The 57,671-nt window shown below is 73.2% G+C and carries 42 protein-coding genes and 1 pseudogene (1 of these 43 running past the window's edge); 24 read left to right on the plus strand and 19 right to left on the minus strand.

All coding sequences use genetic code 11. From position 1 onward, the window contains the following. From glgB to STRAU_RS10835, 5 genes and pseudogenes are all read right to left on the minus strand, one after another. Positions 1-13,627: 1,4-alpha-glucan branching enzyme (gene glgB, locus STRAU_RS42910; RefSeq protein WP_078621131.1), on the minus strand; the 13,627-nt coding region annotated here is incomplete at its 3' end. A gap of 74 nt (positions 13,628-13,701) precedes the next feature. Further along, positions 13,702-18,069: pseudogene (locus STRAU_RS43550) on the minus strand (amino acid adenylation domain-containing protein); the annotation flags it as partial. 125 nt (positions 18,070-18,194) lie between these two features. Further along, entirely contained in the window at positions 18,195-19,544 is a 1,350-nt protein-coding gene (locus STRAU_RS10825) for a serine hydrolase domain-containing protein (protein ID WP_037658623.1), read from the minus strand. Between the two features lie 92 nt (positions 19,545-19,636). Next, a complete protein-coding gene (locus tag STRAU_RS10830; RefSeq protein WP_037658626.1) occupies positions 19,637-20,851 on the minus strand; it encodes a cytochrome P450 in 1,215 nt (404 codons plus the stop codon). Positions 20,852-22,126: 1,275 nt separating this feature from the next. Continuing rightward, positions 22,127-22,366: a chaplin gene (locus tag STRAU_RS10835; RefSeq protein ID WP_016640333.1), complete on the minus strand. Its 240-nt coding sequence runs from the start codon at positions 22,364-22,366 to the stop codon at positions 22,127-22,129. A 225-nt stretch (positions 22,367-22,591) separates the two neighbouring features. On the opposite strand from STRAU_RS10835, the gene STRAU_RS10840 reads away from it, so the two are divergent. From STRAU_RS10840 to STRAU_RS10850, 3 genes are all read left to right on the plus strand, one after another. Next, positions 22,592-23,671 carry an NAD(P)H-dependent amine dehydrogenase family protein gene (locus STRAU_RS10840; protein WP_016640334.1) on the plus strand — a complete coding sequence of 360 codons (1,080 nt, stop codon included), beginning with the start codon at positions 22,592-22,594 and terminating at the stop codon, positions 23,669-23,671. Beyond that, entirely contained in the window at positions 23,668-24,159 is a 492-nt protein-coding gene (locus STRAU_RS10845) for a carboxymuconolactone decarboxylase family protein (RefSeq protein ID WP_016640335.1), read from the plus strand. Before STRAU_RS10840 ends, STRAU_RS10845 begins: the two co-directional genes overlap by 4 nt. A 183-nt stretch (positions 24,160-24,342) precedes the next feature. Next, positions 24,343-24,951 (plus strand): hypothetical protein, encoded by a 609-nt coding sequence (locus tag STRAU_RS10850; protein WP_037658637.1) that lies wholly within the window; start codon positions 24,343-24,345, stop codon positions 24,949-24,951. Positions 24,952-25,042: 91 nt separating this feature from the next. On the opposite strand, the gene STRAU_RS10855 is transcribed toward STRAU_RS10850, so the two are convergent. The 4 genes from STRAU_RS10855 to STRAU_RS10865 form a co-directional block, all read right to left on the minus strand. Next, positions 25,043-25,249, minus strand: a complete 207-nt coding sequence (locus STRAU_RS10855) for a hypothetical protein (protein WP_016640337.1) — start codon at positions 25,247-25,249, stop codon at positions 25,043-25,045. Positions 25,250-25,367: 118 nt separating this feature from the next. Next, positions 25,368-26,813: an argininosuccinate synthase gene (gene argG, locus STRAU_RS10860; RefSeq protein WP_016640338.1), complete on the minus strand. Its 1,446-nt coding sequence runs from the start codon at positions 26,811-26,813 to the stop codon at positions 25,368-25,370. Between the two features lie 42 nt (positions 26,814-26,855). Continuing rightward, positions 26,856-27,113, minus strand: coding sequence for a LysR substrate-binding domain-containing protein (locus STRAU_RS44645; protein ID WP_016640339.1), 258 nt, complete (start codon positions 27,111-27,113; stop codon positions 26,856-26,858). Beyond that, complete coding sequence (locus STRAU_RS10865) at positions 27,103-27,756, minus strand: LysR family transcriptional regulator (protein WP_397892062.1); 654 nt, start codon at positions 27,754-27,756, stop codon at positions 27,103-27,105. Before STRAU_RS10865 ends, STRAU_RS44645 begins: the two co-directional genes overlap by 11 nt. Positions 27,757-27,836: 80 nt before the next feature. Here STRAU_RS10865 and STRAU_RS10870 point away from each other — a divergent pair, with 80 nt between their 5' ends. Then, a complete protein-coding gene (locus tag STRAU_RS10870; protein WP_016640341.1) occupies positions 27,837-28,799 on the plus strand; it encodes an EamA family transporter in 963 nt (320 codons plus the stop codon). Between the two features lie 8 nt (positions 28,800-28,807). Then, positions 28,808-29,446: an NAD(P)-dependent oxidoreductase gene (locus STRAU_RS10875; protein WP_016640342.1), complete on the plus strand. Its 639-nt coding sequence runs from the start codon at positions 28,808-28,810 to the stop codon at positions 29,444-29,446. A 67-nt stretch (positions 29,447-29,513) separates the two neighbouring features. Here STRAU_RS10875 and STRAU_RS10880 read toward each other — a convergent pair whose 3' ends face one another. Then, entirely contained in the window at positions 29,514-30,329 is an 816-nt protein-coding gene (locus STRAU_RS10880) for a SigB/SigF/SigG family RNA polymerase sigma factor (protein ID WP_259299884.1), read from the minus strand. A 356-nt stretch (positions 30,330-30,685) separates the two neighbouring features. Between STRAU_RS10880 and STRAU_RS10885 the strand changes: the two genes are divergently transcribed. Beyond that, positions 30,686-31,885, plus strand: a complete 1,200-nt coding sequence (locus STRAU_RS10885; protein WP_037658638.1) for a PP2C family protein-serine/threonine phosphatase — start codon at positions 30,686-30,688, stop codon at positions 31,883-31,885. Between the two features lie 216 nt (positions 31,886-32,101). Next, positions 32,102-33,268: a lactate 2-monooxygenase gene (locus STRAU_RS10890; protein WP_016640345.1), complete on the plus strand. Its 1,167-nt coding sequence runs from the start codon at positions 32,102-32,104 to the stop codon at positions 33,266-33,268. 61 nt (positions 33,269-33,329) lie between these two features. On the opposite strand, the gene STRAU_RS10895 is transcribed toward STRAU_RS10890, so the two are convergent. The 4 genes from STRAU_RS10895 to STRAU_RS10910 form a co-directional block, all read right to left on the minus strand. Next, on the minus strand, positions 33,330-34,541 hold the full coding sequence (locus STRAU_RS10895; protein ID WP_016640346.1) for an ABC transporter permease: 1,212 nt from the start codon (positions 34,539-34,541) through the stop codon (positions 33,330-33,332). Further along, a complete protein-coding gene (locus STRAU_RS10900) occupies positions 34,538-35,341 on the minus strand; it encodes an ABC transporter ATP-binding protein (protein ID WP_016640347.1) in 804 nt (267 codons plus the stop codon). The genes STRAU_RS10895 and STRAU_RS10900 overlap by 4 nt, the downstream gene beginning before the upstream one ends. Positions 35,342-35,445: 104 nt before the next feature. Then, positions 35,446-36,762, minus strand: coding sequence for a peptidoglycan-binding protein (locus STRAU_RS10905; protein ID WP_016640348.1), 1,317 nt, complete (start codon positions 36,760-36,762; stop codon positions 35,446-35,448). Continuing rightward, positions 36,759-37,343: a hypothetical protein gene (locus STRAU_RS10910; RefSeq protein WP_016640349.1), complete on the minus strand. Its 585-nt coding sequence runs from the start codon at positions 37,341-37,343 to the stop codon at positions 36,759-36,761. The genes STRAU_RS10905 and STRAU_RS10910 overlap by 4 nt, the downstream gene beginning before the upstream one ends. Before the next feature lie 88 nt (positions 37,344-37,431). Here STRAU_RS10910 and STRAU_RS10915 point away from each other — a divergent pair, with 88 nt between their 5' ends. Both STRAU_RS10915 and STRAU_RS10920 read left to right on the plus strand, forming a co-directional pair. Beyond that, a complete protein-coding gene (locus STRAU_RS10915; RefSeq protein WP_016640350.1) occupies positions 37,432-38,085 on the plus strand; it encodes a response regulator transcription factor in 654 nt (217 codons plus the stop codon). After that, positions 38,066-39,289: a sensor histidine kinase gene (locus STRAU_RS10920; RefSeq protein WP_052029041.1), complete on the plus strand. Its 1,224-nt coding sequence runs from the start codon at positions 38,066-38,068 to the stop codon at positions 39,287-39,289. The genes STRAU_RS10915 and STRAU_RS10920 overlap by 20 nt, the downstream gene beginning before the upstream one ends. Here the strand turns inward: STRAU_RS10920 and STRAU_RS10925 are convergent. After that, positions 39,211-40,188: an SDR family NAD(P)-dependent oxidoreductase gene (locus STRAU_RS10925; protein WP_052029044.1), complete on the minus strand. Its 978-nt coding sequence runs from the start codon at positions 40,186-40,188 to the stop codon at positions 39,211-39,213. The two genes, STRAU_RS10920 and STRAU_RS10925, sit on opposite strands and share 79 nt — an antisense overlap. A gap of 131 nt (positions 40,189-40,319) precedes the next feature. Here STRAU_RS10925 and STRAU_RS10930 point away from each other — a divergent pair, with 131 nt between their 5' ends. From STRAU_RS10930 to STRAU_RS10950, 5 genes are all read left to right on the plus strand, one after another. Continuing rightward, complete coding sequence (locus STRAU_RS10930) at positions 40,320-41,639, plus strand: sensor histidine kinase (RefSeq protein WP_259299879.1); 1,320 nt, start codon at positions 40,320-40,322, stop codon at positions 41,637-41,639. Further along, positions 41,636-42,295 carry a response regulator gene (locus STRAU_RS10935; protein ID WP_016640353.1) on the plus strand — a complete coding sequence of 220 codons (660 nt, stop codon included), beginning with the start codon at positions 41,636-41,638 and terminating at the stop codon, positions 42,293-42,295. The genes STRAU_RS10930 and STRAU_RS10935 overlap by 4 nt, the downstream gene beginning before the upstream one ends. A gap of 19 nt (positions 42,296-42,314) precedes the next feature. Next, positions 42,315-42,848: a hypothetical protein gene (locus STRAU_RS10940; RefSeq protein WP_016640354.1), complete on the plus strand. Its 534-nt coding sequence runs from the start codon at positions 42,315-42,317 to the stop codon at positions 42,846-42,848. A gap of 137 nt (positions 42,849-42,985) precedes the next feature. Next, positions 42,986-43,918 (plus strand): GNAT family N-acetyltransferase, encoded by a 933-nt coding sequence (locus STRAU_RS10945; protein ID WP_016640355.1) that lies wholly within the window; start codon positions 42,986-42,988, stop codon positions 43,916-43,918. A 65-nt stretch (positions 43,919-43,983) separates the two neighbouring features. Continuing rightward, positions 43,984-44,604 (plus strand): L-threonylcarbamoyladenylate synthase, encoded by a 621-nt coding sequence (locus tag STRAU_RS10950; RefSeq protein WP_016640356.1) that lies wholly within the window; start codon positions 43,984-43,986, stop codon positions 44,602-44,604. Positions 44,605-44,629: 25 nt separating this feature from the next. On the opposite strand, the gene STRAU_RS10955 is transcribed toward STRAU_RS10950, so the two are convergent. Next, on the minus strand, positions 44,630-46,114 hold the full coding sequence (locus tag STRAU_RS10955; protein WP_016640357.1) for a glycerophosphodiester phosphodiesterase family protein: 1,485 nt from the start codon (positions 46,112-46,114) through the stop codon (positions 44,630-44,632). A 163-nt stretch (positions 46,115-46,277) separates the two neighbouring features. On the opposite strand from STRAU_RS10955, the gene STRAU_RS10960 reads away from it, so the two are divergent. Both STRAU_RS10960 and STRAU_RS10965 read left to right on the plus strand, forming a co-directional pair. Continuing rightward, positions 46,278-46,607 carry a hypothetical protein gene (locus tag STRAU_RS10960; protein WP_037658640.1) on the plus strand — a complete coding sequence of 110 codons (330 nt, stop codon included), beginning with the start codon at positions 46,278-46,280 and terminating at the stop codon, positions 46,605-46,607. 61 nt (positions 46,608-46,668) lie between these two features. Beyond that, positions 46,669-47,781, plus strand: a complete 1,113-nt coding sequence (locus STRAU_RS10965; protein ID WP_016640359.1) for a carboxylate-amine ligase — start codon at positions 46,669-46,671, stop codon at positions 47,779-47,781. A gap of 10 nt (positions 47,782-47,791) precedes the next feature. On the opposite strand, the gene STRAU_RS10970 is transcribed toward STRAU_RS10965, so the two are convergent. Beyond that, positions 47,792-48,412 (minus strand): TOPRIM nucleotidyl transferase/hydrolase domain-containing protein, encoded by a 621-nt coding sequence (locus STRAU_RS10970; RefSeq protein WP_037658641.1) that lies wholly within the window; start codon positions 48,410-48,412, stop codon positions 47,792-47,794. A gap of 120 nt (positions 48,413-48,532) precedes the next feature. Between STRAU_RS10970 and STRAU_RS10975 the strand changes: the two genes are divergently transcribed. Continuing rightward, the gene (locus tag STRAU_RS10975; RefSeq protein WP_016640361.1) at positions 48,533-49,105 is read left to right on the plus strand and encodes a GNAT family N-acetyltransferase; all 573 of its coding nucleotides are present in this window, start codon (positions 48,533-48,535) and stop codon (positions 49,103-49,105) included. On the opposite strand, the gene STRAU_RS10980 is transcribed toward STRAU_RS10975, so the two are convergent. Further along, positions 49,055-49,738, minus strand: a complete 684-nt coding sequence (locus tag STRAU_RS10980) for a GNAT family N-acetyltransferase (protein WP_078621133.1) — start codon at positions 49,736-49,738, stop codon at positions 49,055-49,057. The two genes, STRAU_RS10975 and STRAU_RS10980, sit on opposite strands and share 51 nt — an antisense overlap. A gap of 290 nt (positions 49,739-50,028) precedes the next feature. On the opposite strand from STRAU_RS10980, the gene sph reads away from it, so the two are divergent. The 5 genes from sph (at position 50,029) to STRAU_RS11005 (ending at position 55,172) form a co-directional block, all read left to right on the plus strand. Continuing rightward, on the plus strand, positions 50,029-51,009 hold the full coding sequence (sph, locus tag STRAU_RS10985; protein ID WP_016640362.1) for a sphingomyelin phosphodiesterase: 981 nt from the start codon (positions 50,029-50,031) through the stop codon (positions 51,007-51,009). Positions 51,010-51,064: 55 nt separating this feature from the next. Continuing rightward, positions 51,065-51,694, plus strand: coding sequence for a MarR family winged helix-turn-helix transcriptional regulator (locus STRAU_RS10990; RefSeq protein ID WP_016640363.1), 630 nt, complete (start codon positions 51,065-51,067; stop codon positions 51,692-51,694). Continuing rightward, positions 51,666-52,544, plus strand: coding sequence for a DMT family transporter (locus STRAU_RS10995; protein WP_259299880.1), 879 nt, complete (start codon positions 51,666-51,668; stop codon positions 52,542-52,544). The genes STRAU_RS10990 and STRAU_RS10995 overlap by 29 nt, the downstream gene beginning before the upstream one ends. A gap of 46 nt (positions 52,545-52,590) precedes the next feature. Then, entirely contained in the window at positions 52,591-53,433 is an 843-nt protein-coding gene (locus STRAU_RS11000; RefSeq protein WP_063890343.1) for an aminoglycoside 6-adenylyltransferase, read from the plus strand. A gap of 188 nt (positions 53,434-53,621) precedes the next feature. Further along, a complete protein-coding gene (locus STRAU_RS11005) occupies positions 53,622-55,172 on the plus strand; it encodes a carotenoid oxygenase family protein (RefSeq protein ID WP_016640367.1) in 1,551 nt (516 codons plus the stop codon). Here STRAU_RS11005 and STRAU_RS11010 read toward each other — a convergent pair. Next, positions 55,090-56,205 (minus strand): helix-turn-helix transcriptional regulator, encoded by a 1,116-nt coding sequence (locus STRAU_RS11010; protein WP_052029045.1) that lies wholly within the window; start codon positions 56,203-56,205, stop codon positions 55,090-55,092. The two genes, STRAU_RS11005 and STRAU_RS11010, sit on opposite strands and share 83 nt — an antisense overlap. Positions 56,206-56,309: 104 nt before the next feature. Between STRAU_RS11010 and STRAU_RS11015 the strand changes: the two genes are divergently transcribed. Both STRAU_RS11015 and STRAU_RS11020 read left to right on the plus strand, forming a co-directional pair. Then, on the plus strand, positions 56,310-56,735 hold the full coding sequence (locus tag STRAU_RS11015; protein ID WP_016640368.1) for a VOC family protein: 426 nt from the start codon (positions 56,310-56,312) through the stop codon (positions 56,733-56,735). A gap of 39 nt (positions 56,736-56,774) precedes the next feature. After that, positions 56,775-57,671, plus strand: partial view of a winged helix DNA-binding domain-containing protein gene (locus tag STRAU_RS11020; protein WP_037658687.1) — the 5' portion only. The gene runs 204 nt beyond the window's last position; the window shows 897 of its 1,101 coding nt (coding positions 1-897); its start codon is at positions 56,775-56,777; its stop codon lies beyond the right edge, outside the window.

The raw sequence follows: 57,671 nt of genomic DNA on the forward strand, positions 1-57,671 counted from the left end.
GGTTGAGGTAACCACGGGCCAACGACGGCCCGCTGAGCCACAGTTCACCGGCCACCCCATCCGGGGCAGGCCGCAACCGCGCGTCCAGCACGTAGGTGCCGGTGCCCGGCAGGCGGCGGCCGATGGGCGGAGCCGTGCCGTCCGGCTCCAACGGATCCGACCACGTGGCCACGACCGTGGCCTCGGTGGGCCCGTAGGAGTTGACCAAGCGGTGGTGCGGCGCCCACCGCGCCACCAGCTCCGCCCCACAGGCATCGGCTCCGACCGTCAGGGTCTTCAGGTCGGGCAGCGTGCCAGGCGTGTCCGACGGCAGCGTGGCCAGCGCGGCAGGCGGCAGCAGCGTGTGGGTGATGCGTTCCTCGCGCAGCACCTCGGCCAGTTCCGCGCCGAGCAGCGGGCCGGGTCGCGGTACGACCAGACTCGCCCCCTGCGGCAGGGACATGCACAGCTCCAGCACCGAGGCATCGAAACTCGGCGTGGCGAAGGCGAGCACCCGGTCCCCGGGGACCACCTGGTAGTGGGCGGCCTCGGCGGCGGCGAAGCCCGCCATCCCCCGGTGGGTGACGACCACACCCTTGGGGGTGCCGGTCGAACCCGAGGTGTAGATGACGTACGCAGGATCATCGAGCCGCAGCGGACGAACACGGTCGGCATCCGTCGGCCGTAGTCGTACGTCCTGGTCTCCGGTCAGCAGACCGGTGACCTCCTCCGTGTCCAACGTCAGGGCTGGTGCCGCGTCCCGCAGCATCAACTCAACCCGCTCCTGCGGATAGCCGGGATCCACCGGCAGGAACGCCGCACCCGCCTTCGCGACCGCCACCTGGGCGAGAACCATCTCCGCCGAACGCGGCAGCGTCAGCGCAACAAGATCGCCAGGACCCACACCCCTCGCGATGAGCCGGTGCGCCAGCACATTCGCCCGCACCTCCAACTCCGCGAACGACAACGACAAGCCAGGCGCAACCAGAGCCGGAGAATCCGGAGCACGGTCCACCGCCGCCTCCACCAGAACAGGCAGAGTGACCGGCTCCACCAGGTCGATCTGCGGGCGAGCCGGGCCCGCCAACAGGCGGGTGCGCTCGGCGGGCGGCAGGATGTCGACGGCGTCAAGGCGCGTGGTGTCCGTCGAGTCCGCCAGCGCGTGCAAGGTATGGAGAAGCTGGTCGGCCAGAGAGCGAGCTGTGGACGCCTCGAAGTAGCGGGGGTCGTAACCGAGCTCGACGGAGAGCCGCTCCCCGGGCGAGATCACCACGGTGATCGGGTAGTTGGTGGCTTCGCGGGCCTCCAGGTCCCGCATGCGCACGCCGTGGGCGCCCGCGGTGCTGTCGTCGACCGGGTAGTTCTCGAAGACGAGCAGGCTGTCGAACAGGGGTGTCCCCGCGGGCAGTTCACTGAAGGCGTGCAGGCGGGTGAGCGGTACGTGGCCGAAGCGGCGGTCCTCGGCCCGCGCGGACTGCGTCCGGCGCAGCCACGCGTCGCACGTCTCCCCGCCGTCCACGGTGGCCCTCGCGGGCAGCGTGGTGATGAACAGGCCGGTGATGGTGTCGGCGCCGGGCAGGTCCGAGGGCCGCCCGGAGACGGTGGTGCCGTAGCAGACCTCCGTCTCGCCGCTCCACCGCGAGAGGAGCAGCCCCCAGGCGCCCTCCACCACGGTGTTGAGGGTCAGCCGGTGCCGGCGGGCGAACTCCTGGAGCCGCCGGGTGGAGTCCTCGCCGAGCCGCTGCGACAGCCAGGTGCCGGAGCAGGCCGTGGCACCCAGGGCGGGCCTGCGGTCGTAGGGCAGGGCGGTGGGAGCGGTGAGTCCGGCGAGGGCGGTGCGCCAGTGCTCCTCGGCGCCGGCCGTGTCGCGGCCCGCGAACCAGGCCGCGTAGTCCGCGAACGGGCGGCGGTCCGGCAGGCGCGGCTCGTCGCCCGCGGCGAGCGCGGCGTGGCAGGCCACGACGTCCGACAGGACGTGGAAGACGCTCCAGCCGTCGAGCAGGACGTGATGGAAGGTCCACACCACGCGCACCTCGTCCGGGCCGAGCCGGATCAGGGCGACGCGCAGCAGCGGCACGCCGTCGAGGGCGAGACCGCGGGCCTTGTCCTCGGCTAGCAGCCGCTCCAGTTCCGCCGGGCGCCGCTCGGGCGCGAGGTCGCTCCAGTCGTACTCGGTGACGGGCAGGGACGCGGTGCGGTGCACGGCCTGGAGCGGGACGGGTACGCCGCTCAGGACCACGGCGGTGCGCAGCACGGGGGTGCGGTCGACGACGTGCTGCCAGGCGGCGGCCAGCGAGCCGGTGTCGCGCACCCCGTCCATCACGAACGTGACCTGCTCGGTGTAGACGCCCCCGCCGGGGTCGTCCATGCCGTGGACGACCATGCCGGACTGGGTGGGCGTGAGCGGGTAGACGTCCACGATGTCGCGGCCGGTGCCCACGAGCCGGTCGACGGCTTCCTGGTCCAACGGAGCCAGCGGGAAGTCCGACGGCGTACGGCCTCCGGCACCGGGCTCGGCGCAGTGCCGCACGATCGCGCGCAGCTCTTCGGCCATCTCGGCGGCGAGGCGGTCGACGGTGTCGCGCCGGTACACCTCGCGCGAGTAGGACCAGGTGAACTCCAGTCGTTTGTCCGTGACATGGCCGAGGACGTCGATGAGATGCGGTCGCTCCGCGGCCAGGTCCATGCCGCCGATGAGCCCGCCGTGCGGCGCGTGCAGCAGGCCGCCGGTCGGGGCGTTGCCGTCCTGCTGCCCGAGGTAGTTGAAGCCGAGCTGCGGAAGGCCGGGGAGTTCCTCCCCCGCCGTGGCGTGCAGATGGCGCAGGGCGCCGTAGCCGAGGCCGCCGCGCGGCACGGCGCGCAGGCTCTCCTTGACGGACTTCAGGGCGGAGCCGGTGTCCGCGTGCCGGGGCACGTCGAGGACGACGGGGTACACGCTGGTGAACCAGCCGACGGTACGGGACAGGTCGACGCCGTCGAACAGTTCCTCCCGGCCGTGGCCCTCCAGCGTGACCGGCACCCGGTCCCGGCCGGTCCAGCGCGCCATGACCCGGCCCAGGGCGCACAGCAGGACGTCGTTGACGCGGGTGCGGTAGGCGTCGGGCACGTCCTGGAGCAGCCTGCGGGTGTCCTCGCGGTCCAGGACGACCGTCACCGTCTCCTCGTTGGCGGCGGTGTTGGCGCCGGGCAGGTCGGTGGGCAGCGTGGCGTCCCCCGACGCTGCGTGCCAGTGGGCGAGTTCGTCGTCGAAGCCGCCGGCCGCGGTGTGGTCGAGGAGCCGCCCCGCCCACGCCCGGAAGGACGTGGTCTTGGGCCCGAGGTCCACGGGGTGCCCGTCGCGCAGCGCGCGGTAGGCGCTGTCCAGGTCCTCCAGGATCACGTGCCACGACACGGCGTCGACGACCAAGTGGTGGGCGGCCAGGAGCAGTACGGGCCTCCCGTCGCCGCCGGGGCGGCACAGCGCGGCCCTGAACAGGGGGGCGGCGGACAGGTCGAAGCTGCCGCTCAGGCGGTCGGCCAGCTCGTGCAGCGCCGCGTCGGTGCCTTCCGGGGTGCGCCGCGGCAGGTCGTGCACCTCCAGGTGGACCCCGTCGCCGGGGGCGGTGCCGTACTGGCGCCAGCGCCCGTCGGCGTCCCTCTCGTAGCGCAGCCGCAGGGCGTCGTGGTGTTCGAGGACCGCGGCGAGCGCGCCGCGCAGCAGCGTCTCGTCAGTGTCGGCGGCCAGGTGGTGGGAGACCCCCTGCGTGAGGCGCGCCGGGTCACCGGTGAGGGTGTCGAACAGCCAGTGCTGTACGGGGGTCAGTGGCGCCTCGCCCACGACCGGGCCCTGTTCTGCGCGGGTCGCCGAGGCGGGCAGGTCCTCGGCCGCCACGGCCAGCTCCGCGATCGTCTGGTGCTGGAACAGGTGCCGGGGGGTGAGGGACAGGCCGGCCCGGCGGGCGGCGGAGACGATCTGGATGCCGAGGATGGAGTCGCCGCCAAGGGTGAAGTAGTTGTCGCGCACGCCCACGTCGGACACGCCGAGCACCTCGGACCAGATGGCGGCGAGTGTCTTCTCGGCGGCGGAGCGTGGCGCGTGCTCCCCGCCGCCGGTGTCACCCGTCGGCCACACCGGCTCGGGCAGTGCCCGGCGGTCCAGCTTCCCGGTGGCGCCGAGCGGCAGCTCCTCCAGCGGCACCACCACGGACGGGACCAGGTGGTCGGGCAGCGTCCGCGCGAGGAAGGCGCGCAGCTCGGCAGAATCCGGGACATCAGCGCCGTCGGGGACCGCGTAGGCCACGAGGCGCCGGTGGCCGTCGTGTTCGACCACTTGGGCGGCGGCCGCGGACACGTGCGGGTGCCGGGCGAGGGCGGATTCCACCTCTCCCAGCTCGATGCGGAAGCCGCGCAACTTCACCTGGTGGTCGGTGCGGCCGAGGTAGTGCAGTTCGCCGCGGGCGTCGCGGCGTACGAGGTCGCCGGTGCGGTACATCCGGGTGCCCGGCGCGCCGAAGGGGTCGGCGGTGAAGCGGGACGCGGTCAGACCGGGCCGGTTGAGGTAACCACGGGCCAACGACGGCCCGCTGAGCCACAGTTCACCGGCCACCCCATCGGGCACCGGCCGCAGCCGTGCGTCCAGCACATACGTGCCGGTACCAGGCAGCCGCCTGCCGATGGGCGGAGCCGTGCCCTCCAGCTCCAACGGATCCGACCACGTGGCCACGACCGTGGCCTCGGTAGGCCCGTAGGAGTTCACCAAGCGGTGGTGCGGCGCCCACCGCGCCACCAACTCCGCCCCACAGGCGTCAGCCCCGACCGTCAGGGTCTTCAGGTCGGGCAGCGTGCCAGGCGTGTCCGACGGCAGCGTGGCCAGCGCGGCAGGCGGCAGCAGCGTGTGCGTGATACGGCCACCGCGCAGCACCTCCGCCAACTCGGCACCGAGCAGCGGGCCGGGCGGAGGCACCACCAAAGTCGCCCCCTGCGGCAAGGACATGCACAGCTCCAGCACCGAGGCATCGAAACTCGGCGTGGCGAACGCCAGAACCCGGTCCCCGGGACGCACCTGGTAGTGCGCGGCCTCGGCGGCGGCGAAGCCCGCCACCCCCCGGTGGGTGACGACCACACCCTTGGGAGTGCCGGTCGAACCCGAGGTGTAGATGACGTACGCAGGATCATCCAGCCGCAACGGACGGACACGGTCGACGTCCGTGGGTCGATGCCCCGGCTCGTCGGCCGGTGCGGCGGCGAGCAGACCGGTGACCTCTTCGGCGCCCAGGGTCAGCGCGGGCGCCGCGTCCCGCAGCATCAACTCAACCCGCTCCTGCGGATAGCCGGGATCCACCGGCAGGAACGCCGCACCCGCCTTCGTGACCGCCACCTGAGCCAGAACCATCTCCGCCGAACGCGGCAGCGTCAGCGCAACAAGATCACCGGGACCCACACCCCGCGCGATGAGCCGGTGCGCCAGCACATTCGCCCGCGGCTCCAACTCCGCGAACGACAGCGACAAGCCAGGCGCATCCAGAGCAGCGGCATCCGGCGTGCGATCCACCGCCGCCTCCACCAGAACAGGCAGAGTGACCGGCTCCACGGAATCAATCTGCGGGCGAGCCGCACCCGCCAGCAAACGGCTCCGCTCGGCGGGCGGCAGCACATCAACGGCATCCACTCGCGTGGTGTCCGTCGCACCGGCCAGCTCGTGCAGGGTGTGCAACAGCTGGTCGGCCAGGGAGCCGGCCGTGGACGCCTCGAAGTAGCGGGGGTCGTAGCCGAGCTCGACCGCGAGCCGCTCGCCCGGCGAGATCATCACGGTGAGCGGATAGTTGGTCGGCTCCAGGTCGCGTTCCTGCTCGATGGTCAGGCCGTACCGGGCCAGCGCGTCCGCGTCGAACGGGTAGTTCTCGAAGACCACGATGCTGTCGAACAGGCTGGTGCCGCCGGGGATGTCGCTCCAGGTCTGCATCTGGGCGAGGGAGACGAAGTCGTGGCGCCGGGACTCCGACTGGGCGGCCTGGAGCTCGCCGAGCCAGTCCAGGAGGCGCCGCTGCCCGTCGACGTGTGCCCGAGTGGGCAGCGTGTTGATGAACAGGCCGACCATGGAGGTCACGCCCGGGAGATCGGCCGGGCGCCCGGAGACGGTCGTGCCGAACACCACGTCGTCACCGCCGCCGTAGCGGGCCTCGTCGGTGTTGAGGGCCTCCCGCCAGGCGCCCACCGCGTCCGGCACCACGAGGGCGTAGTCGTGGCGGACGACCGGCGAGAAGTTGGACACGGCGAGCAAGGGGGTGCCGTCCGTGGCGTAGCGCAGGAACGCCAGCACGTTGTCCTGCGCCGCGTCCACCGTGATCCAGGAGAATCCGGCCGGGGCCGTGTCCTGCTCCCAGAGGGCGGGCGCGGCCAGGTACGCGTGGTTGAGGTCCCGCACCAGCCGCCGCACACCCCGGTGGTCCTCCCCGGCCGGGTAGGAGTCGTCCAGGAGCCCCCAGTCGAGTCCCTGTTCCTGCGACCACTCGGCGCCCTGGGCGAACTCCTGTCCCATGAAGAGGAGTTGCTTGCCGGGGTGGGCCCACATGAAGGCCAGGTAGGCGCGGTGGTTGGCGCGCCGCTGCCACCAGTCGCCGGGCATCTTCGACACCAGCGCGCCCTTGCCGTGCACCACCTCGTCGTGGGAGAGCGGCAGGAGGTAGTTCTCGCTGTACGCGTAGACCATGGCGAAGGTCAGCTCGCCGTGGTGGTACTGGCGGTGCACGGGTTCGTGCCGGATGTACTCCAGGGAGTCGTGCGACCAGCCCATGTTCCACTTCAGGCCGAAGCCGAGCCCGCCGAAGCCTCCGGGCCCGGTGTGGTGGGTGGCCCGGGTGACGCCGTCCCAGGCGGTGGACTCCTCGGCGATGGTGACGACCCCCGGGGCACGCCGGTAGACGGTGGCGTTCATCTCCTGGAGGAAGGACACGGCGTCCAGGTTCTCGCGGCCGCCGTGCTCGTTCGGCGACCACTGACCGTCCTCGCGCGAGTAGTCGAGGTAGAGCATGGAGGCGACGGCGTCCACACGCAGGCCGTCGATGTGGAACTCCTCGCACCAGTAAGTGGCGTTGGCGACAAGGAAGTTGCGTACTTCCTTGCGGCCGTAGTCGAAGGTGAGGGTTCCCCAGTCGGGGTGTTCGGCACGCCGGGGGTCGTTCGGCTCGTAGAGGGGCTCGCCGTCGAACGCCGCCAACGCCCAGTCGTCCTTGGGGAAGTGGGCCGGAACCCAGTCGACGATCACCCCGATGCCGGCCTGGTGCAGGGAGTCGACGAGGTATTTGAAGTTGCCGCCTGCCCAGCCGAACCGGCCCAGGTAGTTGAAGCTGACGCCGGCCGTCGGCGCGCCGGTGAGCCGGTCGTCCCCGGCCAGGTACCGCAGGGCGCCGTAGCCGATGCCCCGGTCGGGGACCGAGCGGAGCTGCTCCTTCACGGCCTTCAGGGCGCTGCCCCAGTCGCCGTCCGGCACGTCGAGCGCGACGGGGTACAGGGAGGTGAACCAGCCGACCGTGCGCGACAGGTCGATGTCGTCGAACAGCTGGTCCTCGCGGCCGTGCCCCTCAAGGCCGACGGCGACGGTCCGCCGTCCCGTCCACCCGGCGAGGACCCGGCCGAGGGCGGTGAGGAGCGCGTCGTCGATCCGGGTGCGATAGGCGCCGGGCACCTCGCGCAGCAGCGCGTCGGTGCGCTGCCGGTCGAGGCGTACGGTGACCTCCCGGACGTCGGCCATGGTGTTGGCGCCGTCGCCCTCGCCGACCGCGTCGGCACAGGAGTCCACGGGCAGCGGCGCGGCACAGTGCCGGGACACGTCCTCCCAGTGCTCGCGCTGGGCCGCGAAGCCACCGGATGCGGTGTGCGCGTGCAGGCGGCGCGCCCACTCCTGGACGGAGGTGGTGCGCTCCGCCAGACGCACCGGTTCCCCGGCCCGCACCTGCCGGTAGGCGGTCTCCAGGTCCTCAAGGAGTACGCGCCAGGAGACGCCGTCGATCACCAGGTGATGCACCGTCAGGAGCAGGCGGGGGCGGGCCCCGTGGAACAGGCGGGCGGTGAGGAGCGGGCCGGTGTCGAGGCGGAAGGCGGCGTGCGCCTCGGCCGTGAGGCGGGTCTCGGTCTCCTCGGCGGCCGCGGGGTCCAGGCCGCTCAGGTCGTGGACTTCGAGGAGTTCGGGTGCCGTCGCCCCGGCGTCGGCGCACGTCTGCCGCCACGCTCCGTCGTCCTGCCGGTCGAAGCGCGCGCGCAGGGCGTCGTGGTGGGACCGGAGGGCGGCGAGCGCGCGGCGCAGGGCGTCGGGGTCGACGTCCTGGGGCGTCTCCACGACGAGGGACTGGTTGAAGAACTCGGGGCGGTGCGGTCCCGCGTCCAGGAACCAGTGCTGGATGGGTGTGAGCGCGACCTCCCCGGCCACCGGGTCGGTGCCGGCGACGGGTGCGGCAGTGCCGCCGGCGGCTGCGAGGGCGGCGATCGTGGGATGCCGGAACAGGTCGCGCGGGGTGAGGGCAAGACCGGCGGCGCGGGCGCGTGAGACGACCTGGATGCTGAGGATGGAGTCGCCGCCCAGCATGAAGAAGTTGTCGTCGGCGCCTACACGTGCCACGCCGAGCAGGTCCGCCCATATGTCGCTGAGGACCTGCTCGGCCCCGGCGCGCGGGGCACGGTAGGCCGTGTCGCCCGTCGCGGTCCAGGCGGGTTCGGGCAGCCGGCGCCGGTCCACCTTGCCGTTGGCCGTCAGAGGCAGCTCCGGCACGGTGACGAAGGCGGCGGGCAGCATGTAGTCGGGCAGGTCCGCGGACAGGTGGGCGCGCAGCTCGGCCGCAGCCGGGGCCGGTGTGTCCGGGGCCGGTACGAGGTGGGCGGCCAGGCGTTTGCGTCCGGCGTGCTCGTACAGGGACACGACCGCCTCGGCGACGGCCGGATGGGCCGTGAGCCGGGCCTCGATCTCGGCGGGCTCGACGCGGAAGCCGCGGATCTTGATCTGGTCGTCCGCGCGTCCCACGAAGTGCAGTTCGCCGTCGCCGCTCCAGCGCACGATGTCGCCGGTGCGGTACATGCGGGTGCCGGGCGGGCCGAACGGGTCGGCGAGGTAGCGGGCGGCCGTGACCCCGGGCAGCCCGGCGTAGCCGCGGGCCAGGCCGGCGCCCGCGACGTACAACTCCCCTGGTACGCCGGGAGGTTGGGGCTGCAGCGCGTCGTCGAGGACGTACACCCGGGTGTTGTCCAGGGGCCGTCCGATGGGCAGCACCGCGGGCAGCGGGTCGCCGGCGCGGAAGGGGCGCCGGGTGGCGAACGTGGTGGTCTCGGTGGGGCCGTAGCCGTCTACGACGGTCAGGCCGGGGCAGGCGTCCAGGACCCGGGCGACCACCGCGCCGGGCACGGCCTCGCCACCGGTCCACACCTCCGTGGCACCGCGCAGGCAGGCCGGGTCCTCCTGGGCGAGCAGGCGGAAGAGACCCGCGGTGAGCCACAGGCAGCGCACGCCCTGCTCGGCGATCGCGCGGCGTACACCGGCGGCGTCCAGGTCGTCCGGCGGCGCGAGCACGGCGGTCCCGCCGTGCAGCAGCGGCACCCACAGCTCGTACGTCGAGGCGTCGAAGGCGTGCGGGGAGTGCACGAGAACCCGCTCGTGCCCGGCGAAGGCACGGTCGAGGGCGAGCGCGGCGACGTCCCGGTGGCGCACGGCGACACCCTTGGGGGTGCCGGTGGAGCCCGAGGTGAACATCAGGTACTGGACGTTGTCGGGGTGCACGAAGGGGACGCCCGGCTCGGTGGACGTCGGCCCGTCGGCCACCCGCCCGTCGGCCGCCGCATCGCAGAGACCGCCGCCGAAGCCGTCGTCGAGATCGCCGTCGAGATCGCCGTCGAGATCGCCGTCGACACGCAGCACGGTGCCGTCGGGCAGCACGTCCCGCGCGCTCTCCTGCCAGGCGGCATCGGTGAGCAGCAGCGTCGTGCCCACGTCGGCGAGCAGCCGGCGCAGCCGCTCGCCCGGTGCCCGCCCGTCCAGCGGGACGTACACGCCGCCGGTGCGGGCGAGGGCGAGCTGCGCGACGACGAGGGTGACTGAACGGTTCATCAGGACACCCACGGGCACTTCGGCCCTGACGCCGAGCGCGGTGAGCCGGGCGGCGAGGGCTGCGGCCCGGTCGTCCAGCTCTCCGTAGGTGAGCCGTTCGGCTCCGGCCTCCAGGGCGACGGCGTCGGGCGTGCGCCGCACCTGCGCGGCGAACAGCTCCGCGGCGGTGACGTCCGGGATGTGCGCGGAGGTGTCGTTCCAGGTGTCGAGCACCTGGTGGCGGCGGGCGGGCGTCAGCAGGGGCAGCCGCGCGGGCGCGCGTTCCGGTTCGGCGGCCATGCCTTCCAGGAGGACGGTCAGGTACTCGGCCATCCGTGCGGCGGTGGCGGCGTCGAACAGCTCGGGGTCGTAGCCGACGCGCAGGGTCAGTTCGGTCCCGGGGTACGCCACCAGGCTGAGCGGGTAGTTGGTGGTCTCGATGCCGTCGAGCCCGCTCAGCCGAAGGCCGTGGGCGGCGGCGAGATCGTCGTCGACGGGATAGTTCTCGAAGACCACGATGCTGTCGAACAGGGCGGCGCGCTCGGGGAGTTCGGTGAGCGCCTTCATCCGTGTCAGCGGCGCGTAGTCGAAGCGGCGGTCCTCGCTCTGGTCGCGCTGGAGGTCGCGCAGCCAGTCGAGCAGGGTGCCGTCGCGCGGCACGGTGACCCGGGTGGGCAGGGTGGAGATGAACAGGCCGGTCATGTCCTCGGCGCCGGGCAGCTCGGGCGGCCGTCCGGAGACGGTGGTGCCGAAGACGACGTCCGCCCGGCCGGCCTGTCGGCTCAGGAGCAGTGCCCACGCGCCCTGGACGAGGGTGTTGACGGTGAGTCCCGCCGTCCTCGCGAGGGCTTCGAGCGCCCGGCTGGTGGCCTCGGGCACGGTGGCGCGGACCGCGTCCGTGGACTCGGCGTGGTGGCTCTCGCGCGGCTCGCGGTCGTAGGGCAGCGCGGTGGTCTCGCTCAGGCCGGTGAGGCGGTCCTGCCAGTGGCGTTCGGCCTCCGCCCGGTCGCGGTCGCGCAGCCAGGCCACGTAGTCGCGGTACGGACGCCGGTCGGGCAGGCCACTGCCGGCTCCGGGCACATCGGCGAGGTGGGCGTGCCGGGCGAACACGTCGGACAGGACGTGGAACAGGCTCCAGCCGTCGAGGATCAGGTGGTGGAAGGACCACACCACGCGCACGGAGGTGTCGGAGAGCCGGGCGAGGGCCAGGCGCTGGAGCGGGGCCGGCGTCAGGTCGACGCCGCGCTCGCGGTCCTGGTCGAGGAAGTCCCGCAGCCTGGTCCCCCGCTCGTCCTCGCCGAGGCCGCGCCAGTCGAGGTGGGTGACGGGGACGGTCGCGCGCCGCCGCACCACGAAGAGCGGTTCGGGGACGTCCTGCCACACGACGTCGCCGCGGAGCACCGGGGTACGGTCCGTGACCTGCTGCCAGGCCGCCGCGAACGCCTCGGGGTCGGGCACGCCGTCCAGGACGAACGACAGCTGCTGGAAGTAGACGCGGCGGTCGTCCTGCGACAGGCCGTGGAAGAGCATGCCCGCCTGGGTGGGCGTGAGCGGATGGACGTCCTCCACCGCGCCGGGGTCGTCTCCGGTGATCCGGTCCACGGCCGCCTGGTCGAGCCCGGCCAGCGGGAAGTCCGACGGGGTGCGCCCGCCGGTGCCGGGGGTGGCGGCGTGCCGGGCGATGCCGCCCAGCGCGTGGGCGAACCGCCCGGCGAGGTCGGCGACGGTGGACTCCTGGTGCAGTTCGGCGGAGTAGAACCAGGTGAACTCCAGCTCTTCGCCGTCCAGTTGGCCCACGACCTCCAGGGGGTGGGGGCGGGTGGCGAGCGGATCGGCGTCCAGCTCCAGCGGGCGGAACGTGTCGCCGTACAGGCTGTCGGGCGCGCCGGTGACCCCGAACCGGCCCAGGTAGTTGAAGCTGACCTGCGCGGCGGGCGCCGGCGGCAGCACTCCGGGCCGGGCCAGGTACCGCAGGCCGTCGTGCCCCAGGCCGTGCCGCGGCACCGCGCGCACCTGCTCCTTGACCTGCTTGAGTACGGTGTCCCAGCTCGCGTCGGGCGGGACGGCGAGGGCGACGGGGTGACGGGTGGTGAACCAGCCGACGGTACGGCTGGGGTCGACGTCGGCGAAGAGCTCCTCGCGGCCGTGTCCCTCGACGTCCACGAGCACGCGCTCGTGTCCGGTCCACGCGCACAGCACCCTGCCGAGGGCGCTCAGCAGCACGTCGTTGACCCGGGTGCGGTAGGTGTCCGGCAGCGTGCGCAGCAGGGCGGAGGTGTCCTCGGCGCTCAGGCGTACGGTGACCGAGCGCGCCGAGGCGTAGGTGTTGGCGCCGGTCAGGTCCCGCGGCAGGTCCGCCTCGGCGCCGGCGGTGGCCCGTGTCCAGTACGCCGCCTCGTCGTCGAAGCCGCCCTCGGCGGCGTGGGCGGTCAGGCGCCGGGCCCAGTGCCGCAGCGGCGAGGACTTGGCGGGCAGCGTCCCGGCCCCGCCGCGGCCCTCGCGGCGGGCGCGGTACGCCCGGTCGAGGTCCTCCAGCAGGACGCGCCAGGAGACGCCGTCGACGACGAGGTGGTGGACGGCCAGGTGCAGGACCGTGGGCAGGCCCTCGCCCCGGTCGTGCAGGACGGCGCGCAGCAACGGACCGCGGGCCAGGTCGAAGGGGCCGAGGTGGGGTGTGTCGGTGTCGGGGCCGGTGTGGTGGCCGAGGCGCAGGCGCGGCATGCGCTCGTCGATGTGCCAGCCGGTGGCGCCCGGCTCCCCGTCGGTGCCGCCCGTCTCCCCGTCGGTGCCGGGGAAGCGGGAACGCAGTGCGTCGTGGTGGGCGACGACGTCGTTGAGGGCCTGCTCCAGGGCCGCCGCGTCGACGGTGCCTGCCAGCTCCGTGGACAGGGTCTGCGCGAAGTGGCCCGCCCGTTCGCCCGCGCTGTCGAACAGCCAGCGCTGGATGGGCGTCAGGGGTGCCGTGCCGGTGGCGGCCACGACGGCCGGGGCCGCGGTTCCGCGGGGGCCGGAGTCGTCCGCGCAGCGGGCGAGGGCGGCGACCGTCTGGTGCCGGTAGATGTCACGGGAGGTCACCGTGAGCCCGGCCTGCCGGGCCTGGGCGACCACTTGGATGCTGAGGATGGAGTCGCCGCCGAGGGCGAAGAAGTTGTCGTCGGCGCCGACCCGCTCCACGTGCAGCACGTGGGCCCAGATTCCGGCGAGTACCCGCTCGGTGGGGGTGCGGGGCGCGACGTGGCGGGTGGTGTGCCCGGCGGGCGCCGGCGCCGGGAGGCGGCCGCGGTCCAGCTTGCCGTTGGGGTTCAGCGGCAGCGCGGGCAGCACCATGACGGACGCGGGGACCAGGTAGTCGGGCAGGGTGCGGCCGAGTGTCCGGCGCACCGCCTCCGGTTCTAGGTGTGCCCCCGGAGCCGGGACGACGTAGCCGACCAGACGCCGGTGGCCGTCGCTCTCCAGGACGGTGGCGGCGCTCTCCGCCACGCCCGCGCAGCCGCGCAACGCCTCCTCGACCTCGCCGAGTTCGATGCGGAAGCCGCGCACCTTGACCTGCTGGTCGCTCCGGCCGAGGTACTCCAGTTCACCGTCGGCGGTCCAGCGCACCAGGTCCCCGGTGCGGTCACCAGGTCCCCGGTGCGGTACATGCGGGCGCCCGGCAGGCCGAACGGGTCGGGGAGGAAGCGGGCGGCGGTCAGTTCGGGGCGTCCCAGGTAGCCGCGCGCGAGGCCGTCGCCGCCCAGGTACAACTCGCCCGTCACGCCCGGGGGCTGGGGGCGAAGGAGCCGGTCGAGGACGTAGGCACGGGTGCGGGCGACGGGCCTGCCGATGGGCGGGGACTGGCCGGGCACCTGCTCGCCCGCGAACCAGGCGGTGGCGTAGACGGTGGCCTCGGTGGGGCCGTAGATGTTGGCCACCTCGCAGGACGGCATGGCCTCGCGCAGGTCGCGCACGGTCTGCGCGGGCAGCGCCTCGCCCGCCAGGACGACCGTGTCGGCGGCCACGGCCGCGCCGTCCGCGGTGAGCATCCGCGAGACCGCCGACGGCACGCCGCTGAGGAGCCCGGCCCGTTTCGGCGCCGCCTCGTCGGCGAGCGCCGCCAGGTCGGCGACCACCTCGACGCTGCCGCCCGCGAGCAGCGGGCAGAGCAACTCGAAGACGGACACGTCGAAGTTGAGGGACGTGGACGCCAGCACGTGCGCGAGGCGGCGGGGTCCGAAGCACTCCCCCGCCCACGCGGCGAGCGCGGCGACGCTGCGGTGGGTGACCACGACTCCCTTGGGGCGTCCGGTCGAGCCCGAGGTGTAGATGACGTACGCGGGATGGTCCGGGAGCAGGGGCCGCACGCGGTCGGCGTCGGTCGGGTCCGCGTCGGCCGGGCCCGGGTCGCCGTCGGCCGGGCAGTCCTCGAGAAGCAGGGGATCACAGCCCTCGGGCAGCGCGTCCGCGGTCTCACGGGTGGCGACGACCAGGGCCGGCGCGGCGTCGTCGAGCATGAAGGCGACGCGTTCGCGCGGGTAGCCGGGGTCCACGGGCAGATATCCGGCGCCGGACTTCAGGACCGCCCACAGGGTCGGCAGGAGGTCGGCGGTGCGGGGCAGGCACAGTGCCACGAGCGTCTCGGGCCCGGCGCCGCGGGCGACGAGGAGCCGGGCTAGCCGGTTGGCGCGCCGGTTCACCTCCGCGTAGTCGAGGCGCGTGGGGCCGCAGAGCACGGCGGTGCGGTCGGGCGTGGCGGCCACCTGCGCCTCGAAGAGCGCGGGCAGCGTGCCGTCGCCGCGCTCGCGGGGCCGCTCGGCGGGCGTCGGCGGGTTCCACGATTCGAGCAGGGTGTGCCGCTCGTCCTCCGACATGAGCGGCAGCCCGGCCAGCCTCCGGTGCGGGCTCTCCACCATGCCTTCGAGGAGACGGTGCAGATGACCGCTCATGCGGGAGACCGTGTCCGCCCGGAACAGGTCGGTGTTGTACTCGACCGTCAGCTCGCAGCCGCCGTCCGGCCGCGGCGAGAACTCGAGGACCAGGTCGAAGCGGGCGGCCGGGCGCGGCAGCGGATGGTCCTCGACGCGCACCCCGCCGCAGTCCCCGGGGTGGTCCACGGCGGTCTGCTGGACCACGAGAGCCTGCACCAGGGGGGTGCGGCTCGGATCGCGGGGCGGCGCGAGTTCCTCGACGACGCGGTCGAACGGCACCCCGTCGTGGGCGAAGGCGTCGAGGACGGTCGCGCGCATGCTCTCCACGAACCGGTCGACGGTCATGGTGTCGTCCACCACCTCGCGCAGCACCACGGTGTTGGCGAAGAAGCCGGTGACGTCCTCCAGGTCGCGGCGGCCCCGCCCGTTGGTGACGGTGCCGAAGGCCACGTCCCGCTGCCCGGAGTAGCGGGAGAACAGCACGGCCGCCGCTCCGGCGAACAGGGTGAAGACGGTGGTGCCGCGCCCGCTCGCCAACTGCCGCAGCCGCACGACCAGTTCGGCGGAGAGCGTGTGGCGGTGCGCGGCGCCCGCGGTGGTGCGCACCGCGGGCCGGGGCCGGTCGGTGGGCAGTTCCAGCTGCGGCATCCCCGTCAGGTGCCGCTTCCAGTACGCGAGGTCCTCGGCGTGGCCGTCGCCGGACCGTTCGTGCTCCCACACGGCGAAGTCGGGGTACTGCACGCCGGGCGCGGGCAGGCCGTCCGGTGTGCCGGCGGCCTCCGCACGGTAGAGCGCGGTCAGGTCCCGGGTCAGGATGCCCACCGACCAGCCGTCGGTGACGATGTGGTGCTGGGCGAGCAGCAGCAGGTGGTCGTCGTCGGCGCGGTGGACGAGCAGGGCCCGGGTCAGCGGCCCCGCCGCCAGGTCGTAGGGGCGGCTCAACTCGTCGGCGAGGAGCCGCTCCGCGGCCTCTGCGCGCTGCTCGGCGGGCAGTTCGCGCACGTCGGCGGTGCGCAGCGGCAGGACGGATTCGCGGCCCACCCGCTGTACGCCCTGCCCGTCGACGGTGGCGAAGGTGGTGCGCAGGGAGTCGTGGCGGGCGGCCAGCCGGTCCAGGGCGCGGCGCAGCGCAGCGGTGTCCAGGTCTCCGCGCAGCCGCAGTGCCACGCCGGTGTTGTACTCGGTGCCGCCGTCGGAGAGGTCGTCGAGGAACCACAGGCGCCGCTGTGCGCTGGACAGCGGCAGCGGCCGGTCGCGCGGGACGGCCGGGATCGGCTCCGCCGTCACGGCGGCGGAGGGATCGGCGAGCAGCGGGGCGAGGGCCGCGACGTTGCGTGCGGTGAAGACGTCGCGTACGGAGAGGAGCATCCCCAGTTCGTCGCGGATCCGGGACAGGGCCTTGGCGGCGAGGATGGAGTCGCCGCCCAGGTCGAAGAAGTCGTCCTCCACGCCCACCGCGTCGACGCCGAGGACGTCCGCCCAGATGGCGGCGAGCGTCTCCTCCTCGGGGGTGCGGGGCAGGACGCGGCCCGCGGCGGGTGCGTGGGTGGGGACGGGCAGGGCGCGCCGGTCGACCTTGTGCTGCGGGGTAAGCGGCAGCTCGTCCAGGACGACGACGGCCGAGGGGACCATGTGCGCCGGCAGGGCGGCGGCCGCGTAGGCACGCAACTCCGCGGGGTGCGGCGCCTGTTGGCGGCGGGCCGGGGTGACGTAGCCGACCAGCCTGCGCCGTCCCGGCTCGTCCTCGCGCACCACGACCACGGCCTCGCGGACCCCGGTGTGGCGCAGCAGTGCCGCCTCGACCTCGCCGGGTTCGATGCGGAAGCCGCGCACCTTCACCTGGCGGTCGACGCGGCCGAGGTACTCCAGTTCGCCGTCGGCGGTCCAGCGTGCCCGGTCGCCGGTGCGGTAGAGGCGGGCGCCGGGCGGCCCGAAGGGGTCGGCGACGAAGCGCGCCGCGGTCAGGCCGGGCCGGTTGAGGTAGCCGCGGGCCACGCCGTCGCCGCCCACGTACAGTTCGCCGTCGCCGCCGGCGGGCACCGGGCGCATGTCCGCGTCCAGGACGTGGGACCGGGTGCCGGGCAGCGGGCCGCCGATTGTCGGGGGGCCGCTCGCCGCGGACAGGGGTCCGGTCCAGGAGGCGACGATGGTGGCCTCGGTCGGACCGTAGGAGTTGACCATCCGGCGGCCGGGGGCCCAGGTGTCGACGAGGTGCGCCGGGCATGCCTCGGCGCCCACGATCAGCGTGTGCAGATGGGGCGCGCCGCCGGGGCCCGGCGCGGGCAGGGTGGCGAGGGCGGCCGGGGGGATGAGGGTGTGGCTGATGCGGTGCTTGTCCAGGACGGCGGCGAGTTCGTCGCCGAGCCACGGTCCGTCCGGCGGGACCACGAGGGTGGCGCCGGTCAGGACGGAGATGAACAGTTCGAGCACGGAGGCGTCGAAGCTGGGTGAGGAGAACTGGAGCACCCGGTCGCCCGGACCCACGGCGTACCGCTCCGCGGCGGCCTCGGCGAAGCCCGCGATGCCGCGGTGAGTGACCGTCACGCCCTTGGGCCGGCCCGTGGACCCCGAGGTGTAGATGACGTACGCGGCGTGGTCGGCGCCGACCGGCGCGTCCGCCACTCCGGCGTGCGCTCCCCCGGCCTCGGTGCCGCCGGTGCCGACGTCCTGCGCGGCGCCCGTGCCGTTCGCGCCGCCCATGAAGTCCCGGACCAGGCCCAGATCGTCGAGGACCACCGCGGGCGCGGCGTCGCCCAGCATCAGCTCGCGCCGCTCGGCGGGATAGTCGGGGTCGACGGGCAGGAAGGCGGCGCCCGCCCGGGCCACGGCCAGTTCGGCGGCGATCAGTTCCATGGAGCGCGGCAGGACCAGGGCCACGGTCCGCTCGGGGCCCGCACCGCGCCGTACGAGCGCGTCGGCGAGCCGCCCGGTCCGGTCCGCCAGTTCGCGGTACGACCACGTCCGTCGGCCGTCGGTCAGCGCGGGCGCCTCGGGCGTGCGCGTCACCCACGCGGCGAACAGTTCGGCCAGCGGCCGGTGCGGCGCCGGATCGGTCCCCTCGCCTCCGGTGGCCGCGGCCGCCTCGGGGGGCCGCGGCAGAGAAGACGCCGGAGTGGATGTGTCATGCGGCTCGGTCATGGGGGCAGTCCTTCGGAGCGGGGACGATGCTGGGCGCGCCGGTACGGGAGGCACGCCCGGACGGCTGGGTCGTGGGGGGGGTACCGCGGCTGCACGGGCACAGGAGGGCGGCGGAGCGGTGTGGGTCAGACGGTGCCGGTGCGGCGGGCGGCGCGGCCCGAGATCTGCACGTGGTCGATGACGCCGGTGGCGGGGTCGCGGTGGAAGCGCCCGCCGGGCTCGTGCTTGCCGGTGGCCGGGTCGACGAGATCGCACGACAGGTCCGGGTAGCAGACCAGGGCCAGTGGCAGGTCACCGTCGATGGACAGCGTGGGGGAGCCGTCCGCGCCGAGGGTGATCCGGTATTCGGTCGGGCCGTTGTGGTAGGTGCCGGCGCATTCGGGGAGGGCGATGGGGTCGCCGCGGTGAGCGGGTGCCGGAGCGGTCGGCACCCGTGCGCCGGTGAGCCGGGTGAGGTCGTCGGTGAGGTCCTGCCACAGGGCGGTGGCGCCGCCGGCGTTGCCGGTGAAGGCGACGACCATGCCGCTTTCCGGCTCGGCCCGCAGGTGGCAGGAGGTGCCCTGCGCGTTGCCGTCGTGGCCGCACCACTGCCGGCCGTCCTGGTCGAACAGGGCGACGCCGAGCCCCCAGGCGTCCGCCAGGGCTCCCGGGCCCGCGCCGGGTTCGGGCCGTCGCATGCGGGCGGCGACGTCGGGCGGCAGCACGGCGGACCGGCCCGCCAGGGCTCTTCCGAGGTCCATCAGGTCCAGCGCGCCGGCCAGCAGGGCCCCGGCCGGTGCCTCCACCGGAGCCAGGTTCTGGTGGGCCGGGAGCAGTCGGCCGGTCGCCGTGTTGACGGCGTGGCCGGCGGCGCTGTGGCGGGCGGGAGCGGGGTCGCCGAGGAAGGCGGGCGCGGTGCCCAGGGGGTCGAGGAGCAGGGCCTGGACGGCTTCCCGCCAGGTCATGCCCGTCACCTGCTCCACGAGGCGGCCGGCGGCTATGTATCCGGCGTTGGAGTAGGAGAAGCCGGTGCCCGGTGCGAACAGCGCCTCTCGCGCGGTGCAGACCCCGGACAGGTAGCGGGAGACGGTGGTGCGGGCCGCGGTGTCCGAGTCCGGCCCGGTCGGCAACCCGGCGGTGTGGCCCAGTAGGTGACGGATCGTCACCTGCGGTAACTCCCGCAGTTCGGGGAGGTGGGAGGCGACCGGGTCGTCCAGGTCGAGGTCGTCGTCGGCGGCCAGGAGGAGGACGGCGGCGGCGGTGTAGACCTTGGTGACGGAGCCCAGCGGGACGGCCGTGTCGGCCGTGTACGCGCTGCCGGTGGCGACGTCGGCCGTACCGGTGTGGACGCTGATGACGTCCGCTCCGGTGTCCACGGCGAGGTGGGCTCCGGGCACCCGGTGGGTGTGGGCGAGGGTGTCGAGGCGGTGCTGCAACTCCTGGCGTAGCAGCGGTGCTTGCCGGTCGGCGACCGGTGCTGCTGTGGGATAAGGCATGAGAAGGAAACTCCCGATGGCTGTGGCTCGTGGAAGGCGGCACGCCGACCGGCGGGATGGCGGTGCGTGGTCGGCCGTGCCGGGTGCGGTCGCTAGGGCCTTTTGACCTCGACCGGCAGCTGGCGTACGCCGACGATGACGGCCGGATTCTGGTAAGTGACGTCGGCGTACGAGGGGATGGCGAGGTCGCGGTAGTCGTCGAGCAGCATGCGCAGCGCGATCCGCGCTTCCAGGCGGGCCAGGGGCGCGCCGAAGCAGAAGTGGATGCCGTGCCCGAACGTCAGGTGGTTGTTGGGGGCCCGGCGGATGTCGAGGGTGTCGGGCGCGGTGAACCGGCTCGGGTCGCGGTTGGCGGCACCCAGGTGCGCCATGACGAGGCTGTTGACGGGCAGTTCGTGGCCACCGAGCACCACGGGCCTGGCGATGCGGCGGCCCAGTTCGGGGAAGGGCGGCAGCAGGCGCAGCACCTCTTCGACGGCGTCCGGCAGCCGGTCGGGTTCCGCGCGCAGGGCGGTGAGCGTGCCGGGTTGCTGGTCGAAGGCCACCAGGGCGTTGCCCAGCAGGGCCGTGGTGGTGACGTGGCCGGCGACCAGGAGCAGGGCGACGAAGCCGACCATCTCCTGGTCCTCCAGGCGCACGCCGTCCACCTCGGCGGCTATGAGCTTGCTGATGAGGTCGTCGGCGGGGTGCGCGCGGCGGTGCCGGATGTGGTCGAGGACGTAGCTGTTCATCTCGCGCACGGTCGGCGCGATGGCTTCGAGCGCGCGCTCCAGGTCGGCCGCGTCGGGCGCGTCGCCGAGTTGGTCGCCGCCGAAGAGGGTGGCCGCCCACTCCTGGAACAGCGGGTGGTCGTCCGGCGGGATGCCGAGCAGTTCGGCGATCACGATGATCGGCAGCGGGTGGGCGAGGGTGCCGACGACGTCGAATCTGTCGCGGCCCGCGACGGTGTCGAGCAGGCGCCTGCACACCGCTTCGATGCGCGGTTCGAGGCCGTGCACCACGCGCGGCGTGAACGCCTGGCTCACGAGGGTGCGGAACTTGCGGTGCTCCGGTGGGTCCATGCCGACGAAGTTGCCCTGCTTGAAGGCGTCGAAGTCCTCCTGCGAGGGGGCGATCGGGGTCATGTCCGAGGAGTACGTCGCCGGGTCGGCGAGCACGGCGGCGACCCCTTGGTAGTCGACGACGTGCCACACGCCCTGCGCTTCGTCGAAGCGGACCGGCCCGGTCTCGCGCAAGGAGCGCCAGCGGTCGGTGAGCGTGGCGAAGGGTAGGTCTAAGTGTGCCTCTGTCGATTCGCTGCTGGTCACTTCTCTCCCTTGGATGGCGCGCGCGGGCACAGTGGGGCCACGGGCGGGCTGCTGCTGGGCGGTCGCGTGGGGCGCGCCGGACGAGGACGTCGTTGCGCCCCGGTCGGGCGGGCAGCGCGTGCAGGCGGGGGACGGCGAGGGCCGGGCATGCGTGCCACCGCCGCGCCCGCGGGCTTGAACTCGGCGCGCGGGCGGGCCAGTCGGGTCCGCGCGTCGCGCGGACCGACACATGCGCGGGTCTAGGCGCAGATGGCGTGCCTGCCGGGCGGTACGGCTGTCATCCGTCCGTCAACGGCGCCGCGTGAGCCGGCTCAACACGGCCGCCCCGGCGCACTTCGGTGCTTCGCCCGTACCTGGACGAAGGACGGCACCTGCTGTGCGAACCTTGCCGACATCACTCATCCCCCAGTGAAACGTTCCGCGCCGCTGTTTGCGCGCGTACTTCCCCATGCGCCTACGAACCGGTGGCGGCCCCGCAGAGGCCGGATGCCCGGGAGTGGAGTGAGGCGGTGCGCACACCCGACGGACGCCGTCCGACGCTCTGTTCGGTGCGCACTCGAACCACCTTCGTCCCGGTCGAACTCGGCCACAGTCTTCACGGTGGGTCACGGGATAGCAACCCCCTAAAGTTGAACGGATAGTGCTTCTGCTGCCGCACGCAGTAACCGGCGAGTAGCTTCCGCGAGGCCCCAACCTCGCACGACGCCCCCGGCCGAGCCGTCGCCTGCCTCCAGTGCCCGGCCCCCACCCCCTCAAACACACGCGTCCGGAAGACGGCGCGTTCTGCCCTGCGGACAAGTGACCGAAAACCACCCTCACCAGGGGCGGAAGCCGGATTGACAGCATGAACGATTAGCCGGTGCATACCAGTTGGCTGATTCCGCACCCCGACGAGCCCCAATCCGGGCCCGCGGCATTGACATGAGCCGGGCAGTTCCGTCGCGCCGGCGTACGAGCGACCGGGCCGAAGGGCGACGCCGCCGGGCTCAAGGGGGGAGCACTGGGGGCGCATGGTCACACCGCGTGCGCGGGCGCATGCCCCTGATGGAAGCGGCGTTCGCCGCCGCCACGGTCGCACCGAACGTCCGCCCCGCGTGCGCCCCGCCGGATCCGCTCTGCTGTTCCCCTTCTGGAGCGGCTCGGCACAAGACACTCGCCGCCCTCACCAGTGGCGAGGGCGGCGAGTGAACGATCACCGGCGGACGATCGGCCAACCGGCGGGAGCAGCCCACCGGCCGCACCGACCGGCCGGCTCCGACCGTGCGAGAGACCTGGTCAGTCGTTGACGCAGGTGTTGCCGAAGGCCGGGTTCAGCAGGCCGATGATGTCGATCGAGTTGCCGCAGAGGTTGATCGGGACGTGGAGCGGGATCTGGATCTGGTTGCCCGAGATCACGCCCGGGGAGTTGAGGGCAGCGCCCGAGGCACCCGCGTCTGCGGTCGCGAGGCCGGCCCCGCCCAGCACGAGGGCACCGGTTCCCAGCACGACAGCCGTCGTCTTCTTCATCGCGGACATGCTTCGTTCTCCTTGACATTGTTCCAGTGGAAGGCGCCCGGCGGGCCACACACGGCATCACGCGGACGGAGCACACCCGCCGAGCGCCTGAGCTGATCAACGTCTCCCGCACGCTCCGGACACGCCGGTTCCCCCGACCGGAGCCCTGCCCTCCCCCTGACGGGACGTCAGAACGTGCGGTCGCGCCCCTAGGAAGTACAAGGCCGCGTCGTTACCCTCCGGCGCATGATTTCCACGGTGGTCTGGGGTACCGGCAATGTCGGCCGCGCGGCGGTCCGCGCCGTCGACGCGCACCCGGCGCTGGAGCTCGCGGCCGTGGTCGTTCACAGCCGGGACAAGGTCGGCCGCGACGCCGGCGACCTCGGGGGGCTCGGCCGCGCGCTCGGGGTCACAGCCACCGCCGACATCGCGGCGGTGCTCGCCACCCGCCCCCGGGCCGTGGTGTACGCGGCGTCCGGCGACATCCGCCCCGACGACGCGCTCGCCGACGTCATCAAGGCGGTCCGGGCGGGTTGCGTGGTCGTCACGCCCTCGCTGTACACCTTCTACGACAAGCAGAGCACCCCGCCCGAGCTGCGGGACCCGGTCGTGGCCGCGATCGCGGACGGCGGTGGCTCCCTGTTCGTCTCCGGTGTCGACCCCGGCTGGGCCAACGACGTGCTGCCGCTGCTGATCAGCGGACTCGCCACCACCGTGGACGCGATCCGCTGCCAGGAGATCTTCGACTACTCCACGTACGACCAGGAGGACTCGGTCCGTCATCTGGTCGGCATGGGCCACCCGATGGACTACGAGCCGCCGATGCTCCTGGAGTCGGTGCCGACCATGGTATGGGGCGGACAGATACGCCTGATGTCCCGCGCCCTGGGCGTCGAACTCGACGAGATCCGCGAGACGGTGGACCGCCGCGCGCTGGACACGACGGTGCGCACCCGCACGATGGGGCAGTTCGACGCGGGCAGCCAGGGGGCCGTGCGGTTCGAGGTGCAGGGCATCGTCGACGGCGAACCCCGCATCGTCGTCGAGCACATCACCCGCATCCACCCGTCCTGCGCCCCGGACTGGCCCACTCCCCCGGACGGCGACGGCGCGCACCGGGTGGTGATCGAGGGCCGTCCCCGGATCGAGGTCACCGTCCAGGCCACCGACGAGGGCGAGAACCGGTCCGCGGGCGGGAACGCCACCGCGGTCGGCCGCCTGGTGGGCGCCATCGACTGGCTCGCGGCGGCGGAGCCCGGCCTCTACGACGCCCTCGACGTCCCGCTGCGCCCCGCGGTGGGCACCCTGGGAAGGAAGCATCCATGATCATCGACATCCCCGAGGGCCGGGAACCGATCGGGTACGTGTGGGGCGAGATGGTCCCCGGCATCGGGGCGGCGGCCGCGGACTTCTCGCTGGCGGTCTACGAGCACACGACCCTCGGCCTGCGCGAGTTCGAGGCCGCGCGCCTGCGGATCGCGCAGATCAACGGGTGCGCCTTCTGCCTCGACTGGCGTACCGAACGCGACGGACAGAAGGTCGAGGAGGGGTTCGCGGACGCGGTCACCCAATGGCGTACCACCGACGCCTTCGACGACCGCACCCGGCTGGCCGCCGAGTACGCCGAGCGGTACGCCCTCGACCACCACGGTCTCGACGACGGCTTCTGGACGCGGATGAAGGCGCACTACAGCCAGGCGGAGATCGTGGAACTGAGCATGAGCGTGGGCTCCTGGCTCGCGTTCGGCAGGCTCAACCACGTGCTGGGCATCGACAGCGTCTGCGTCCTCCCCCCGCATGGAGCGGTGCGCTGAACTTCCTTTCGCGGTCGGCGCGTTGTTGCCGTCCGGTGACATGCGGGACAGAGCCGTGACGTACGACAGGACAACGGTCGCAGGGCTCCACGGGTCGTAAGGAGCGTAGATCGCCATGTAGGGGGGCGGTCCCGATCCGCACGAAGCGGCGGGTCGACGAAAGCCGACTTGGGGAGACGAAGCATGAGCGTGCGTGTGAATGTGAGGCTGCTGGCGGTGGCCGTGGTGGTGGCCGGCTCGGGTGTCGCGGTGGGGACGGTTCCGGCTGCGGCCGACGAGGGTACGCCGCGGTTCCTGGCGCCGTCCGAGCTGCCGCCGCACGCGTCGTCGGACTGGTACGCGGGGCCGGTGACGGCCGGTCAGCCGGACCCGCTGCCGATGTGCGGGGGCGAGGCGCTGCCGTCGATCTCCGTGCACCGCGCGTACCGCACGGACCTCGACACCGGGGCCCTGCAGGTGACGGTGGTCGAACGCAGCGAGCAGCGGGCCAAGGACTTCGCCGAGCTGGTCCGCAAGGACCTCGCCGGCTGCGCGAAGAAGGTGATGAAGCAGAACCCGGACATCACCGCGGCGCAGAAGTACTACGGCAAGGTGAACGCCGAGGAGGGCGCGTACGTCTACGGCGTCCACACCAAGGCCCCCTGGGGAGCCTCGGACATCAACATGTACGCGGTGGGCCGCGACGGCAACACGGTGACGCTCGTCCACTGGGGGCAGATGGGCGGCTTCGCCGACGCCCCGGTGGCCGGTTTCAAGACCACCACCGCCACGGCCGTGAACAAGCTGTACTGACCCACCGCCCCTGGTCCCGCGGCGCCGAGAGGCCCCGCAGTCGCGCGTCCGCGCGGCTGCGGGGCCTCTCGGGCTGTGTCCGGCCCCGGGGTCAGCGGTGGTGACCGAAGGTGCCCTCGTGGTCGTAGGAGAAGCCGACGCCTTCGGTGATGCCCAGCGGGCCACCGACGTTGCTGAAGGCGCCGCCCTTGCCCTCGTGGTCGTAGCCCGGGCCCCCGTCCGCGGCGGCCGTGCCGGCCCCGAGTGCGAGGACGGACGCGGTGAAGACTGCGGCGAGGATGGTCGAGCGAACACGCATGGGATTATTCCTCCCGATATATGCGGATAGTGCTACTGGTTGTCCTCCCGCGATGTCCGGGAAAAGTAACCAGGGCCGTCTACTCGCCACCCGAAGAGAGGAGCCCCGAAAAGAGGAGTCAGTCCGTGCCGAACTCCATCGCGGCGCGGTCCAGCATCTCGTCGTCGCCGGAGACCTCACCGCGCGATGCGATGGCCTCGGCGCCGCCCTCGGGGACGCTGCCGATCAGGCCGGTCGCGGCCGCCTGCGCGGCACCGACGGCGGGCGTCCCGGAGCCGACCAGGCCGAGGCCCGCGTACTGCTCCAGCTTGGCCCGCGAGTCGGCGATGTCGAGGTTGCGCATGGTGAGCTGGCCGATCCGGTCCACCGGGCCGAACGCCGAGTCCTCGGTGCGCTCCATGGACAGCTTGTCCGGGTGGTAGCTGAACGCCGGGCCGGTGGTGTCGAGGATCGAGTAGTCCTCACCGCGCCGCAGCCGCAGCGTCACCTCGCCGGTGACGGCCGCGCCGACCCAGCGCTGCAGCGACTCGCGCACCATCAGCGCCTGCGGGTCCAGCCAGCGGCCCTCGTACATCAGCCGGCCGAGGCGCCGGCCCTCGTTGTGGTACTGGGCGAGCGTGTCCTCGTTGTGGATCGCGTTGACCAGGCGCTCGTACGCGGCGTGCAGCAGGGCCATGCCGGGGGCCTCGTAGATGCCGCGGCTCTTGGCCTCGATGATGCGGTTCTCGATCTGGTCGGACATGCCCATGCCGTGGCGGCCGCCGATGGCGTTGGCCTCCATGACCAGGTCGACGGCGGAGGCGAACTCCTTGCCGTTGATCGTCACCGGCCTGCCCTGGTCGAAGCCGATCGTCACGTCCTCGGCCGCGATCTCGACCGACGGGTCCCAGAACCGCACGCCCATGATCGGCTCGACGGTCTCCACGCCGGTGTCGAGGTGCTCCAGGGTCTTGGCCTCGTGGGTGGCGCCCCAGATGTTGGCGTCGGTGGAGTACGCCTTCTCGGTGCTGTCGCGGTAGGGCAGGTCGTGGGCGAGCAGCCACTCCGACATTTCCTTGCGGCCGCCGAGCTCGGTCACGAAGTCCGCGTCCAGCCAGGGCTTGTAGATCCGCAGGCGCGGGTTGGCGAGCAGGCCGTACCGGTAGAACCGCTCGATGTCGTTGCCCTTGAAGGTCGAGCCGTCGCCCCAGATCTGTACGTCGTCCTCGAGCATCGCCCGGACCAGGAGGGTGCCCGTGACGGCGCGGCCAAGCGGCGTGGTGTTGAAGTAGGCGCGCCCGCCCGAGCGGATGTGGAACGCCCCGCAGGTGAGCGCGGCGAGGCCCTCCTCGACCAGCGCCACGCGGCAGTCCACCAGGCGCGCGATCTCGGCGCCGTAGGTCTTCGCGCGGCCGGGCACCGAGGCGATGTCGGGCTCGTCGTACTGGCCGATGTCGGCGGTGTAGGTGCACGGGACAGCACCCTTGTCGCGCATCCACGCGACCGCGACCGAGGTGTCGAGGCCGCCCGAGAAGGCGATGCCGACGCGCTCGCCGGCGGGAAGGGAGGTGAGGACCTTAGACATGGGAAGAGTATGCACCTTCCCGCATGATCATGCAAAGAGGATTCAGGCAGGAACCGCGGACAGGAACGCCCGGGTCGCGGGCGTGGGGTTGAACCTGCTCCAGGCGAGATATTCGACGCGGCTCGGACCGTCGGTGAGCGTGAGCACCCGGACGTCCGGGCTGGAGCGGGCGATGGCGGCGGGCAGCAGGGCGACCGCGAGCCCCCGGCCGACGAACCGCATCATCAGCTCGGCGGACATCATTTCGTAGGCGACGTCGCGCTCCAGCTCCGCCGCCTCGAAGGCCCGGTCACTCTGCACCCGGCCTCCCGAACCGACGGGAAAGTCGGCGAAGGGCGAGTCCGCGAGCTGATGGAGGGCGACCTCGCCGCGGTCCGCGAGCGCGTGCGTGGGAGACACGACGGCGACGAGCGGCCCCCCTCCTTCCAGACACGACGGCGACGAGCGGCCCCCGGCCGAGCTCCCGCGCCTCCACGCCCTGCGGCGGGTTCCCGGCCGCCAGACCGAGGAACGCCACATCCAGGTCGCCCGCGGCGACCTCGGCCGCCATGACGTCGCTGGCGCCGACGTGCAGGCCCACCCGCACGTGGGGGTGCCGCTCACGGAACCGCTGGAGGACCGCGGCGATGTCGACCGCCGTCACGGTGGGGATGATCCCGACGGCCAGCCGGCCGCGCACCTCGCCCACCGCGGCGGCCGCGTCGCTCACGGCCCGGTCGGCGGCCTCCAGGGACTGTCGCGCGCCGACGAGGAACGCCTCACCGGCCGGCGTCAGCTCCACCCGCCGACTGGTCCTGGCGAACAGCTTCACCCCCAACTCCCGCTCCAGACTCCCGATTTGGTGACTCAACGCCGACTGGGCGACGAAGCACTGCCGGGCGGCCCGGGTGAAGTTCCTGGTCTCCGCGACGGCGACGACGTACCGAAGTTGACGAAGTTCCACGCGATCCATCTCCAAACACGATTGGTTCCATGCCAACCATATGTTGGACGGATGGATGGCGGTGGACTGAGACTTCCCGCATGACCACTTCACCGCCCCGGCAGCAGCTGCCGGAACAGGCCCGGGAACGGGCACGGACCGCTCGCTCCACCCGTGCCGGCCTCACGGGCGGCACCGTCGCGCTGATCGCCGCCACGGCCCTCGCGCCCGCCGCGTGGGGCACCACGTACGCGGTGACGACCGAGCTGCTGCCGCCCGACCACCCGTTGTTCGCCGCCCTGTTGCGGTCGCTGCCCGGCGGCCTGCTGCTCCTGCTGGTCACGCGCACCCTGCCCCGCGGCGACTGGTGGTGGAAGGCAGCCGTGCTCGGCGCCCTCAACATCGGTGCCTTCTTCCCGCTCCTCTTCCTGACCGCGGAGCTGCTTCCCGGCGGGGTCGCGGCGACGCTCGGCGCCGTACAGCCGATCATCGTCGCGGGGCTGGCGGTGGTCGTGCTGCGGGAGCGGCCCTCGACCTGGCGCGTCGGGTGGGGTGTCGCCGGGGCCGTCGGCGTCGGGCTCGTCGTCCTCGGGCCGACCGCGCGACTCGACGGGGTCGGCATCGTCGCGGGCCTCGCGGGCGCCGGCTCGATGGCCCTGGGCATGATCCTCACCAAGCACTGGAGCCGTCCCGGCGAAGTCGGCCCGGTGACGCTCGCCGGCTGGCAACTGACCGCGGGCGGTCTCGTCCTGCTCCCGCTCACGCTCCTCGTCGAAGGCGCTCCCCCGCACCTGGACGGGTCCGCGGTGACCGGCTACCTGTGGCTCGGCACCGTCGGCGGCTTCGTCGCCCACGCGCTGTGGTTCCGGGGCATCGGACGCCTCCCGGTCACCGCGACCGCCATGCTCGTCCTGCTCTCGCCCCTGGTCGCCGCGCTCATCGGCGCCTTCGCCCTCGGCGAGGACTTCACGCTCGGCCAACTCGCCGGATTCGCCCTCGCCCTGACGGCGCTCGTCGCCGGACAGCTCAGCCCCCGCCAACTCACCAGATCTCCCAAGGAGTGACGATTCACATGAAGATCGCCGTCATCGGAGCCACCGGCATGGTCGGCAGCCGCGTCACCGCCGAGGCCGTACGCCGCGACCACACCGTCACCGCCGTCTCCCGTCGCCCCGCCGCCCCCGGTTCCTTCCCGGAAGGGGTCGACACGGTGGCCGCGGACGTCACCGACCCCGACGCCCTGCGCCCGCTCCTCGCCGCCGCCGACGCCGCCGTCCTGACCATCCGCCCCGCTCCCGGGTCCGAGGCCACGCTGGCTCCCGCGACCACCGGGGTGCTCGACGTCGCCGCCGCCACCGGGACGCGGCTGCTCGTCGTGGGAGGCGCAGGACCGCTGCGCAGCCCGGACCGGCCCGATCTGCTCGTCTCCGACAATCCCGCGTACGTCCCCGCCCAATGGCGCCCCATCGCGGCCGCCAGCACCGAACAGCTGCGGGCCTGCGAGCGTCACCCCGGTGCCAAGTGGACCCTCCTCAGCCCGCCCGCGATTCTCGAGCCGGGCGAGCGCACCGGGACCTACCGCACAGGCACCGACACCCTCCTGGTGGGCTCCGACGGGCGCTCGCGCATCAGCGCCGAGGACCTCGCGATCGCCGTGCTCGACGAGCTGGAGTCTCCGTCGGGGCGGCGCCATCTGACCGTCGCCCACTGACCGGTGTCGGCGGTCGCGCCCGCTCCGATGGGTCGGCGCGACGCCGCGCCGACCCATCGGGCAGCCCCTAGTCACTCGTGAGCAGGCCCGTCCGCAGGCGGGCCAGGGTGCGGGAGAGCAGCCGTGACACATGCATCTGCGAGATGCCCAGGACGCTGCCGATCTCGGCCTGGGTCATCTCCTGTCCGAAGCGCATCTCGATGATGCGGCGCTCCCGCTCGTCGAGCTCCGCCAGGAGCGGAGCGAGGGCGTGCAGGTGCTCGAAGACCTCGATGGCGGGGTCCGGGTCGCCCATGACGTCGGCGAGGGAACGGCCGTTGCGGTGCCCCTCGCCGTCGTCGTTCGGATCGTGCGGGGCGTCCAGGGACCCGGCCGCGTAACCATTGGCGGCCATGATCCCTTCCAGCGCTTCCTCCTCGGTGACCTCCAGGTCCGCCGCGAGCTCCTTGACGGTCGGCTCGCGACCGAGCGCGGAGGCCAGCCTCTCCTGGGAACGGGACAGCCCGGCACGCAGCTCCTGCAGTCTGCGCGGAACGTGCACGGCCCAGCTCGTGTCGCGGAAGTAGCGCTTGATCTCGCCGAGGATCCAGGGAACGGCGAACGAGGTGAACTCGAACCCGCGGCTCACGTCGAACCGGTCGATCGCCTTGATCAGGCCCACGGTCCCGACCTGGACGATGTCCTCCATCTGGCCGTTGCCGCGGTGCCGGTACCGGCTCGCCACATAGTGCACGAGGGTCAGGTTCATCTCGATCAGGGTGCCGCGCGCGTACTCGTGCTCGCGCGTCCCCTCCTCCAGCGTCCCGAGCCGGTCGAAGAACAGCTTCGACAGCTCCCGCGCGTCCCTCGGCGCGACCTGCCCGGCCTCCTCGATCCACGGCAGCCCGGACGCCTCGCCCCGCCCGCCCCCGGCAGGACCGGCCGCCCGGTCGACGCCGACCGCCCCGAAAGGCGTCGCCCGGCTCGCCAGACTCGCCTGACACTCCCGACGCGCACGACTCACGCGCTGGTCGTTCACCCCGATACCACTCGGCACAGCAGCCCTCTCCTCACCCGGTTCGTGCGGTCTCGCGAGTGGTTCCGCAGACGGCGGGCCGCGTACCGGGACCTTGCTCACCCGCCTCGGGGACCATGGCCATCTCTCCGGCGGACCCAAAGGCCCGGAACCGGTCAGGTCAGCTGCTCGGGCGCGATGCGGGACCCGGTGTGAGACTGCGTGGGAGGAGGCGGTGATCACAGATGGCGAGCCAACCGAGGGTGCCCGGTCCCGGAGAGCAGCTGCTCGAACAACTGCTCTCCTCGGCCCACGCGGCGACCGCGATGGAGCTGCCCGCCCTGGTGCAGCGGTTCGCGGATGCCGCCGGGCTCGACCGCGTCGACGTGTACCTCGTGGACCTGCAACAGCGCAGTCTGGTGCCGTTGGCCGACGGACCGCCCGTGCTCGGTGTGGACACCTCCGTGGCCGGTTCGGCCTACCGGGCCCACGCGCTGCGCGTCGAGGAACTGCCGCAGGGCAGGATCACCACCTGGCTGCCCCTGATCGACGGGGCGGAGCGTCTCGGCGTCATCGGCGCCACCGCCCCGGCCATCGACGGCGCGCTGCTGCGGCGCTGCCGCATGCTGGCCTCGCTCCTGGCCATGGTGATCACCTCGAAGCGGTCGTCCAGCGACAGCTTCGCGCGCCGGACCCGGTCCGAGACGATGCAGCTCCCCGCCGAGATGCTCCGCGCCTTCCTGCCGCCCCGCACGATCGGCAACTCACGCGTGATCTCGACCGCCGTCCTCGAGCCGGCGTACGAGATCGGCGGTGATGTCTTCGACCACTCGCTGACCCGGTCCACCCTGCACCTGGCCATCCTGGACGCCATGGGCCACAACCTCGCGTCCGGTCTGACGACCGCCGTGGCCATGGCGGGCTGCCGCAACGCCCGCCGGGCGGAGGCCCCGCTGCCCGAACTCGTCGACAACATCCAGCAGGCGCTCGCCCAGTGGCTGCCCGAGCAGTTCTGTACGGGGATCTTCGCCCAGCTCGGCCTCGCCGAGGGCGTCCTGCGCTGGTGCAACTGCGGCCATCCGCCGCCGCTGCTGATCCGCGACCACCGCGTACTCGACCGCGCGCTGGAGCGGCAGGCGCAGCCGCCCATGGGGACGCCCGCCCTGCTGGCCGACGTCCGGTGGGAGGTCCACGAGGAGGCCCTCCAGCCGGGCGACCGGGTGCTCATGTACACCGACGGCGTGACCGAGCTGCGTACGGGAGGGGGCGCCGAGTTCGGCCTGGAGCGGTTCACCGACAGCATCATCCGGGCGACGGCCGCGGGGGAATCGGCGCCGGAGGCACTGCGGCAGCTCATCCACTCCATCCTCGACCGGCAGGAGAACCAACTGCGCGACGACGCGACGCTGTTGCTCCTCGAGTGGTGCCCGCCGGAGAGCGGCTGACTCGGCCGTGGGGGCCCCGGGGCGAGGTGCGTGACCGCCCCGGGGCGAGGCGAGGTGCGTGACCGGCTCTGGAGACGTGCGTGAACGGCCCTGGTGACGTCCCTTCGCGGAGCGCCTACGCTGCCCGGCAGCCGATCAACCCCGCGGCGGCTGCCGCCGCCCGGCCCCTCGCCCGGGCTCCGGCGCGCGCCGCCCTTTCACGATGGGATACAGCCCGTGACACAGCCGCCGTTCGGCAACTACCAGAACGAGATCTACCTCAACGGCCTGGGCGGTGTCCTGCCCACCCTGCCGATGACGTTCGCCGAGCTCGAAGCGCGCGCCGGCCGGGCGCTGCCCCCGTCGGTGTGGTCGTACGTCGCGGGCGGCGCGGGCGACGAGCACACCCAGCGGGCCAACGTCGAGGCGTTCGACCGCTGGGGACTGATACCGCGGATGCTCGTGGGGGCCACCGAACGGGACCTGTCGGTCGAGCTGTGGGGCAGGCGCTGGCCGGCCCCGGTCTTCATGGCTCCGATCGGCGTCGTCGGGCTGTGCGCCCAGGACGGCCACGGTGACCTCGCGACCGCGCGCGCCGCCGCTCGGACCGGAGTGCCGATGTGCGCCTCGACGCTGAGCGTGGACCCGATGGAAGACGTCGCGGCGGAGTTCTCCGGCACACCCGGGCTCTTCCAGCTCTACACCCCCACCGACCGCGAGCTCGCCGAGAGCCTGGTGCACCGCGCCGAGGCGGCCGGGTTCTCCGGGATCGTCGTCACGCTCGACACCTGGGTGACCGGCTGGCGGCCCCGTGACCTCGCCACGGCCAACTTCCCGCAGCTGCGCGGCCAGTGCCTCGCCAACTACACCAGCGACCCCCGCTTCCGCTCCCAGGTCGACGCCGACCTCGACGCCGACCCCCGCGCCGGCGTGCTGCACTGGGCCGGCGTCTTCGGCAAGCCGCTGACCTGGGACGACCTGACCTGGCTGCGTTCCCTCACGACCCTGCCGCTCATCCTCAAGGGCATCTGCCACCCCGACGACGCACGCCGCGCCCGGGACTACGGCGTCGACGGGATCTACTGCTCCAACCACGGCGGCCGCCAGGCCAACGGCGGCCTCCCCGCGCTCGACTGCCTGCCCGCCGTCGTGGAAGCCGCAGGCGAGCTGCCGGTGCTCTTCGACTCCGGCGTGCGCACCGGCACGGACGTGGTCAAGGCCCTGGCACTCGGCGCGAGCGCCGTAGGCATCGGGCGGCCCTACGCCTACGGCCTCGCCCTCGGCGGCGTCGACGGCATCGTGCACGTCCTGCGTTCGATCCTCGCCGAGGCAGACCTCACCATGGCCGTCGACGGATACCCCGACCTGGCCGCTCTCACCGAGGACGCGATCCGTCGCTGCTGAGGACTCCCGGCCTTCCGGACTTCCGGGCTTCCGGCCACGGCCGACTCGGGCCGCGCGCGCCTCACGCCGCCGCCAGGGCTTCCGTGGGCGGAAGCCGCGCGGCCCGCACCGCCGGGTAGAAGCCCGCCAGGCCGCCGATCACGAGGGTGGCGGCCACGCCGCCGGCCATCGCCCACAGGGGGACGACCGTCGGCCAGCCCTGGTAGCCCGCGTACCCCGCCGTCACCGCGATGCCCAGGGCGACGCCGCCCAGACCGCCGAGGGCCGACAACAGCAGGGATTCGCACAGGAATTGGGTGCGGATCTGGCCCCTGGTGGCGCCCAGGGAGCGGCGCAGACCGATCTCCGCCCGTCGTTCCAGGACCGAGATGACCATGGTGTTGGCCACTCCGACCCCGCCCACCAGGAGTGCCACCGCGCCCAGGCCCAGGAGGAGACCGGACAGGGCGTCGTCGGTCGCCTGCTTCGCCGCGAGCGCGTCGGAGGGGCGGGAGACGTTCACCTCGTTGGGGTTCTCCGGGTTCGCCGTCGCGCCGAGGACCTCCTGGACGTCGGTCACCGACGGCTCGTCCGCCCGTGCGTACACCGTCGTCGCGAAGCCGTCGAAGTCCAGCTCCTGTTCGGCGGCGGGCCAGCCGACGAGCGCGGCCGAGTCGAGTTCGGGGGCGAGTTCGTTCGGGGCGAGGAGGCCCACCACGGTGAACCACCGGTCACCGAGCCACACTTGGGTGTCCGGGCCCGAGGCGTGGACGCCGAGCTGTTCGGCGGCCCTCGCGCCGAGGACCACCGCCGGGTAGCGGGAGGTGGCCGCGTTCAGCCAGCGGCCGTCGACCACGTCCACGCCCACGGTCCCGGGCAGGTCGGTGCGTGCCGCGTACACGCCGATTCCGCCGGTCACTTCCTTGGGGACGTGGTCGTTGCGGTACACCTTCGCGGCGGTCTTGCCGATCGCCGAGACCGACTCCACTCCCTCGACGGCGCCCACCATCTCGACGGCCTCGTCCGGCAGATGCGCCGCGCTGCCGCTGAAGGACTGGCCGGGCGCGGCCGTCAGCAGGTTGGTGCCCAGTGCCGCCATTTTGCGGTCCAGTTCCTCCTGGCTGGAGGTGGAGATGCCCACGACGCCGATCATCGCGGCGATCCCGATCGCGATGCCCAGAGCCGAGAGGAACACGCGCATCGGGCGCGAGCGCAGGCCCGAGCCGCCCGTGCGCACCACGTCCGCCGGGCTCAGCCGGGCCGGTTTCGGCCGCGGCCGTGTCGCCGTACTCATCGGCTCACCCGTTCCACGACAGCGGCGTCGTGCTCGTGTTCGTGCTCGGTGGCGAAGGTGTGGGGTGCCGCGCGGCCGGTGAAGGGCTCGGCGGTGCCGGAGTCGTGTTCGATCCGGCCGTCCTTGATACGTACCTCGCGCGGCAGCGACGCCGCGATGTCCCGGTCGTGCGTGATGACCACGACCGTGGTGCCCGCCCGGTGCAGTTCGTGCAGGAGATCCATGACCACCTCCCCCGATCGCGAGTCGAGCGCGCCCGTCGGCTCGTCCGCGAGCAGCAGCAAGGGGCCTCCGTCTCCCCTGCTCGCAGAGCCGGGGGAAGGGGCGCCGAGTACGGCGCGTGCTATCGCCACGCGTTGTTTCTCGCCTCCGGAGAGCTGGTGCGGCTCGTTGTGCAGGCGTGCGCCGAGGCCGACGCGGCGCAGCGCGCGCTCCGCGAGGCGGCGCCGCTCGCCGCGCGGCAGGCCGCTGTAGAGCAGGCCGTCCGCGACCGCGTCGAGGGCCGGCACGCCCGCCGCCAGGTGGAACGCCTGGAAGACGAAGCCGATGGTGCGGGCGCGCAGCGCGGCCAGCTGGCGGTCGGACAGGGCGTCGATCGCGTGGCCGTCGACGCGGACCGTCCCCGCGGACGGGCGGTCCAGCGTCCCCATGATGTTGAGCATCGTCGACTTGCCGGAGCCGGACGGGCCGACGATCGCCAGCATTTCCCCGCGCCGGACGACGAGTCCGGCCCCGGCCAGCGCGGCCACGTCCCCGTATGTCTTCGACACCTGTTCCAACTCGACGACGGGCGGCGGCACTTCGGGGTCTCCGTCCGCGTGTGCGGACCGCCTCGCTTCGAGGTCTCCATCCTCGCGCGCGAGCCGACTCGTTTCGCGGCCCGCCCGTGCGGCTGCGGACGGCTTCACTTCGGCACCCCCACCTTCAGGCCCTCGGTGATGCCGTCGCCGGACACCTCGACCATGCCGTTCGCGAACATGCCGAGCTCCACCGGCCGGTGTGCGACGCCGGAGCCGGTGACGGCCTGGACCGCGTAGCCGCCGCCCTTGCGTGCGACGAGTGCGCCGACGGGAACGGCGAGGACGTCCTCGCGGCTCTCGGCGGCCAGCGTCACGTCCACGGGGGCCGCCTGGTAACGGCCCAGCTTCTTCTGGTCCTTGACGGTGAGCTCGACGGGCAGGGTGGCACCGTCGGCGCCGCCCTGGGAGTCGCCGCCGTCCTCGGAGGGTTTGGCGGTGGCGGCGGTGCCGACGTCCGTCACGCGGGCCTCGGCCTCCGTGCCGTCTGGCAGGGCGACGGTGGCCTTGGCGTCTTCCTCGACCAGGTCCTCGTACTGCGCCTCCAGATCGACGGTGATCTTCCGCGCGGTGCCGGTCCAGGTGAGCACCTCGCCCGAGGCGGCGTCGCCGCGGGACGACTTGACCTCGGCGACGCGCCTGGCTCCGGACGCCACGACGGCGTCGCCCGGCGCGACCTCGCCCGTCTCCCCCCGGCCCAGGTCCTCCTGCCAGTCCTTGACGGCCTCCGCGGTGCCCGAGGTGTACTCCTCGTCCACGGTGAAGCCGGTGTGGCCGAGCGCGGCCAGGTTCTTCTCAAGCATTTCCACGTCGTCGCCCTCGGCGCCCACGTCGAGCGTGCGGTAGAGCGGGGTGGAGCCGTACAGCAGCGGCACCTTCTTCTCGTCCGTGCTGTACACCGTCTCTCCGCGTTCGATCTCCTGGCCTTCGGCGGGCAGCCAGGTGAGGGTTCCCCCGGAGTCGGTGGCATTGCCGCTCTCGGGGGCAGCGGATGCCCCGCCCTCGCCGGCCGGTTCGCTCGCGCCGCCCGCCCCGGCCGCCCGCACCGGGCTCGCCTCGCCGTATCCGAGCGTGCCGTCGACCGTCTCGCCACGGGTGAGCGTCCGCTTCTCGACGGTGGCCGTACGGGCCGGTCCCGACGGGTCGGCCGCGGCGGGGCCGGCACCGTCACCGCCGAGCGCGCCGGTCGCGGCGATGCCGCCCGCGCCGGCGACCGCGGTCGCGGCCAGGACGATCAGCGACGTACGCAGGGGCCGCCGTCGGCGCCGGGACGGCCCGGCGGCACCGGCACCGGGCGGAAAGCCCTCGGCGCCACCGCTGTCGAGGACCGTGCCGCTGTCGTCCGGAACACGCGGCCGGTCGTCGGTCTCCGGCCCGCTCACCTCGGCGACGGGCCCGCTCACGCCCGCGTCCGACCCGCTCACTGGCCCCCGCCGCCCTTCATCATCACGCCGCCGGAGGGCCGCTTGTCGCGGCATGCCTCCATGGCCTCCTGGAACTTGGGGTCGTCGCCCGTCATCCCGACGGCCGACATGTCGATGACCATCGACCCGCCGTCGATCTCCGGGTCGGGGAACTTGGGCACGCCGTTCTCCCGCATGCACCGCGCCCACTCGGCGACCTTCGCGGAGTCGAGCGGCTTGCCCCCGTTCGGGCCGCCCGCTCCCTGCGGAGACAGGTCCTTGCACGCCTCCTGGGCCTTCTTGAACTCCGACGACTGGGGGTCGACGCCCATACCGGGGCCGATCCTGATGCCGCCGCCGCCCTGTTCAGGGTCGGGGAACTTGGGCACCCCGTTCTCGCGCATGCACTTCGCGTACGCGAGGCCGCGCTCCTCCGGGCCGGTCGGCGACGGCTTCTCCACCGCCCCCGGCCCGTCCGCGTCCGCCGCCTGCGACGACCCGTCCGAGCATGCCGTCAGGACAGCTCCCGTCAGCACCACCGAGGCGAGCAGCGGGGCGACGGCTCTTGTCCGTGCGCTCTTGCGTTTGTACGTCTGTGTCATGCGGTCAAGGTCTACGGACCCACTGGTTACATGGCGGGAACGCGGACTGTTATGCCGGCGTAACGCCCCCTGCGGCATTCTGTCGGCCATGCGCGTGCTGATTGTCGAGGACCACCGGGAGCTGGCCGACACCGTGGCCACGGGCCTGCGCCAGGACGGCATGGCCGTCGATCTCGCGTACGACGGCGGGGAGGCCCTGGACCTCGCCCTCGTGCACGACTACGACGTCGTCGTCCTGGACCGCGACCTGCCGCGCGTGCACGGCGACGAGGTGTGCCGGGTGCTGGTCGCGCGCGGCGGCCGCTGCCGGGTGCTGATGCTCACGGCCGCCACGACGATCGAGGACCGGGTCGGCGGTCTCTCCCTGGGGGCCGACGACTATCTCCCCAAACCGTTCGCCTTCGCCGAACTCATCGCCCGGGTCAGGGCCTTGGGGCGCCGCGCCCAGCCGGCCGTGCCCCCCGTCCTCACCCGGGGCGATCTCACCTTGGACTCCGCGCAGCGCGTCGCCCGCCGAGGCGGCCGCCGCCTCGACCTCTCCCCCAAGGAACTCGCCGTCCTGGAACTGCTGCTCGGCGCACGGGGCGGCGTCGTCTCCGCGGAGCAGCTCCTGGAGCGGGCCTGGGACCAGGCGGCCGACCCCTTCACCAACACCGTGAAGGTCACAGTCAGCCGGCTCCGCCGCAAGCTCGGCGACCCGCCGGTGATAGAGACGGTGCCCCATGCCGGCTACCGCATCTGACCGCGTGGGCCCCTCCCCCGCCCCGCGCCGGTTCCGCTGGACCGTGCGGCTGCGTCTGACGCTGCTCTACGGCGGGCTGTTCCTGGTGTCGGGGGCGGCGCTGCTCATCGTCACGTACGTCCTCGTGGCCACCCGTAAACCGCAGATAGTGCGCAAGATGACCGGCACGGGCGCGGCTCCCTGGCTGCCCCAGGACACCGGCCGACTGGCCGATCCGGGGGCGGCGCAGCGCGCGGCGATGCTGGAGCAGTTGCTCACCCAGTCCGGGATCGCGCTCGCTCTCATGTCGGCCGTGTCCGTGGCGCTGGGGTGGCTGATGGCGGGCCGTGCGCTGCGTCCGGTCCGTACGATGGCGGACAAGGCGCGTCGCATCTCCGAGCGCAACCTCCACGAACGCCTGGCGGTGGCAGGCCCGGACGACGAGCTCAAGGACCTCGGCGACACGTTCGACGGTCTGCTGGGGCGCCTCGACACGGCGTTCACCGCGCAGAAGCGCTTCGTCGCCAACGCCTCGCACGAGCTGCGCACCCCGCTCACCCTGCAGCGGGCCTTGATCGAGGTCGCGCTCGCCAACCCGGCGGCGGACGCGCGGTCCCTGCGCGCCGTCTGCGAACGCCTCCTGGTCACGGGCGAGCGCCAGGAGCACCTCATCGAGGCCCTCCTCACCCTCGCCCGCGGCCAGCTCGGTCTCCAGCGGAGCGAGCGCGTCGACCTTGCGGCGCTCGCGCGCGCCGTCCTGCGCGAGCAGGCCCCCACCGGTCTGCGCGTCCAGCTGTCGCCGGGCCCGGCCCCGACGGTCGGCGACCCGCGCCTGCTGGAGAGCCTGGTGACGAATCTCGTCGCCAACGCGGTACGCCACAACGTGCCCGGCGGCTGGATCCGCGTCCACACGGGGGTGAGCGACGGGCGGCCGGTGCTGCGGCTGACGAACAGCGGGCCGCGTATCCCGCACGAGCGCGTCGCCGACCTCTTCCAGCCCTTCCAGCGCTTCGAGACCCGCACCGGCCCTCCGGAGGGCCACGGCCTGGGCATGTCGATCGTCGCCGCGGTCGCCGACGCCCACGGCGCACGCGTGACCGCGCTGCCCGGGCCTGAGGGGGGCCTCGACATCACGGTCGCGTTCGGTCACGGACCGCCGGGCCGGAGCATCTTGCGGCCCGCCGTGCTTCCGCCGTCCACCGCGACCGAGGCACCGGTCATGTAGGGGAAGTCGTCGGAGGCCAGGGCGAGTACGGCGCGGGCGATCTCCGCGGGTTCCGCCATGCGTTCCAGGCCGTCGACGTTCAGGGGGCCGAACGCCTTCTTGTACTGGGCCCAGTCGGCGTCCGGGATGCCCGGTGGGCGGACGAAGGCGGTGTCGGTGGTGCCGGGGAGAAGGGCGTTGACGCGGATGCCCTTGGGTCCGTAGGCGAGGGCGGCGGACTTCACGATGCCCTGCACGGCGCGCTTGCTCGCCGTATAGGCGGCGCCGTTCGGCCGGGCCTGCTCGGCGGCCGACGACGAGGTGCAGATGACGATGCCGTGCCCCGCCCTGAGCATGTGCGGGATCTCGTACTTGAGGGCGAGGAACATCCCGCGGGCGTTGGTGGCCTGCACGTCGTCCCACTCCTCGGCGGTCATCTCGTGGGGCAGCTTGGCGCTGCCGATGCCCGCGTTGTTGAAGGCCACGTCGATGCCGCCGTAGCGGTGGGCGATCCGGTCCACGAAGGACCGCACCTGTTCGGCCTCGCGCACATCGGCCCGGACGTACGTGGCCTCGCCTCCGGCAGCACGGATCTCGCGTTCCACCGTGCGCCCCAACTCCGCGCGGCGGCCGCAGAATCCGACGTGCGCGCCCGCGGCGGCGAAGGCGCGGGCGGTCGCCTCGCCGATGCCGGAGGTGGCGCCGGTGATGAGGACCGAGGTTCCCGCGAAGCGACCGCGGGCGGGCCGGCGCGCGGCGGACTCCGCGGCGTGCGCGGTGCCGTCGAGGGCCAGGGAGGCGAGGCCGAGGGCGGCGGCGCCGCCGAGGAGGGAGCGCCGGGTGGTGTCGTGTGCGGACGTGTCGTGTGCGGTCGCGCCCTGTGCGTTCGTGCCGCGTGCGTTCGTGCCGTGTGCGTTCATGCCGGTCACGCTGTCAGCGTGGGCGGGCGGCCCGCTTCCGCCGACGGGCCGGTGAACCGGCTGGTGGGAGGAGGCGGCCTCCTCCCACGGCAGGAGCCCGGGTCCCGGGGGCGGCACTTATCGTGAGACCCGTGAAGCGATCATGGGTGGAGCCGGTCTTCGACGAGAAGTACGCCGCTGTACGGGTCTTGGTGATCGCGGGCACGCTCCTCGGCGACCTGCTCCTGGTCCAGCGGCCCTCCGGCGCGGCGGACTGGGGATGCGCCGCGGCCGGTCTCGCGCTGTGCGTGGCGGGGACCCGGTGGCTGTTCGGGGCGGCGCTCGCCCTGCCGGCCCTGGTCGTGGCCGCGCATGCCGCGGGCGCCGAGCCGGTGGCGGCCTTGAAGGTACTGGCCGCGCTCACCCTCTTCGAACTCGCAGTACGGACGCCGGGGCGGCGGCCGGTGGTCGCGGCGGCCGTCCTGGCGTGCGCCGTGGCCGCGAACCGGATCACCGACCTGCCCGCCGAACTCCTCTCCGTGCTCTACAAGATGGGCGTCGTGGCGGGCGTGCCCCTGCTGTTCGGCGCGTACGTACGGTCCGTACGCGAAGCCGCGCGGCGCGCCCAGGAGCACATGACGCTCGAGGAGGCGCGCGCCGAGCAGCGGCTGCTGGCCGCCCGGGCCGCCGAACGGGCCAGCGTGGCACGGGAGTTGCACGACCTGGTGGCCCACCATGTCTCCTCGATGGTGCTGCGGGTGGGTGTCGCCCGTCATGTCCTCCCGGCCGCGGGCACGGACGGCGCGGCCGACCCGCGGATGACGGCCGTCCTCGACGATCTGCACGCCAGCGGCAGCGCGGCCCTGGCCGACCTGCGGCGCCTCGTGGCGGTCCTGCGCGACCCCGACAGCGTCGACCCCGACGCCTCGCCGCTGCTGTCCCCCGGAGCGCTGGCCACGGCCCTGGCGTCGGTCGTCGAGCAGAGCGGCCGCTCCGGCCTCGCCGTCAGCGCCGAGGTGGACGAGCGGGAGCTGGCGCGGGTCGACACCGCCCGCGGGCTCGCCGTGCTGCGCCTCGTACAGGAAGGGCTGGCCAACGCCGCCCGTCACGCCGGGGCGGGCGCGCACGCGGAGGTGACCGTCCGCGTGACCGGGGACGGCGCGGTGCGGGTCTCGGTCGACGACGACGGAGCGGGCCGTCCGCCCCGGGTCCCGGAGCCGGGACCCTCCGGCCACGGCCTGATCGGCATGCGCGAGCGTGTGCAGTTGCTGGGCGGGCACTTGGACGCGGGGCCCTCCGGGCGGGGGTGGAGCCTGCGGGCGGAGCTGCCTGCCGGGCCGCCGGGCATGGCAGCCGCGCCGGGCATGGCGGCTGCGGACGTGGCGTCAGCTCCTGCCGCGGGCACGGCTTCGGGTGCGACCTCGGGCGCGGCTTCGGGTGCCGCCTCGGAAGTGCGGGAGGCCCGCCTGTGATCCGTCTGCTCGTCGTCGACGACCAGCAGCTCGTCCGCATGGGCCTGCGCATGCTCTTCGAACAGCCCCCGGACATCGACCTCGTGGGCGAGGCCGGCGACGGGGCCGACGCCGTACGCCTGGCCGAACGCCTCGCCCCCGACGTGGTCCTGATGGACCTGCGCATGCCGGGCGTCGACGGCATCACGGCCACCCGGCGGATCACGGCGGCCCGCCCCGCCGTGCGCGTGGTGGCCCTGACGACGTTCGACGACGACGATCACCTCTACCCGGCGCTGGCCGCCGGGGCGTGCGGATTCCTGGTGAAGGACACTCCCCCGGCCCAGCTCCTGGACGGCGTACGGCGTGCCGCGCAGGGCGAGGCCCCCTTCAGCAAGGCCGCGCTGGACCGCCTTGTCACCCGGGCGCTGCGCGCGGACGACGGCTCCCCGGCCGCGCGGGAGTCCGCGCCGCTTCCGGCGGGCCTGACGCCGCGCGAGCGCGAGGTCCTCGCCCTGCTGGGCCAGGGTCTGTCGAACAAGGAGATCGGCGATCGGCTGCACCTGGGACTGACCACGGTCAAGACGCACGTGGCGAACCTGATGGCCAAGACGCGGTGCGACAACCGCATCCGCCTCGCCCTCCTCGCCGTCCGGTCGGGCGCCACGGCAGGGTAAATTTCGGGCAGGGGAACACATGATCGGCGAGGGGATGATGCAGCACCTGGGGCCGCTGGAACTGGTCGGGAACCGATGGGTCATCGGGGACCCGAAGCGGAACGAGGGGTCGTGCCTGGTGCTCGCCGCCGAAGGCATCGAGCACCACATGCGGGGAGAGGTGGAATCCCGGGACATCGTCCCGTGGAGCAGCCTCCACACCGTTCGGCTGAGGGCCACCATGAAGCCATGGATGGCCACCCGCACCGGGGGTGTCATCGTCGCGGCAAGCGGCCAAATGGACGGTGGCCGCGACGGCTGCTCCCTGTCCGGCATTCGTGATCGGTACAAGCCCTGGTCGGTGAACTACACCCACCACGACCGCACTTACACGTCCATGCACATGGCTCTGGTGATCGACCTGGTCGCGAAGACATCCGAGGCGAAGGCGCTGCACCGCCTCGGCGACCCGGAGTGGCTCGGCGCAGTGGTCTCCCGGCTGGCGCCAACGCCGCGGTGGACCCCCCTCCCGGCGCGCCGGGTGAGCGAAATCATCGAGCTCCTCGGCACCTGAGCCTGTCTTTGAACCCCCGCCTTCGCCCCGACCCCGGCACGCCGCGCAAGAAATCCAGTCGTCCGGCGGCGGGCCGGAGGCTAGGTTCTCAGGGCGCATGTGAACCGCGCCCGCCCTCTCTCCGCGAAGGTCTGCCTGTGACGCTGATCCGTTCCGCCCGACCGCACGAGCTCCCCGCACTGTTCGAACTTCCCGAGGACCCCGAACGCAACGCGGCGACCCGCGCCTATCTCGGCCAGTTGCTCGACTCCAAGTGCACCCGGCCCGAGTGGTGTCTCGTCGCCGAGGACGGCGCCGGGCAGGTGACGGGCAGCGTGGTGCTGTGGACCGTGCCGGGTCAGGACGTCCCGTACGCCTTCGTCCTGTTCGAGGCGCCGGCCGACCAGGACGCCACCGGGGCCGCGCTGCTCGACGCGGCGGTCACCAGGGCGCGGGCGCTCGGTGCGGACGAGTTGGAGCATGTCGTCGACTCGCCCGCGCAGGAACCGCAGTTCCAGCAGGACCCGGAGCGCCGGGCCGAACTGCTCCGGCGCTCCGGCTTCCGGGTCATCCGCGACGGGCGGAGATTCAGGCTGCGGGTGCCGGGTGAACTGCCGGCCGACGACCCCCGGCTGACGTTCCGCTCCCTCGCCGGCCTCGGCCCCGAACCGTTCATCGACCTCCTGGAGCAGTTGCTGGCCGAGACGGCGGACGCCCGGCTGGCCGCCGACGTCCAGGAGTACGGGGCGCGGCGGGCGGCCGAGAAGATCTTCGAGCTGACGGCCTCGATGCGGCACGAACCGCAGTGGTGGGAGATCGGCTACGACGCGGACGGCAGCCCCGCGGTGATCAGCCTGCCGGCGGAGAATCCCAGCGTGCCCGTGATCGGCTTCATCGGTGTCGCCCCCGCCCACCGCGGCAAGGGCTACGCGGCCTCGGCCGTGGTCCGCGGCACCCGGATCCTCGCCGCGAACGGCGCCGAGGAGATCCGCGGGGACTGCGACGCGGCGAACACGGCCATGGCGAAGGCGTTCACCCGGGCCGGCTACGAGAACTTCGCCGACAGGCTGGAGTTCCACCGCTCCCTGTGACACGCGACAACGACTCGGCCCCGCCCACCCCATCCGTCACGCCGGCCCCCGCCTAGACTCGGCGGATGGCGAAGTACTTCGACGTGCACCCCGAGAACCCGCAGCGGCGCACCATCGGCAGTGTCGCGGACAGCATCCGCTCCGGCGCGCTCATCGCGTACCCGACGGACTCCTGTTACGCGCTGGGCTGCCAGTTGGGCAACCGTGACGGCATCGCGCGGATCCGCACCATCCGGAACCTGGACGACCGGCACCACTTCACGCTCGTGTGCGAGACCTTCGCGCAGTTGGGTCAGTTCGTGCACATCGACAACGACGTGTTCCGCGCGATCAAGGCGGCGACGCCGGGCAGTTACACCTTCATCCTCCCCGCGACGAAGGAGGTGCCGCGCCAGCTGCTGCACCCGAAGAAGAAGACGGTCGGAGTCCGGATTCCCGACCATGCCGTCGCCCAGGCCCTCCTCGCGGAGCTCGGTGAGCCGCTGCTCTCCAGCACCCTGCTGCTGCCCGGCGAGGAGGCGCCGATGACACAGGGCTGGGAGATCAAGGAGCGCCTCGACCACACGGTGGACGCCGTCCTCGACTCCGGCGACTGCGGCACGGAGCCGACGACGGTCATCGACTTCTCCGGCGGCGACATCGAGATCGTCCGCCACGGTGCGGGCGACACCTCGCGGTTCGAATAGCGCCGTACAGCGCCGTACGCACCGCTCATCCACGTCCGCCGCCGACCGGCTCCAGCTGGAGATGGTCCAGGTTCCAGTTCTGGTACGCGTCCGCGTCCAGGGACAGCCGCAGGGTGTGCCGGCCGCGCTCCAGCGACCGCGTCACACCGCTGTCCTGAAGGGCGAAGGCGTGGTGCCCCGTCGTGTTGGCGACGCGCGCGGCGGCGCCGGGCGCGCCGCCGTCGAAGGCGACTCGGTAAGTCCCGGCGGGGGCGTACGGCGAAGACACCCGGACCTTCAGGGCGTAGCGGCCGGACCGCGGCACGTCGACGGTGTACGTGAGCCACTCCGAGCCGCGCATCCAGCACACCGCCACCGCGCCGTCGTGATCGCACACGTCGACGTCAGCGCCGGGGCGCCCGGGCCCGTCGCCCCGGTTTCCTGCGTCCGTGTCGTGGTACGCCACTCCCTCACCGCCCGGGGCGTGGTCCTCCCCCTGGACGCGTACCGCGCCGGGCGGCACCGCGCCCGCCGCTCCCGTGGCGAGGTAGGTCTCCAACGCCTCGACGTTGTCGGTCTGGACGATCGACGCGCCGTGGCGGCCGATGAGCGTGGCCCAGCCGCGTGCCGGGGCGATCAGCGACGCCTCGTCCGTGTACCGGGCCGCCAGGCCGTACCGCATGCTGTTGACCCAGACACGGCTCGTCGTCCGCAGCCGCCGCACGAACGCGGTGTCGGCCACGACATCGCGGACGTCGTCGAAGACCACCTCGAAGGCGGGTGGCCGGTCGTCCCCGAACTCCGTCACGGAGGCGGCGTTGGCGTCGTCGACGAGGTGCATGTAGAGCGCGCCGGGGTGGCGGGTGCGGAACGCCCGCACCTCGGTGACCGGCGCGCGGGACTTGAACAGGCCGTTGCGCACGGTGCGGGTCTTCTCAAGGACGCGCCAGACGGCCTCACGGTGCGGCCACGCCTGGTCGAGGTTGACGAGCCCGCGGGTCCGGGCGGCCTCCATGGCCTGGGCGAGCGTGGGGACGCGGTGGCCGGTGAGTGCCGCCTGACGGCCGCCGAGGCCCTCGCGCAGGCGCAGGGCGCGCAGTTGGGCGTAGGTGAGGTCGGCGACGCGGCCGGTGCCGTCGGTGGTGCGGTCCACGGTCGCGTCGTGCATCAGGACGGGGATGCCGTCCTTGGTCAGCCGGACGTCGGCCTCGACGATCTCGGCGCCGTCCGCGAAGGCCGCCAGCATCGCGGGGAGGCTGTTCTCGGGCGCCTCGCGCCACTGGCCCCGGTGGGCGGCGGTCATGACGCCGATGTCGGGCCCGTGGTCGAGGAAGTCGCGGTACGCGCGGTCGGCTGCGGTGTCCTTGGGCGCCTCGCGCTCCGCCGCGGACGTGCCGGGGGTGGTTCCGGCGAGTGTCATCGCACACGCGGTGACGGTGACGGTCAGGCGGACGGCGAGACGGCGGCGCGGGCTCGGCCGGGTGATGCTCGGTGCGGGACAGGAGCGGCGCGAGATCTTGTGCGAGGGCATGGGCGAGAGCATCGGGCAGCGGATGCCGCCCGTCCACGACCGGCCCGGCCTGTCGCGCAAACGCCTGACGCGAGATCATCTGGTGTCGGCTCCGGAGCCGCGGTTCTCGGCCGCGGCTCCGGACGCCCGCCCAAGTGGACGGATTCGGATGAGGGTGCCCGCGATGGCCAGTGACTGGGAAATCGACGTACAGCTGCTGCTGGACGTCACGGACGACGAGTGGGCGACGCTCCAGGAGGGCATGGTCGACGCGCTGGAAGGTGAGCCGCAGTACGAGATCGTGCCGACCGCGACCTCCAATGCCCCGACCGGTGCCTTCTTCTCCGTCGGCGCCACCGTGCAGGTCTTCGCCGAGACACCCGGTGAGGCGGCGGACACCGCTGTCGCCGTGACACGCCGGGCCCTGCGGTCCGCCGGCGGACGCGCCGACCACGGCGTCGCCGAGATCAACATCCGCCAAGGAGGCGTGGACCCACGGCTTTTGGGCCACTGATCGCGCAGGCTGGCTGCTTTCCGGCCGGGCCACCGCGTCCCCTCGTGAGAAGCTCGCGCTCATGCGGAGTGACGGACATCTGACGATCGGGGTGGAGGAGGAGTACCTCATCGTCGACCCGGCGTCGCGCGCCGTGCGTCCGGGTGCCGACGCCGTGGCCTCGGCGGCCGCCAAGCGGCTGGGCGAGGAACGGGTCGGCGACGAGATCACCCGCTTCCAGGTCGAGGCGAGGACCCGGCCGCACACCGGCCTCGGCCAACTCGCCGAGGACGTGCGGGAGATGCGCCGGACCGTCGCGGGCGCCGCCGCGCAGCAGGGCCTGGCCGTGGTCTCGTCCGGTTCGCCGGTGCTCGGTGACGTACTGCCGCTGCCGGTCACTCCCGAGCCGCGGTATGCCCGCAGCCTGGAGGTCTTCCGGGCCCTCGACGACGAGCAGTGCGCGGGCGCCTGCCACGTCCACATCGGCCTCGACGACCGCGCCCTCGCCGTGGAGGTGAGCAATCACCTGCGGCCGTGGCTTCCGGTGCTCGTCTCGCTCACGGCGAACTCCCCTTTCTGGGCCGGGCGCGACACCGGCTACGCGAGCTGGCGCACCCTGTCCTGGGCGCGCTGGCCGGTGGCCGGGCCGCCGCCCTACTTCGAGTCCGTCGCGCACTTCGAGGACCTGGTGGGCCGGTTGCGCGCCTCCGGGGCGGTCATGGACTCGGGCGGCCTCTACTGGGACGTTCGGCCGTCGTCGCATGTCCCGACCCTGGAGGTGCGGGTGGCGGACGCGCTGATGACCGCCGACGAGACGGTGGTGTACGCGGCGCTGGTACGGGCCTTGGTGGAGACCGCGCTGCGTGGTGTGGCCGCCGGTGAGCGGGTGCCCGATCCGGCACCGGAGGTGCTGCGCGCGGCGTACTGGCGGGCCGCCCGCGACGGGCTGAGCGGCCACGGCTTCGACGTCCGCTCCGCCCGCCTGCGGCCGGCCGGAGATCTGGCCGGCCTGCTGTACGCGCACGTCCGCCCGGCGCTGGAACGGAGCGGGGACCTGAGGAACGTACGCGGGGCGTGGGCGCGGCTGCTGAGCCACGGGACGGGGGCGCACCGGCAACGGTCCGCCCACCGCCGCCGGGCCCGCTTCGAGGATGTCGTCGACGATCTGATCGCCGCGGTCACCTCGGAGCCGTGAACGGCCGGTGTCAGGTGAGGTCGGCGAGGAGGGCTTCGAGTGGGGCGGGTGCGCGGTGCGGGTCGAGGGCCTCGACGAGTACGTGGCCGTAGCGGATCTTGCGTCCCTTCTTCGTGCCGAGGAAGCGCCGCAGCTGCTGCTGTGGGGGACGGCCCTGCTGGGCGGGCTGGCGCAGGAAGGTCTCCAGGGCGCGCAGGTCGCCCTCCGCGCGGATGAGTTCCTCCACCCGTGTCACGCCCAGCGCGCGGATGAGCTCGTCCTCCAGATCAGCCGCGCAGACGAAGAAGCCCTGTTCCGCCACGCCGGCCCGCTCCCAGCCGCGGGCGTAGTAGCGGCGCTCCGCCTCGTCGCACAGTCCTGTGAGGCGCAGGCCGAGGCCGGTCGGCCCGAGGAGACCGGCGAAGCGGCCGACGCTCATGGCGCCGCCCATCGGCAGGACGCAGACGCCTTCCGCTTCCAGGTCCCGGTTGCGGCTCGCGGCCAGCGCGTCGACCGCTGCGGCGTCGCTCGGCCCTTCGAGCAGGACGGCTGTCCGGACGGGCAGCCGGGCGGCCAGCTCGCGCGCGGGGTCGCCGGGGCCGCCGGCCGCCCAGGCCGCGACCGCTTCCCGGAACGACTCCATGTCAGCCATGGGAGGAGTCTCCGCCCTTTCCCTTCACCACGGTAGGGAATTTCCGCCGCCGAGCCGTCCGCGGAGCGACGCGGGACAATCCGAGCAGCGCCGACGCGTGCGCCGTGGGAACGTGTCGCCATGGTCATCGAAGTCCGCCCGGCCTCGGCTTTCGAGGACGTCCGTGCCGTGCTCGGCCCGAAGTCGCCCGGAGCCAACGTCTGCTGGTGCCTGAGCTACCGGATCCCGTCCAGGCTCAACAAGGAGCTGCGCGGGCCGGCCCGCGGTGAGTACGTCGCCGAGCTGTGCCGTGCGCGACTTCCTCCGGGAGTGCTCGCCTACGACGGCGACGAGCCGGTCGGCTGGGCCGCCGTGGCACCGCGCTCGGACACCTCCTTCGCCCGCAACCGCAAGATCCCGCACGTCGACGAGCTGCCGGTCTGGTCGCTGTGGTGTGTTCGCGTACGCCCCGGTCACCGGAAGAAGGGGATCTCGCACGCCCTCATCGCCGGCGCGGTCGAGTTCGCCCGCGCGCACGGCGCCCCCGCGATCGAGGCGTACCCCCTCGACAACGGTGCCGCCCGGGTCGATCTGACGATGGCGTACGCCGGGCTGCGCGAGAACTTCGAACGCGCGGGGTTCACTCACGCCGCCGACACCACGTCAGTGCTGGCCGGTCACCCCCGGGTCCTGATGCGACTCGACCTGCGCTGACGGGTCGCCGCCCGGGGCCTGCCCGGGAGCCGCCCGCCCCGGCGTCGGCTCGCGGCGCATGCACCAGGTTCGGGGGCCGCCGTCGGGCAGTTCGACCTCCGCGGTCACGGCGAAGCCGAGGTTCTCGTAGAACTTCACGTTCCGTTCGCTCGACGTCTCCAGGAACGCCGGGCGGCCGGCGCGGTCCGCCGCGTCGAGCCCGGCCCCGAGCACCGCCCGGCCGAGCCCGTGGCCCTGCGCGTCCGGGTCCACGCCCACGGTCGCCAGGAACCACACCGGCTCGCGCGGGCGGTGCGGTTCGAGCGCGCGCTCGGCGGAGGCGAAGGCCGGTGCCCGCTCCCCCGCCAACTCCTCTATCAACGGGCCCACTTCGGCGAATCCGGGCGCCGGGTCCTGATCCGGAGTGGTCCACACGGCGACGGCCCGCGCGTCATCGGTCACCCAGACCCGGCCGTACGGAAGACCGACGCGGGTCAGGAACAACTCCTGGAACCGCCGCACACGTTCGACGTGGCCGTCGGCCGCGATCACGTGCCGGGTGAACGCGTAGTCGGCGAAGGCGCCGGCGAGGGTCCGGACGGCGAGGGGCGAGTCCTGCGCGGTGGCGGGACGCACGAGGGGTGCCGGCGACATGAATTCTCTCCGATCTTCTCCTTGCACGACGGACGGCGTGCACGACCGACGGCGCGGCCGGTACTGCTCCTGCAGCGGCCGGCACTGCTCCTGCAACCGGCACGTCCGGTTGTCACTCCTGCAACGATCAAGCCGGATCCCGCGTTCCCGGGCCCAGTTGCGCCCGAAGTGTGATGACGCTGCAAGTGATCATCACGTGCGCGCCACCTGGCCGTAACCCGCGGTGCCTTGGATGATCTGCGCCGGTGTGTTCGACCGGACCCGTCCCCACCCCCACAGGGAGATCCTCCATGCCCCACTCCACGCCGCGTACGTACGCGGCCGGCGCCGTCGGCATAGCGCTCGCCGCGACGGCGACGCTGGTCGCGACGGCCCCCACCGCGGCGGCCGCGGAAGCCACTCCGCGCCTGAAGGTGCTGACGTACAACGCCTTCCTTTTCAGCAAGACGCTGTACCCGAACTGGGGCCAGGACCACCGCGCCAAGGAGATCCCCGCCGCCGGGTTCTTCCGGGGCAACGATGTCGTCGTCCTCCAAGAGGCGTTCGACAACTCCTCCTCCGACGCCCTGCAGCAGCACGCCAGGGGCGAGTACCCGCACCAGACGCCCGTCGTGGGCCGGTCGAAGAGCGGCTGGGACGCCACCGGCGGCGCCTACTCCTCGGTCACGCCCGAGGACGGCGGTGTGACGGTGCTGAGCAAGTGGCCGATCGTGCGCAAGGAGCAGTACGTCTACAAGGACGCCTGCGGGTCGGACTCCCACTCCAACAAGGGCTTCGTCTACGCCGTGCTCGACGTGAACGGCACCAAGGCGCACGTCGTCGGCACCCACGCCCAGTCCACCGACCCCGGCTGCTCCGCGGGCGAGGCCGCCACCACCCGCGCCAAGCAGTTCAAGGAGCTCGACGCCTTCCTGGACGCCAAGAAGATCCCGGCGAACGAGCAGGTCCTGGTGGCGGGCGACCTCAACGTCGACCGGCACAGCGGCGAGTACGCGTCGATGCTCGCCGACGCCGGGCTCGCGCCCGCCGACGCGCGCACCGGGCACCCGTACTCCTTCGACACGAAGGACAACTCCATCGCCTCCGAGCGCTACCCCGACGACCCCCGCGAGGACCTCGACTACGTGCTGCACCGCCAGGGCCACGCCCGCCCCTCGGGCTGGCGCAACGACGTGGTGAAGGAGACCAGCGCCCCCTGGACGGTGTCGAGCTGGGGCAAGGAGTACACGTACACCAACCTGTCCGACCACTATCCGGTCGTGGCCGAGTAGGACAGGCAGCACGGCCCTCGGGTTTCGCCCAGGAGACACGGGTAATGCATGAGTCATGCATGATGCGGAATCCCGTACGGCGAACCTCCTCGGGGCGACCGCGCTGGCGCTGAGCGATCTGCTCCTGTCGGGGGTCGGCGCGGCGGCCGGCACCAGCGGCAGCGGCGCGGCCGCGCTGGTGGTGCTGGCCGGCGACCCGGACCTGAGCGTGACGGAGCTGGGCCGGCGGGTCGGCCTGACGCAGTCGGCCGCCGCCCGCATGGTCGACGGCCTCGAACGGCAGGGGCTGGTCCGCAGGACGTCCACCCGCGGGCGCGCGGTCGCCGTCCGCCCCACCGAGGCGGGCACCGCCGCCGCGCGCCGCCTCCTCGCCGCCCGTGGCGACGCGCTGGGGGCGGCGCTGCGCCACCTCGGCCGCGACGAGCGGGCGCAGCTCGACCTGCTGCTCGGCAAACTCCTCACCGGCCTCTGCCGGCTGCCCGGTGACGCCGAGCGTCTCTGCCGTCTGTGCGACCGGGACGTCTGCGTCAGGGACCGGGCGACGTGCCCGGTGGGGCAGGCCGATCGCGACCGGCGCGCCCGGAGCGAGCGAGGCGCCCGGGACGAACAGGGCGCCCGGGGCGAACGGAGTGCCAGGGGCAAGCGGGGCGCCAGGGATGAGCGAGGCGATCCGGACGATGGGTGAGCTCCTCGCGCTGTTGTCGGCGCTGCTGTTCGGTGCCACCCACTTCTTCAACGGCCTCCTCGCCCGCCGCGTCCACAGCACCGCGGTCGCGCTCATCGGCCAGGTCGGCGGCACCGTCCTGGCCCTCGTCGTCGCTCCGTTCGTCGCCGCGCCGCACGTCGGCGGCGGCGCCCTGGGCTGGGGAGCCCTGTCCGGAGTCGGCACAGGTCTTGGCGTGGCCTTCCTCTACCGGGGCATGAGCGGCGGCCGCTTCAGCGTCGTCGTGCCGCTGAGCGACGTGGCGGCCGTCGCCCTGCCCGTCCTCGTGGGCATCACCTTCCTCGGCGACCGCCCCGGCGTGGCGGCCTGGTGCGGGATCGGCGCGGCGCCGGCGGCGCTGTGGCTGGTGTCCCGCTCCGGCCACACCGGTGGGACGGGTGACGCGGACGGCCGGGGCAGAACCGCTTCCGGCGCACGCGACGGCCTCATCGCCGGGACCGGCTTCGCCCTGCAGTTCATCGCGCTGGCCCAGGCCGACCCCGCCGCCGGGCTGTGGCCCCTGGTCGCCAGCCGCGCGGCCTCGGTCCTTGTCCTCCTGCCCACCGTCGCCCGGCACGCCGACCGGCTGCGCATGCCCGGCCGGCTCGCCTGGAGCTGTGTCGGCGCCGGCGCCCTCGGCACCGCGGCGATCACGATGTACGCCCTCGCGACGCGCGAACAGCTGCTGTCCCTCGCCGTCGTCCTGACCGCGCTCTACCCCGCCATCCCCGTGGTGCTCGCCATGACCTTCCTCCATGAACGCCTCACCCGGGCGCAGCAGTTCGGCCTGGTGTGCGCGGGGGCCGCGATCGCGCTGATCTCCCTGGCCTGACCAGCCCCGCGGCTGCCCCGCCCTGCCGTGCAGTAGCGTGCTCGGCATGATCGCGGAAACCGAGGACGGCATCGTCGGCCGGGTACTTGAGTGGGCCCGGCAACAGCAGGACATCCAGGCCGTTTTGCGCACGGGTTCACGGGCTCGCCACGACGGCACCGTGGACGCCTTCTCCGACCACGACATCGAGCTCTACACCACGGACACGGACCGCTATGAGGACGGCGCGTGGGTCGAGGGGCTGGGCCCGGTGGTGGTCCAGGTGGGGCTCGAGGGCCCGTGGGAGAACCCGGCGCGGCTGGTGTTCTTCGAAGGAGGGGTGAAGGTCGACTTCCAGGTGGTGCCGGTGGACCGCCTGGCGAAGATGACCGCCGAAGGGCTCGACGACCTGCACGAGCGGGGCTACGAGATCCTGTGGGACCGCGAGGGCGCGGCCGCCGGACTGCCCGGGGCGACGGGTACCGTTCCGGCCGAACTGCCGGACGCCGAGGAGTTCGAGGAGCTGTGCGCCGAGTTCTGGTTCGAGGTCGCGCACCTGCCGCGCTATCTGGCGCGCGGCGAACTCTGGGTGGCCAAGTCCCGGGACTGGACCACGAAGGAACTGCTCGAGTGCATGATCGAGTGGCACGCGCTGACGCGACGGGGCGCCGACCACGACGTCTGGTACGGCGGGACACGCATGCGGCGCTGGGCGGCGCCCGGAGTGTGGGACAGCCTCCCGGAGACCTTCGGCGACTTCACCGCCGACGACACGCTGCGCGCGGCCCGGGCGACCGCCGACCTCTTCGCCCGCCTGGCCCGGGAGGTCGCGGACGCCCACGGCTTCCCGTACCCGGACAGGGCCGAGCACGCGATCCGGCCCACGCTCGACCGGATCCCGGAGCTGTGAAGAGGCGCTCCTCGCGCGGAAGTTGGGAACGACGGCCGGTCAGGGGGTGGGGCCGGGGGTGGTGCTGACGCCACCCCGGCCCGGGTCCCAGACCTCCTGACTCGTGGCCCGCGGCCGCCGAGGATTCTTCCTGTCACCAGCGACGAGCCCGGGCCCACCGCCGGGCGACCGACGACGGACGGGGAGACATGATGACCAGTCATACGCGGCGCAGGATTCTGCAGGGGGCGACGCTCGCGGCGGCGACCGGTGTGGCCGAGGGCTTCGGGCTCGGCCGGTCCGCCCCCGCGGCGCGGGCCGCGACGGCGGGCACGGCGGCGACGGGCAGGGGCGCAGGCACGGCGGCGACGGGCAAGGGCGCGGGCAAGGGAGCGCTGCCCTTCCTGGAGGGCGCCTTCGCCCCGGTCACCGAGGAACTCACCGCGTTCGACCTGAAGGTGACCGGCCGCCTGCCGCGGGACCTCGACGGCCGCTATCTGCGGACCGGCCCGAACGCGCTGGGCCTGGAGGACGTGCGGGCGCACCACTGGATGCTGGGCGACGGCATGGTGCACGGGGTGCGGCTGCGCGACGGGCGCGCCGAGTGGTACCGCAACCGGTGGGTGCGTTCGTCGCGGGTGGCGAAGCAGCTCGGGGAGAAGTACCCGGGCGAGGTGCCGCCGGACGACTTCGCGTGCAACACGCACGTGATCCCGTACAAGGGCCGCGTCCTGGCGCTGCAGGAGGGCGGGCCGCTGCCCTACGAGCTGGACGGCGAGCTGAACACCGTACGTCCCTACGACTTCCGCTCCACGTTGCGGGGCGCGTTCACCGCGCACACCAAGTACGACCCGGTGGCGGACGAGCTGCACGCCGTGACGTACTACCCGACCTGGGACCACGTACGTCACCTCATGATCGACCGGACCGGCCGGGTGGCGCGGACGACCGAAGTCCCGGTGGCGGACGCACCGATGATGCACGACTTCGCGCTCACCCAGAAGTACGTGGTGATCGTGGACGTCCCGATCACGTTCGACGCGGAGGCCGCCGAGGCGGGCGCGGTGGTCCCGTACGTCTGGAACGACGAGCACCCGATGCGGGTGGGTGTGCTGCCGCGGGCCGGTGGCACCGCCCGCTGGTTCGAGGTCGACCCGATGTACTACTCGCACACCCTCAACGCCTACGACCAGGGCGACACGGTGGTGGTGGACTTCTCCTCGATGCCCGCTCCCTTCTACGCGGCGGGCCGGGGCAGCGGCGGGCCGTCCGCGACCGGTGCCCCGGCGCTCGACCGGTGGACGATCGATCTGCGCGCGGGCCGGGTCGGCAGTGTCCGCCTCGACGACCGCCCGCAGGAGTTCCCCCGCGTCAACGAGGCCCGGGTGTCCCGTCGGCACCGCTTCGGATACACCGCCAGTGCCGCGGAGATGTGGCGTGCGTACGAGACCGTCGACGGGGTGCCGCCGGACGACAAGTTCACCAACTGCCTGGTGAAGCACGACCTGTTGCGCGGCACCCGGCAGGTGCACCGGTTCCCGAAGGGGGCGGCGGCCAGCGAGCCGGTGTTCGTGCCGCGGCGTGGCGCGCGGGACGAGGACGACGGCTACATCGTGGCGTACGTGAACGACCCCGACCGGGGCGCGACCGACCTGGTGGTCCTCTCGGCGCAGGACTTCACCGGTCGCCCGCTGGCGCGCGTCCAGCTGCCGGGGCGGGTACCGCTGGGTTTCCACGGGAGCTGGGTGGCGGACGCGTGAGGTCCGCGCCCGCCGCGGCGTCGGCGTAGCGGCGGGCCAAGTGCGCGAAGGCGGCTCCGAGTTCGGCCGGGCCGACGACCTCGATGTCGGCGTCGAACCTGCCGATGGTGGCGGCGAGCCCGGGCCATGACCAGGAGCCGAGGACGAGCCGGCAGCGGTCCGGGCCGAGTTCCTCGACGACTCCGTCCGGCGCGTGCGGGGACACGGCGGCGGCGGGCAAGGCGAGGATCACCTCGCCTCGGCAGGGCCAGCCGCCGGTGCCGTCGGCGCCCTGGAACCTGCTGGTGACGAAGGCGGCCACGTCGCCTCCCGGCAGGTCGCGCGAGGGGAAGCGGGGGCCCGTGGGTGTGCGCGGGGTGATCCGGTCGGCGCGGAAGGTCCGCCAGTCCTCGCGGTCGAGGTCCCAGGCGACGAGGTACCAGCGCCCGCCCCGGGCGACGAGATGGTGCGGCTCCGCGCGGCGTGGCGGGGCCGCCGCGGGGGCGGCGGCTTCCCGAGGGGGTGCCAGGTCGTCGGGGGCGAGGGCTTCCTGCGGAGCTGCCGGGGCGTAGTCGAAGCGCAGCACCTCGCGGGCGCGGACGGCCGCGCTGAGCGTCACGAGAACTTCCGGGTCGACCCGCGCGTGCGCCCCCGCCCCCGCCCCCGGCCGTTCGACGGACGTGACCTGGAACGCGTCGACGCGGTGGCGCAGCCGTGCGGGCATGACCTGGCGGACGGTGCCGAGCGCGCGCGCCGCCGCCTCCTCGATGCCCGCACCGGTGACGGATGCGGTCCGCAGCGCCACGGCGAGGGCCACGGCCTGGTCGTCGTCGAACAACAGCGGCGGCAGTTCCGTGCCGGCGTCGAGCCGGTACCCGCCCTCGGGTCCCTTCGTCGCGACGATGGGGTAGCCGAGTTCACGCAAGCGGTCGACGTCACGGCGCACGGTGCGCGGGCTGATGTCCAGGCGCTCGGCCAGCAGCGCGCCCGGCCAGTCCCGGCGCGCCTGGAGCAGCGTGAGCAACGACAGCAGTCGCGCTGAGGTCTTCTGCATGATCCCCATACTGCCCCGAGTAGCGGTCACGACCTGTCCGCTTCTCCTGCCACTGTGATCAGCGGGCCGGACGGCCCGTCGAAGCCAGAGGCAAGGAGCCACTCATGTCCGTCAACGCCGTGACCCACCTGAACTTCCGCGGTGACGCCCGTGCGGCGCTCACCTTCTACCAGTCCGTGTTCGGCGGGGACGTCGCCATGGTCACGTACAAGGACGCAGGAAACGTCCAGGAGCCGTCCGAGGCGGACCAGGTGATGTGGGGCCAGGTGGCCGCCGACAACGGCTTTCGCGTGATGGCCTACGACGTGCCCGCGCGGCTGCCCTGGAACCGGGGCGAGAACGCGTTCTTCGTCTCGCTGCGCGGCGAGACGCCCGAGGAGATCACCGCGTACTGGGAGAGGCTCTCCGACGGCGCGACCGTCCTGCAGCCCCTGGGGCGCGCGCAGTGGTCGCCCTTGTACGGGATGCTCACGGACCGGTTCGGTGTCACCTGGGTGGTGGACGTCGTCGTCGAGTACGACGGTTCGTGACCGGCGCAAGGACGTACCAGTGAGGACGTACCAGTGAAGATGACCGTGCTCGACAACCGGGCGCTCAACCGCGCGACGCTGGCCCGGCAGTTGCTGCTCGACCGCGCCGACCTGCCCGCCCTGGATGCCGTGGCGCACCTCTGCGGTCTGCAGGCGCAGGAGCCGCAGGAGCCGTTCGTGGGGCTCTGGTCGCGGCTGCGCGGCTTCGACGCGTCGGTGCTCTCGGACCTGCTGACCGGGCGGCGCGTGGTGCGGGCCCCTCTGATGCGCCGCACCGTTCACCTCGTCACCGCCGCCGACGCCCTGGCCTGGCGGGCCCGTCACGACGCCATGCTGCGCCAGCGGGTCCTGGGGGTCTACCGCGACGAGCTCGCCGGGGTCGACCTCGACGAACTCGCGGCGGCGGGCCGGGAGGTGCTTGCCGACGGAGAGCCGCGCACGATGACCGAGCTGGCGCGGGCGCTCGCCGAGCGCTGGCCGGAGCCGGGCCCGCGGGCGCTGGGGGAAATGCTGGTCGCCGCGCTCATCCCGGTGGCGCAGTTGCCGCCGCGTGGGCTGTGGCGCACCAAGGCGGGAGCGCGTTACGCCCCCTTCTCCTCCTGGCTGGGCCAGGAGATCGCCCCGCCGTCCCCCGACGGTTCCGACCCGGTCGGCCAGGCGCTGGTGCGGCGCTACCTGGCCGCGTTCGGCCCCGCCACCTCATCGGACCTGCGTGCCTGGTGCGGCCTCGCGGGGCTGCCGGCCGCGGTGGCCGCCCTCCGCGAGGAGCTGGTCGGCCACCGGGACGGGCAGGGCCGGGAACTGCTCGACCTGCCCGGCGCTCCCCTCCCCGACCCCGACACCCCGGCCCCGGTGCGGTTCCTGCCCGCGTTCGACAACACGATCCTCGGCTACCAGAACCGCAGCCGCATCATCGACGACGCCCACCGCGGCCTG

Source organism: Streptomyces aurantiacus JA 4570, assembly GCF_000414115.1.
In the GTDB taxonomy this organism is placed as follows: domain Bacteria; phylum Actinomycetota; class Actinomycetes; order Streptomycetales; family Streptomycetaceae; genus Streptomyces; species Streptomyces aurantiacus_A.

Coding starts and splice junctions, on each gene's coding strand:
- STRAU_RS10915 (WP_016640350.1), top strand. CDS start 37,432: ATGCGCGTGCTGATTGTCGAGGACCACCGGGAGCTGGCCGACACCGTG.
- STRAU_RS10925 (WP_052029044.1), bottom strand. CDS start 40,188: ATGAACGCACACGGCACGAACGCACGCGGCACGAACGCACAGGGCGCG.
- STRAU_RS10855 (WP_016640337.1), bottom strand. CDS start 25,249: ATGCGTGTTCGCTCGACCATCCTCGCCGCAGTCTTCACCGCGTCCGTC.
- STRAU_RS10845 (WP_016640335.1), top strand. CDS start 23,668: ATGATCATCGACATCCCCGAGGGCCGGGAACCGATCGGGTACGTGTGG.
- STRAU_RS10960 (WP_037658640.1), top strand. CDS start 46,278: ATGGCCAGTGACTGGGAAATCGACGTACAGCTGCTGCTGGACGTCACG.
- STRAU_RS10895 (WP_016640346.1), bottom strand. CDS start 34,541: ATGAGTACGGCGACACGGCCGCGGCCGAAACCGGCCCGGCTGAGCCCG.
- STRAU_RS11010 (WP_052029045.1), bottom strand. CDS start 56,205: ATGCAGAAGACCTCAGCGCGACTGCTGTCGTTGCTCACGCTGCTCCAG.
- STRAU_RS10840 (WP_016640334.1), top strand. CDS start 22,592: ATGATTTCCACGGTGGTCTGGGGTACCGGCAATGTCGGCCGCGCGGCG.
- STRAU_RS10910 (WP_016640349.1), bottom strand. CDS start 37,343: ATGACACAGACGTACAAACGCAAGAGCGCACGGACAAGAGCCGTCGCC.
- STRAU_RS11015 (WP_016640368.1), top strand. CDS start 56,310: ATGTCCGTCAACGCCGTGACCCACCTGAACTTCCGCGGTGACGCCCGT.
- STRAU_RS10920 (WP_052029041.1), top strand. CDS start 38,066: ATGCCGGCTACCGCATCTGACCGCGTGGGCCCCTCCCCCGCCCCGCGC.
- STRAU_RS10980 (WP_078621133.1), bottom strand. CDS start 49,738: ATGTCGCCGGCACCCCTCGTGCGTCCCGCCACCGCGCAGGACTCGCCC.
- STRAU_RS10875 (WP_016640342.1), top strand. CDS start 28,808: ATGAAGATCGCCGTCATCGGAGCCACCGGCATGGTCGGCAGCCGCGTC.
- STRAU_RS10990 (WP_016640363.1), top strand. CDS start 51,065: ATGCATGATGCGGAATCCCGTACGGCGAACCTCCTCGGGGCGACCGCG.
- STRAU_RS10975 (WP_016640361.1), top strand. CDS start 48,533: ATGGTCATCGAAGTCCGCCCGGCCTCGGCTTTCGAGGACGTCCGTGCC.
- STRAU_RS11000 (WP_063890343.1), top strand. CDS start 52,591: ATGATCGCGGAAACCGAGGACGGCATCGTCGGCCGGGTACTTGAGTGG.
- STRAU_RS10955 (WP_016640357.1), bottom strand. CDS start 46,114: ATGCCCTCGCACAAGATCTCGCGCCGCTCCTGTCCCGCACCGAGCATC.
- STRAU_RS10970 (WP_037658641.1), bottom strand. CDS start 48,412: ATGGCTGACATGGAGTCGTTCCGGGAAGCGGTCGCGGCCTGGGCGGCC.
- STRAU_RS10940 (WP_016640354.1), top strand. CDS start 42,315: ATGATCGGCGAGGGGATGATGCAGCACCTGGGGCCGCTGGAACTGGTC.
- argG (WP_016640338.1), bottom strand. CDS start 26,813: ATGTCTAAGGTCCTCACCTCCCTTCCCGCCGGCGAGCGCGTCGGCATC.
- STRAU_RS10995 (WP_259299880.1), top strand. CDS start 51,666: ATGAGCGAGGCGATCCGGACGATGGGTGAGCTCCTCGCGCTGTTGTCG.
- STRAU_RS10825 (WP_037658623.1), bottom strand. CDS start 19,544: ATGCCTTATCCCACAGCAGCACCGGTCGCCGACCGGCAAGCACCGCTG.
- STRAU_RS10870 (WP_016640341.1), top strand. CDS start 27,837: ATGACCACTTCACCGCCCCGGCAGCAGCTGCCGGAACAGGCCCGGGAA.
- STRAU_RS10850 (WP_037658637.1), top strand. CDS start 24,343: ATGAGCGTGCGTGTGAATGTGAGGCTGCTGGCGGTGGCCGTGGTGGTG.
- STRAU_RS10965 (WP_016640359.1), top strand. CDS start 46,669: ATGCGGAGTGACGGACATCTGACGATCGGGGTGGAGGAGGAGTACCTC.
- STRAU_RS10950 (WP_016640356.1), top strand. CDS start 43,984: ATGGCGAAGTACTTCGACGTGCACCCCGAGAACCCGCAGCGGCGCACC.
- STRAU_RS11005 (WP_016640367.1), top strand. CDS start 53,622: ATGATGACCAGTCATACGCGGCGCAGGATTCTGCAGGGGGCGACGCTC.
- STRAU_RS10835 (WP_016640333.1), bottom strand. CDS start 22,366: ATGTCCGCGATGAAGAAGACGACGGCTGTCGTGCTGGGAACCGGTGCC.
- sph (WP_016640362.1), top strand. CDS start 50,029: ATGCCCCACTCCACGCCGCGTACGTACGCGGCCGGCGCCGTCGGCATA.
- STRAU_RS10885 (WP_037658638.1), top strand. CDS start 30,686: ATGGCGAGCCAACCGAGGGTGCCCGGTCCCGGAGAGCAGCTGCTCGAA.